42 protein-coding genes, 1 pseudogene and 1 other annotated feature (2 of these 44 only partly in view) are annotated in these 57,671 nt (G+C 44.5%); of the genes and pseudogenes, 39 read left to right on the plus strand and 4 right to left on the minus strand.

Going from position 1 to position 57,671, the window contains the following annotated elements; all coding sequences use genetic code 11:
* From J1C77_RS04625 to J1C77_RS04640, 4 genes and pseudogenes are all read left to right on the plus strand, one after another.
* Window positions 1–5,262, plus strand: partial view of a CshA/CshB family fibrillar adhesin-related protein gene (locus J1C77_RS04625; RefSeq protein WP_002921626.1) — the 3' portion only. Its footprint begins 4,917 nt before the window's first position; only the last 5,262 of its 10,179 coding nucleotides appear in the window; its start codon lies beyond the left edge, outside the window; the stop codon is at window positions 5,260–5,262.
* A gap of 210 nt (window positions 5,263–5,472) precedes the next feature.
* Window positions 5,473–11,373 carry a CshA/CshB family fibrillar adhesin-related protein gene (locus tag J1C77_RS04630; protein ID WP_002921624.1) on the plus strand — a complete coding sequence of 1,967 codons (5,901 nt, stop codon included), beginning with the start codon at window positions 5,473–5,475 and terminating at the stop codon, window positions 11,371–11,373.
* 100 nt (window positions 11,374–11,473) lie between these two features.
* Window positions 11,474–12,821 (plus strand): annotated as a pseudogene (locus J1C77_RS04635) (IS3 family transposase).
* 331 nt (window positions 12,822–13,152) lie between these two features.
* Window positions 13,153–21,165: a CshA/CshB family fibrillar adhesin-related protein gene (locus J1C77_RS04640; RefSeq protein WP_002921619.1), complete on the plus strand. Its 8,013-nt coding sequence runs from the start codon at window positions 13,153–13,155 to the stop codon at window positions 21,163–21,165.
* A 185-nt stretch (window positions 21,166–21,350) separates the two neighbouring features.
* Here J1C77_RS04640 and fbpA read toward each other — a convergent pair whose 3' ends face one another.
* Complete coding sequence (fbpA, locus tag J1C77_RS04645; RefSeq protein WP_002921618.1) at window positions 21,351–23,000, minus strand: Rqc2 family fibronectin-binding protein FbpA; 1,650 nt, start codon at window positions 22,998–23,000, stop codon at window positions 21,351–21,353.
* 172 nt (window positions 23,001–23,172) lie between these two features.
* Window positions 23,173–23,406, plus strand: a binding site (T-box leader).
* Window positions 23,407–23,532: 126 nt separating this feature from the next.
* On the opposite strand from fbpA, the gene trpX reads away from it, so the two are divergent.
* The 6 genes from trpX (at window position 23,533) to J1C77_RS04675 (ending at window position 30,673) form a co-directional block, all read left to right on the plus strand.
* Window positions 23,533–24,540: a tryptophan ABC transporter substrate-binding protein gene (trpX, locus tag J1C77_RS04650; RefSeq protein WP_002921617.1), complete on the plus strand. Its 1,008-nt coding sequence runs from the start codon at window positions 23,533–23,535 to the stop codon at window positions 24,538–24,540.
* Between the two features lie 319 nt (window positions 24,541–24,859).
* Entirely contained in the window at window positions 24,860–25,909 is a 1,050-nt protein-coding gene (gene pheS, locus J1C77_RS04655) for a phenylalanine--tRNA ligase subunit alpha (RefSeq protein WP_002921616.1), read from the plus strand.
* Window positions 25,910–25,954: 45 nt separating this feature from the next.
* The gene (locus J1C77_RS04660; protein WP_002921615.1) at window positions 25,955–26,464 is read left to right on the plus strand and encodes a GNAT family N-acetyltransferase; all 510 of its coding nucleotides are present in this window, start codon (window positions 25,955–25,957) and stop codon (window positions 26,462–26,464) included.
* Window positions 26,465–26,712: 248 nt separating this feature from the next.
* Window positions 26,713–29,118, plus strand: a complete 2,406-nt coding sequence (pheT, locus tag J1C77_RS04665; protein ID WP_002921614.1) for a phenylalanine--tRNA ligase subunit beta — start codon at window positions 26,713–26,715, stop codon at window positions 29,116–29,118.
* Window positions 29,119–29,302: 184 nt separating this feature from the next.
* Entirely contained in the window at window positions 29,303–29,695 is a 393-nt protein-coding gene (locus J1C77_RS04670) for a YbgA family protein (protein ID WP_002921612.1), read from the plus strand.
* 150 nt (window positions 29,696–29,845) lie between these two features.
* Window positions 29,846–30,673 carry an alpha/beta fold hydrolase gene (locus J1C77_RS04675; RefSeq protein ID WP_002921611.1) on the plus strand — a complete coding sequence of 276 codons (828 nt, stop codon included), beginning with the start codon at window positions 29,846–29,848 and terminating at the stop codon, window positions 30,671–30,673.
* A gap of 73 nt (window positions 30,674–30,746) precedes the next feature.
* Here the strand turns inward: J1C77_RS04675 and J1C77_RS04680 are convergent, their stop codons facing one another.
* Window positions 30,747–31,892 carry a cobalamin-independent methionine synthase II family protein gene (locus J1C77_RS04680; RefSeq protein ID WP_042762924.1) on the minus strand — a complete coding sequence of 382 codons (1,146 nt, stop codon included), beginning with the start codon at window positions 31,890–31,892 and terminating at the stop codon, window positions 30,747–30,749.
* A 130-nt stretch (window positions 31,893–32,022) separates the two neighbouring features.
* Window positions 32,023–32,490 carry a GNAT family N-acetyltransferase gene (locus J1C77_RS04685; protein WP_002921607.1) on the minus strand — a complete coding sequence of 156 codons (468 nt, stop codon included), beginning with the start codon at window positions 32,488–32,490 and terminating at the stop codon, window positions 32,023–32,025.
* Window positions 32,491–32,724: 234 nt separating this feature from the next.
* Here J1C77_RS04685 and J1C77_RS04690 point away from each other — a divergent pair, with 234 nt between their 5' ends.
* Window positions 32,725–33,195: an SP_0198 family lipoprotein gene (locus tag J1C77_RS04690; protein WP_002897787.1), complete on the plus strand. Its 471-nt coding sequence runs from the start codon at window positions 32,725–32,727 to the stop codon at window positions 33,193–33,195.
* 180 nt (window positions 33,196–33,375) lie between these two features.
* Window positions 33,376–34,413, plus strand: coding sequence for a zinc-binding dehydrogenase (locus J1C77_RS04695; RefSeq protein ID WP_002921605.1), 1,038 nt, complete (start codon window positions 33,376–33,378; stop codon window positions 34,411–34,413).
* A gap of 90 nt (window positions 34,414–34,503) precedes the next feature.
* On the opposite strand, the gene J1C77_RS04700 is transcribed toward J1C77_RS04695, so the two are convergent.
* The gene (locus tag J1C77_RS04700) at window positions 34,504–35,229 is read right to left on the minus strand and encodes a hypothetical protein (RefSeq protein WP_002921603.1); all 726 of its coding nucleotides are present in this window, start codon (window positions 35,227–35,229) and stop codon (window positions 34,504–34,506) included.
* A 109-nt stretch (window positions 35,230–35,338) separates the two neighbouring features.
* Between J1C77_RS04700 and J1C77_RS04705 the strand changes: the two genes are divergently transcribed.
* The 27 genes from J1C77_RS04705 to J1C77_RS04835 all read left to right on the plus strand — a co-directional run.
* On the plus strand, window positions 35,339–35,947 hold the full coding sequence (locus J1C77_RS04705; protein ID WP_002921602.1) for a TetR/AcrR family transcriptional regulator: 609 nt from the start codon (window positions 35,339–35,341) through the stop codon (window positions 35,945–35,947).
* Between the two features lie 68 nt (window positions 35,948–36,015).
* Window positions 36,016–37,077, plus strand: a complete 1,062-nt coding sequence (locus J1C77_RS04710; RefSeq protein WP_002921600.1) for an ABC transporter permease — start codon at window positions 36,016–36,018, stop codon at window positions 37,075–37,077.
* Window positions 37,078–37,743, plus strand: a complete 666-nt coding sequence (locus J1C77_RS04715; RefSeq protein ID WP_002921598.1) for an ABC transporter ATP-binding protein — start codon at window positions 37,078–37,080, stop codon at window positions 37,741–37,743.
* A 50-nt stretch (window positions 37,744–37,793) separates the two neighbouring features.
* Window positions 37,794–38,210, plus strand: coding sequence for a GNAT family N-acetyltransferase (locus tag J1C77_RS04720; RefSeq protein ID WP_002921592.1), 417 nt, complete (start codon window positions 37,794–37,796; stop codon window positions 38,208–38,210).
* A 173-nt stretch (window positions 38,211–38,383) separates the two neighbouring features.
* On the plus strand, window positions 38,384–38,995 hold the full coding sequence (locus tag J1C77_RS04725) for a TetR/AcrR family transcriptional regulator (protein WP_002921591.1): 612 nt from the start codon (window positions 38,384–38,386) through the stop codon (window positions 38,993–38,995).
* Window positions 38,996–39,013: 18 nt separating this feature from the next.
* On the plus strand, window positions 39,014–40,792 hold the full coding sequence (locus J1C77_RS04730) for an ABC transporter ATP-binding protein (RefSeq protein WP_002921585.1): 1,779 nt from the start codon (window positions 39,014–39,016) through the stop codon (window positions 40,790–40,792).
* Entirely contained in the window at window positions 40,785–42,530 is a 1,746-nt protein-coding gene (locus J1C77_RS04735) for an ABC transporter ATP-binding protein (RefSeq protein WP_002921584.1), read from the plus strand. Before J1C77_RS04730 ends, J1C77_RS04735 begins: the two co-directional genes overlap by 8 nt.
* 96 nt (window positions 42,531–42,626) lie before the next feature.
* Window positions 42,627–43,049, plus strand: a complete 423-nt coding sequence (locus J1C77_RS04740; protein ID WP_002921583.1) for a hypothetical protein — start codon at window positions 42,627–42,629, stop codon at window positions 43,047–43,049.
* A 30-nt stretch (window positions 43,050–43,079) separates the two neighbouring features.
* A complete protein-coding gene (locus J1C77_RS04745; RefSeq protein WP_002921582.1) occupies window positions 43,080–44,348 on the plus strand; it encodes a DUF2130 domain-containing protein in 1,269 nt (422 codons plus the stop codon).
* Between the two features lie 5 nt (window positions 44,349–44,353).
* Window positions 44,354–44,740, plus strand: a complete 387-nt coding sequence (locus tag J1C77_RS04750) for a hypothetical protein (protein WP_002921580.1) — start codon at window positions 44,354–44,356, stop codon at window positions 44,738–44,740.
* Window positions 44,737–45,174: a GNAT family N-acetyltransferase gene (locus J1C77_RS04755; RefSeq protein ID WP_002921578.1), complete on the plus strand. Its 438-nt coding sequence runs from the start codon at window positions 44,737–44,739 to the stop codon at window positions 45,172–45,174. The genes J1C77_RS04750 and J1C77_RS04755 overlap by 4 nt, the downstream gene beginning before the upstream one ends.
* Entirely contained in the window at window positions 45,155–45,952 is a 798-nt protein-coding gene (locus J1C77_RS04760) for a hypothetical protein (RefSeq protein WP_002921576.1), read from the plus strand. The genes J1C77_RS04755 and J1C77_RS04760 overlap by 20 nt, the downstream gene beginning before the upstream one ends.
* 176 nt (window positions 45,953–46,128) lie before the next feature.
* On the plus strand, window positions 46,129–47,007 hold the full coding sequence (gene truB, locus J1C77_RS04765; RefSeq protein WP_002921574.1) for a tRNA pseudouridine(55) synthase TruB: 879 nt from the start codon (window positions 46,129–46,131) through the stop codon (window positions 47,005–47,007).
* A gap of 247 nt (window positions 47,008–47,254) precedes the next feature.
* Window positions 47,255–48,184, plus strand: a complete 930-nt coding sequence (locus J1C77_RS04770) for a bifunctional riboflavin kinase/FAD synthetase (protein ID WP_328262849.1) — start codon at window positions 47,255–47,257, stop codon at window positions 48,182–48,184.
* Window positions 48,185–48,295: 111 nt separating this feature from the next.
* Entirely contained in the window at window positions 48,296–48,697 is a 402-nt protein-coding gene (locus J1C77_RS04775; RefSeq protein WP_002906786.1) for a Spx/MgsR family RNA polymerase-binding regulatory protein, read from the plus strand.
* Window positions 48,698–48,699: 2 nt separating this feature from the next.
* Window positions 48,700–48,978 (plus strand): UPF0223 family protein, encoded by a 279-nt coding sequence (locus J1C77_RS04780; protein ID WP_002897770.1) that lies wholly within the window; start codon window positions 48,700–48,702, stop codon window positions 48,976–48,978.
* Complete coding sequence (locus J1C77_RS04785) at window positions 48,968–49,738, plus strand: inositol monophosphatase family protein (protein ID WP_042762922.1); 771 nt, start codon at window positions 48,968–48,970, stop codon at window positions 49,736–49,738. The genes J1C77_RS04780 and J1C77_RS04785 overlap by 11 nt, the downstream gene beginning before the upstream one ends.
* Window positions 49,739–51,043 (plus strand): RsmF rRNA methyltransferase first C-terminal domain-containing protein, encoded by a 1,305-nt coding sequence (locus J1C77_RS04790; RefSeq protein ID WP_002921564.1) that lies wholly within the window; start codon window positions 49,739–49,741, stop codon window positions 51,041–51,043.
* Between the two features lie 130 nt (window positions 51,044–51,173).
* A complete protein-coding gene (locus J1C77_RS04795; protein ID WP_002897767.1) occupies window positions 51,174–52,055 on the plus strand; it encodes a phosphate ABC transporter substrate-binding protein PstS family protein in 882 nt (293 codons plus the stop codon).
* Window positions 52,052–52,969 carry a phosphate ABC transporter permease subunit PstC gene (pstC, locus tag J1C77_RS04800; RefSeq protein ID WP_002895771.1) on the plus strand — a complete coding sequence of 306 codons (918 nt, stop codon included), beginning with the start codon at window positions 52,052–52,054 and terminating at the stop codon, window positions 52,967–52,969. Before J1C77_RS04795 ends, pstC begins: the two co-directional genes overlap by 4 nt.
* Window positions 52,959–53,843, plus strand: a complete 885-nt coding sequence (gene pstA, locus J1C77_RS04805; RefSeq protein ID WP_002895770.1) for a phosphate ABC transporter permease PstA — start codon at window positions 52,959–52,961, stop codon at window positions 53,841–53,843. The genes pstC and pstA overlap by 11 nt, the downstream gene beginning before the upstream one ends.
* 10 nt (window positions 53,844–53,853) lie before the next feature.
* Complete coding sequence (pstB, locus tag J1C77_RS04810) at window positions 53,854–54,657, plus strand: phosphate ABC transporter ATP-binding protein PstB (RefSeq protein WP_002895769.1); 804 nt, start codon at window positions 53,854–53,856, stop codon at window positions 54,655–54,657.
* Between the two features lie 75 nt (window positions 54,658–54,732).
* Window positions 54,733–55,491: a phosphate ABC transporter ATP-binding protein PstB gene (gene pstB, locus J1C77_RS04815; RefSeq protein ID WP_009660526.1), complete on the plus strand. Its 759-nt coding sequence runs from the start codon at window positions 54,733–54,735 to the stop codon at window positions 55,489–55,491.
* A gap of 14 nt (window positions 55,492–55,505) precedes the next feature.
* On the plus strand, window positions 55,506–56,159 hold the full coding sequence (gene phoU / locus J1C77_RS04820; RefSeq protein ID WP_002895767.1) for a phosphate signaling complex protein PhoU: 654 nt from the start codon (window positions 55,506–55,508) through the stop codon (window positions 56,157–56,159).
* 155 nt (window positions 56,160–56,314) lie between these two features.
* The gene (locus tag J1C77_RS04825; RefSeq protein ID WP_080980310.1) at window positions 56,315–56,908 is read left to right on the plus strand and encodes a hypothetical protein; all 594 of its coding nucleotides are present in this window, start codon (window positions 56,315–56,317) and stop codon (window positions 56,906–56,908) included.
* A gap of 170 nt (window positions 56,909–57,078) precedes the next feature.
* The gene (locus tag J1C77_RS04830) at window positions 57,079–57,669 is read left to right on the plus strand and encodes a hypothetical protein (RefSeq protein ID WP_002921559.1); all 591 of its coding nucleotides are present in this window, start codon (window positions 57,079–57,081) and stop codon (window positions 57,667–57,669) included.
* A gap of 1 nt (window position 57,670) precedes the next feature.
* Window position 57,671 carries a 1-nt sliver of a hypothetical protein gene (locus J1C77_RS04835; protein ID WP_427195153.1) on the plus strand. The gene runs 1,403 nt beyond the window's last position, so a 1-nt sliver of its 1,404-nt coding sequence is all that appears in the window; its start codon straddles the right edge of the window (only 1 of its three bases is visible, at window position 57,671); the stop codon falls past the right edge of the window.

Raw genomic sequence — 57,671 nt, forward strand, 5'->3', positions numbered from 1 at the left:
CAAGGCCGTCCACAAACAGGCAAGCCAAACTTCGTGAGCGGCACTCCGGGAGTTCCACTGGATAATGATACTCCGGCTACTTTCGATGACGGAAGCAAGCGCAAGGTTGTTCCAAATGTCGGTATCTTTGAAGTGGCACCAGACGGTTCTGTCACCTTTACCCCAGATAAGCAATTTGTTGGCACACCAGATCCGGTTATTGTTAAGCGAGTGGACAAAAATGGCACTCCTGTGACAGCCAAGTATACGCCAACTGTTGAGAAAGTGTCTCCAAGAGCGACAGGTGCTCAGACAGAGGGGCTTCAAGGCCAAGTTCAAAAAGCCAAAGTTACTTTTGAAGCAGGAAGTCCGCAAGTCGGCTTCCCAGAAAACAGTACGCCAATTTTTGATACTGGCACTACTGTACAGGAAGTTGCTAAAGTCGGTAAGTTCGAGGTTGATGCGGAGGGTAATGTTACCTTCACACCAGTCAAATCGTTTGTCGGTAAGACACCAGAAGTTGAACTTAGCCGTACAGATGTCAACGGTACAGCAGCAAAAGCCAATTACCAAGCAAGTGTGACAGCTGTTACCCCGACAGGTACTGGTGATAAGACAGAAGGTCTTCAAGGTCAGGTTCAAAAAGGTCATGTCACCTTCACGCCAGGCCATGAATTAGTTCCATTCCCAGCAGGTTCGACTCCGCTATTTGGTAACGGAAAAAATATTAAAGAAGTACCGAATATCGGTAAGTTCGAAGTGGATGCAGATGGTATTGTGACCTTCACTCCAGACAAACAGTTCAAGGGTGAAACACCAGAATTAGGAATCATTCGTGTGGACGCCAATGGCACTCCTGTTACAGTTAAGTACCAAGCGGTAGTGAAAGAAGTAACTCCGACAGGTACCACCGTTACGAGCACCGGTCCGCAGGGTATCCCGCAAACAGGAACCCCAACCTTCAAAGCTGCGGATCCACTAGTTCCAATCGATGAAACAGTCGAGCCAACTTTTGACGATGGCAGCAAGGAAAAAACCATTCCAGGTCAAGGAACGTACACCATCACTCCAGATGGCGTAGTGACCTTCACGCCAGACAAGCAATTTGTAGGCAAACCAGATCCAATCACTGTAAAACGTGTGGATAAAAATGGTACGCCAGTAACTGCAACATATAGCCCAGAGTTTACTAAGGTAACTCCAACCGGCACCACAGCGACTAGCACCGGTCCACAAGGCCGTCCACAAACTGGTACCCCAACCTTTGAGGGTGGAGATCCACTGGTTCCAATCGATGAAACAGTTGAGCCAACCTTTGCAGATGGAAGTAAGGAGAAGAAGATTCCAGGTCAGGGAACTTACACCATTACTCCAGATGGAGCAGTGACCTTCACGCCAGAGAAGCAGTTTGTAGGCAGACCAGATCCAATCACTGTGAAACGAGTGGATAAGAATGGTACTCCAGTAACTGCGACTTACAGTCCAGAGTTTACCAAGGTGACTCCAACAGGTACCGGCACTAAAACAGAAGGTCTTCAAGGCCAAGTCCAAGAAGGCAAAGTGACCTTCACGCCTGGTCATGATTCAGTTCCATTCCCGGCTGGTTCGACTCCGCTTTTTGATAACAATTCAACAGTGAAGAAAGTACCGAATGTTGGTAAGTTCGAAGTGGATGCGGATGGCAAGGTGACTTTCACTCCAGACAAGCAATTCAAGGGTGAAACGCCAGAACTTGAATTGACTCGTGTAGATGCCAACGGCACCCCTGTTACAGTTAAGTACCAAGCGGTAGTGAAAGAGGTAACTCCAACAGGCACCACCTCAACCAGCACGGGCCCACAAGGCCGTCCACAAACGGGTAAACCAAACTTTGTTGGTGGCGACCCAGATGTACCACTGGATAATGATACTCCAGCGACTTTCGATGATGGAAGCAAACGCAAGGAAGTTCCAAATGTCGGAATCTTCGAAGTAACACCAGATGGATCTGTTACTTTCACACCTGACAAGCAATATGTTGGTACACCAGATCCGGTAACTGTTAAGCGGGTAGATAAGAATGGTACACCAGTGACGGCTAAGTACACACCAACAGTTGAAAAAGTCACTCCAAGAGCCACAGGTGCTCAGACAGAGGGGCTTCAAGGCCAAGTTCAAAAAGGTAAGATTACTTTTGAAGCAGGAAATCCGCAAGTCGGCTTTCCAGAAAACAGTACACCAGTCTTTGACACTGGCACGAATGTCAAAGAAATTGCCAAAGTCGGTAAGTTCGAGGTTGATATGGAGGGTAATGTTACCTTTACTCCAGTTAAAACGTTTGTCGGTAAGATACCAGAAATCGAAATCAGACGCGCCGATGTCAATGGTACAGTAGCTAAGGCTAACTACCAAGCGACTGTGACTGCTGTTATTCCGACAGGTACTGGCACCAAGACAGAAGGTCTTCAAGGCCAAGTCCAAGAAGGCAAAGTGACCTTCACGCCTGGTCATGATTCAGTTCCATTCCCAGCTGGTTCAACTCCATTATTCGATAATGGTACCGCAGTTAAAGAAGTACCAAATGTTGGTAAGTTTGAAGTGGATGCGGATGGTAAGGTGACCTTCACACCAGACAAGCAGTTTAAGGGTGAAACACCAGAACTTGAATTGACTCGTGTGGATACCAATGGAACACCAGTAACTGTCAAATATCAAGCGGTAGTGAGGGAAGTCACTCCGACAGGTAAAACCTCAACCAGCACGGGTCCACAAGGCAGTCCACAAATGGGTAAACCAAACTTTGTTGGTGGCGACCCAGATGTACCACTGGATAATGACACTCCAGCGACTTTCGATGATGGAAGCAAACGCAAGGAAGTTCCAAATGTCGGTACTTTTGAAGTGGCACCAGATGGTTCTGTTACTTTCACACCGGACAAGCAATTTGTTGGGACACCAGACCCAGTTGTTGTTAAGCGAGTAGATAAGAATGGTACCCCAGTGACGGCTAAGTACACACCTACAGTTGAGAAAGTGACCCCAATAGGAACTACCGCAACCAGCACTGGTCCTCAGGGTGTTCCTCAAACGGGTACTCCAACCTTCACAGGCGGTGATCCACTAGTTCCAATTGATGAATCAGTAGAGCCAACTTTCGAAGATGGAAGTAAGGAGAAAAAGATTCCAGGTCAGGGAACTTACACCATTACTCCAGATGGCGTAGTGACCTTCACACCGGACAAGCAGTTTGTAGGTAAGCCGGACCCAATCACAGTCAAGCGAGTGGACAAGAATGGCACACCAGTAACAGCGACCTACAGTCCAGAGTTCACCAAGGTAACTCCAACTGGTACTGGTGTCAAGACAGAAGGGCTTCAAGGCCAAGTCCAAGAAGGCAAAGTGACCTTCACGCCTGGTCATGATTCAGTTCCATTCCCAGCGGATTCGACTCCGTTATTTGACAATGGTTCCACAGTTAAAGAAGTACCAAATGTTGGTAAGTTTGAAGTGGACGCAGACGGCAAGGTGACCTTCACTCCCGACAAACAATTCAAGGGTGAGACACCAGAACTCGAATTAACTCGCACTGATGTCAATGGCACCCCTGTTACAGTTAAGTACCAAGCGGTAGTGAAAGAGGTGACTCCAACAGGCACAACCGTAATGAGCACTGGCCCACAAGGTCTTCCGCAAACCGGCACTCCAACTTTCAAAGGTGCAGACCCACTAGTTCCGATCGATGAGACAGTAGAGCCAACTTTCGAAGATGGAAGCAAGAAGAAGACCATTCCAGGTCAGGGAACTTATACCATTACTCCGGATGGCGCAGTAACCTTCACTCCCGACAAGCAGTTTGTGGGCAAACCAGATCCAATCACTGTGAAACGAGTAGATAAAAATGGCACACCAGTAACTGCGACCTACAGTCCAGAGTTCACTAAGGTAACTCCGACTGGTACTGGCACTAAGACAGAAGGTCTGCAAGGTCAGGTTCAAAAAGGTCAAGTGACTTTCACGCCAGGACATAAATTAGTTCCATTCCCCGCTGGATCTACTCCACTCTTTGGTAATGGAAAGAATATTAAAGAAGTACCAAATGTTGGTAAGTTCGAAGTGGATGCGGATAACAAGGTGACCTTCACCCCAATAAAACAATTCAAGGGTGAAACATCAGAACAGGGGTTAATTCGTTTAGACGCTAACGGAACTCCTGTTATTGTCAAATATCAAGCAATAGTGAAAGCAGTAGTCCCAACTGGTAAAGATGCTTCCTCTACAAATATCAAGGGGCATGTTCAGACTGGGAAACCTGTCTTCGAGGCAGGTGATCCATTGGTTCCAATTGATGAGTCAGTTGAGCCAACCTTTGAAGATGGAAGCAAGGAAAAGACTATTCCAGGTCAGGGAACATACACCATCGCACCAGACGGTACAGTCACCTTCACTCCAGAAGCTGATTTCCTTGGTAAGGGAACTGGTGTGACCCTTGTCCGTCGTGATAAGAATGGCAGCTCAGTGACAGCTCGTTATGTTCCTACCGTAGTTGAACCATCAACTAGCAAGGATAGTGTATCTAGTGGTCGCAAGGGTCAAGCTCAAACGGGCACGCCAACCTTTGAAGGAGCGATTGACCAGGCAGTAGCACCAACCTTTGAGGACGGCAGCACCGAAATGGTTGTCCCAGGAGAAGGAACTTATCGGTTCAATATGTTGGGGGCAGTGACCTTCGTACCGGAAGCAGACTTTGTCGGAACTACTCGCGGAGTTGTCGTGAAGCGTTCAGATATTTATGGCAATGCCGTGACGGCAACCTATACCCCAACTGTTTTGGGAAGTACTGCTACAGAAGATACCAGCAGCACAGGTCTAAAAGGACAGCCGCAGACTGGCAAACCAATCTTTGAAGGCGACGTGGATCCAACTGTTCCTCCAACTTTCGAGGATGGCAGTACTGAAAAGGTTGTTCCAGGCCAAGGTACTTACACGATTGCGCCAGATGGCACTGTGACCTTTGTACCAGAAACGGGCTTTGTCGGTCAAGCTGACGGTGTGACAGTGATTCGCAAAGACCGCAATGGTCAGACGATTTCAGCGGTTTACGTTCCGACTGTAACAGAAGCTCCTGTTCAGCCAGAGCGGACGATTACGCCTGCACCACCGTCTCTTTCTAAGAGCGAGGGTGCAAAATCCCTTCCTAAGACCGGTACAGAAGAAACCTCATACATAGCTGCAAGCTTACTTGCGGGAGTATCAGGTTTAGGACTGATTGGCTTAGAGAAGAGAAAGAAAAAGTCTGAAGACTAAGAGGTGAGAACTTAGCTTCTAACCGCTAAATCAAAATAGGAAAGATTCGTTTATGGATCTTTCCTCTTTTTTTGTTAAAAATAGACTGTTTTCAACAAAGTGTCTAATTATAATGTTGGTTTCTTACAATTATAGTTATATATATGGATAACTAAAATAGAATAGTGTATAATAAAATCTGCAATTTAAATGATTATTTAGGAGATTATTATGGGAAAAGATTTATTTAATCCTCACCTGCGTAAGTTTTCGATTCGGAAACTAAACGTCGGTGTTTGTTCTGTGCTCTTGTCAACCCTGCTTCTTTTGGGAGTAGCAACACAGGTTAGCGCTGATGAAACTGTTGGTTCTGATACCCAAAGCGAGGTTTCGCAAACAGGTACAGCAGGTTCCGCAGGAAGTACTGCAGAATCAGTAAATTCACCAGCTGAGGAAAGTAAGCCTGACACTATTGCAGTTCAAGCAGAAGATGCGTCTGCGGTAGCGACTGCAAGGCCTGATTCAGTTGATAAGCCAACAAGTGAGCAGCCGGCTGCAGAAACTGCCTCTTCGCAAACAACTGTTCCTGCAGAAGTTAAGTCTGAGGAAAACAGCCAACCAGCTCCTGCTCAACCGGCAGGAACTACAGAGACTGCTCAGCCTAGTCGCTCTCGTCGCGTAAGACGGGATGCAGCACCTACTGGTCTGCGAGATGGTGACCCTAACAACACCATTGAGAAGCCTACTTTGGCTGATTCTGAAAAAAAGAACCCGACAGACTTGATGAAGCAGATTAACTGGCTGGATCTTGGGGATAAAAGTGCTATCAGCAACTTAGATACGGACGATTCCTTTAAAGTTGGTACTGTTTATGAAAAAGAAATTTCACCAGGCTATCGTATCAAACTGACAGTGACGGAATTAAAACCTTTCCACTCAACAGAGATTTATCGTGACCGAGTCAAGGGTACTGCGTATGAAAATAGCTATGATCCGAATGCGAAAAACACTTGGTTCAGATATGTAAATGAAGACTATAAAAAGCAAGAAGCTGAGGGAGATTCAGCTAGACCGAAAATTATAGGAGCGGAGCAGAATCAATGGACATCTGTCCGAGACCAAGGGATTAACACCAATGGTCGAAAGACTCAATTACAAGTTCCTAAAAATGGTGCTAGCTACGGTATAAAGTTCAAGGTAGAAGCGACTTACCTTGGGAAACCTGTAAAAGCGACGGTTATCATGGCAGATGGAGAAGAAGCCAACCCAGGAGAGTATGCTATCTTCACGACCAACGGCCAAGGATGGGAACACTTGGCAGAGTGGAAACGTGTTCGGCCAGATGGGTCTGTAATTACCGACACTTATGCACCGATGAACCCTAACAGATATGGACAATACATAGGGGATAATGCGACTATACCTGTAATCGACTGGACTGCTTTTACTAATCCAGATCAAAAAACAGGAGGCTTAGGTTCTCAGGTCTTTGGTCCTAATACTTCTAAAGATCGCACTGTTCCGATTGTGATGACACGAGGTGCTTCAGAAGTTGGGATTTATATTGCTTCTTCAGGTCAGCAAGCTGCTATGATTGGTTTTATGGTAGTTGATGAGGGGGATGCACCGGCTTCTTATGGAAATGCTGTTCATGCTATTTCTGGTTATGATGCCAATACGGGTGCAAGAACTCCTCAGCCATTCTTGGGTCGAGTTGAAGCTGATATTGATACTACTTCGGGGAATGACTGGAGGCATGATGACGATACTGATCACGCAGACGAAGGGGTTGATCAGCTTTTACCTTCTGATTTGACAGGTAAGACGAATAACCTTTTCCGAGTCAATCGTCTTCAAAATGGTGACTACTCAGTTCGCCTCCAAGCCTCTGCCAATGGTAATAGCAAGGCCTATGTCCGTGCTTGGATTGATTTCAATCAAAACGGTATTTTTGATGAAAATGAGGCCAGCGAATTTACTGAAGTAACAACGGCTGGTGACTATACTGTTAATTTTAAGAATAATCCAGCGATGACCAATCCTGCAGTTAGCAAGCTGGGAATGCGGGTCCGCATTGCCCTAAATAAGGGAGATATTGAAAAACCTACTGGAACAGCCTTTAGTGGGGAAGTTGAAGACTTAGAAGTCATCTTGACCTATCCGCCAAAAGGTGAAAAGAAGGAAAGTTCGGGAATAATCGGCCAGCCTCAGAAAGCTACTCTTCAGTTTACACCTCAAGGTATTGATCAAAATGATGAAAGCAAGAAAGCGGCTATTGATACAACTGTAGCACCTCTTGTTTTGGACAATGCTGGAAATACATTAACAGCAGATGGCGACGGTTGGTACAATACTGCTGAGGGACGATATAAAGTAACAGCCAAGGGTACAAATGTGGATGTGATATTTGAACCTAGCACTGGCTATATCGGTACTACTCAAGGAATTAATATCCGCCGTGTTGATACTAATGGCGCAAGTACAGATTGGATTGCGAAGAATAATGGAGAACCTGTTATCAACGATAAGTTGAATAACATGGATGCCCGCTATATTCCGACTGTTTTGAATTTCACGGAACATCGTTCGACGGACGCACAAGGTTTGCCTCAAGTACAAGATATTGTCTTTAATGATGGAAATCCTGCTAAGACACCTGCTCAACCATCTGCAACGAATCCTGTCTCTTTCTTGGATGCTGATGGCAATCGCATTGCTGGAACAAGCGTGAAAGCAAGCTCGCAAGGCCAAGAAGTGGGAACCTTTGAGTTAGATCCAGCTACTGGGCGTGTGACTTTCACTCCGAATAAGTCATTTGTGGGGACAGTTGACCCTGTTAACCTACAATTGTATGATACCGATGGAACAGAGCACCGTGCAACCTATCAACCGACAGTAACGCGTGTTGTTCCAACAGCACAAGGAGCAAACTCTGAGGGTATTCAAGGTGCTGAACAATTTGGTAATTTGATTTTTACACCAGGTGATAATCGTGTGCCAATTAATGAGGCAGTTGCTCCAACTTTTGATAACGGTCAAACAACTAAGGTTGTTCCGAATGTTGGAACTTATATGGTTGATAACGCAGGTCGCGTAACCTTCCAACCGGTTCCTAGCTACACTGGCCGTCCAAGTGCTGAATCTGTTAAACGTGTTGATATGAACGGGACAGAAGTAACCGCTGCTTATCAAGCCGAAGTTAAGGCCGCAACTCCAACAGGTCAAGATATGCAGACTACTGGCCTCCAAGGGAAACTTCAAACGAGTCACCTAAACTTTACTCCAGGTCAAGCAAGTATTAATGGACAGAATGCGACGGTGCCTTTAGCGCCAGAGGGACCACAATTCGTAGTTAATGGGCAAATTCAACAATCTAATAGTCTGCTTGTTCATGATGCAAGTGGCAAGCTACAAGGAACTTATACTGTTCAAACTAATGGAGATATTAGCTTCCAACCTGCACCAGATTTCCATGGGACGCCTACTCCTGCGCGTCTTCGTGTAAGGGATATGAATGGTTCTACAGCAGAAGCAGTTTACCAACCTACAGTGACTCAAGTAACCCCAACCAGCACCGATGCGACTAGTACAGGTCCTCAGGGTGTGCCTCAAATTGGTACCCCAACCTTTGCAGGCGGTGACCAAGCGGTTCCAATTGATATGGATTCTCCAATGACCTTCGAAGACGGTCAGTCTAAGAAGACTGTTCAGGGAGTAGGGGGATACACAATTAACTCAGATGGTTCTATCACCTTTATACCTGAGAAACAGTATGTGGGCACACCAACACCAGTTACAGTAAAACGTGTTGATAAAAATGGAACGGAAGTAACCGCAACTTACACGCCAACTGTTACTAAGGTTACACCGGTAGGTACTAATGCGACTAGCACTGGTCCTCAGGGTGTTCCACAAACTGGTACACCAACTTTCCAAGGTGGTGATCCATTAGTTCCAATTGATGAAACCGTTGAGCCGACCTTTGAAGATGGAAGCAAGAAGAAGACTATTCCAGATCAAGGAACTTACACCATTGCACCAGATGGCGCAGTGACCTTCACGCCAGACAAGCAGTTTGTAGGCAAGCCAGATTCAGTGACTGTGAAACGAGTAGATAAAAATGGCACTCCAGTAACTGCGACATACAGTCCAGAGTTCGCCAAGGTAACTCCAACTGGCACCACAGCGACTAGCACCGGTCCTCAGGGTGTTCCGCAAACGGGTACCCCAACCTTTGCGGGCGGTGATCCACTGGTTCCAATTGATGATACAGTGGAGCCTACTTTCGCTGATGGCAATAAGGAAAAAGTGATTCCAGGTCAGGGAACCTATACCATTGCACCAGATGGTGCAGTAACTTTCACGCCAGACAAGCAATTTGTAGGTAAACCGGATCCTATCATTGTGAAGCGAGTGGATAAGAATGGTAGCCCAGTAACGGCTACATACAGCCCAGAGTTTACTAAGGTTACGCCAATCGGCACCAACGCAACCAGCACAGGTCCTCAAGGTCTTTCGCAAACGGGTACCCCAACCTTCCAAGGCGGCGACCCACTTGTTCCAATCGATGACACAGTAGAGCCAAGCTTCAACGACGGAAGCAAGAAAAAGACCATTCCAGGTGAGGGAACATACACCATCGCTTCAGATGGTACAGTGACCTTCACCCCAGACAAGCAGTTTGTAGGTAAACCAGATTCAATCACTATAAAACGTGTCGATAAAAACGGTACGCCAGTGATGGCTACCTACATCCCAGAGTTCACGAAAGTGATTCCTACAGGTACCAATGCGACTAGCACTGGCCCACAAGGTCTTCCGCAAACTGGTACCCCAACTTTCCAAGGTGGTGATCCACTGGTTCCAATTGATGAAACCGCTGAGCCAACCTTCGAAGATGGCAGTAAGAAAAAGGCTATTCCAGGTCAGGGAACTTACACCATTGCACCAGATGGCACAGTGACCTTCACACCAGAGAAGCAGTTTGTAGGCAAACCAGATTCAATCACTGTGAAACGTGTTGATAAGAACGGAACTCCAGTAACGGCTACCTATAGTCCAGAGTTTGTCAAGGTAACTCCGACTGGCAAAGATACCACATCTACAAATATCAAGGGGCATGTTCAAACTGGCAAACCTGTCTTCGAAGCAGGTGATCCATTGGTGCCAATTGATGAAACAGCAAATCCAACCTTCGAAGACGGAAGCAAGGAAAAAATCATTCCAGGTGAGGGAACTTATACCATCACACCAGACGGTACAGTCACTTTCACTCCAGAAGCTGATTTCCTTGGTAAGGGAAGCGGTGTGACCCTTGTCCGCCGTGATAAGAATGGCACCTCAGTGACGGCTCGCTATGTTCCGACCGTGGTTGCACCATCAACCAGTCAGGACAGTGTGTCCAGCGGCCGCAAGGGCCAAGCTCAAACGGGCACGCCAACCTTTGAAGGGGCGATTGACCAGGCAGTAGCACCTACCTTTGCGGATGGCAGCACCGAAATGGTTGTCCCAGGAGAAGGAACTTATCGTTTCAATATGCTGGGGGCAGTGACTTTCGTACCGGAGGCAGACTTTGTCGGAACTGCTCGCGGAGTCGTCGTGAAGCGTTCAGATATTTATGGCAATGCCGTGACGGCTACCTATACCCCAACTGTTTTGGGAAGCACTGCTACAGAAGATACCGGCAGCACCGGTCTCAAAGGCCAGCCGCAGACTGGTAAACCAATCTTTGAAGGAGACGTGGATCCAACCGTTCCTCCAACTTTCGAGGATGGCAGTACTGAAAAGGTTGTTCCAGGCCAAGGTACCTACACGATTGCGCCAGATGGCACAGTGACCTTTGTACCGGAAGCTGGCTTTGTCGGCCGAGCTGACGGTGTGACAGTGATTCGCAAAGAACGTAATGGTCAGACGATTTCAGCAGTTTACGTTCCGACTGTGACAGAAGCTCCTGTTCAGCCAGAGCGGACGATTACACCTGCACCACCATCTCTTTCTAAGAGTGAGAGTGCAAAATCCTTTCCTAAGACTGGTACAGAAGAAACTTCATACTTGGCTGCAAGCTTACTTGCGGGAGTATCAGGTTTAGGACTGATTGGTTTAGAGAAGAGAAAGAAAAAGTCTGAAGACTAAAAGGTAGGAACTTAGGTTTTAACTCCTAAATTAAAAGAGGGAAGATTGAACCGCACCCCAAAAGTTAGACAGAAAAATCTAACTTTTGGGGTGTTTTTAAATGAAATTAACTGATGAGGATAAAGTTCGAATCTATGAACTAAGAAAACAAGGAATCAGCTTCAAGCGACTTTCAGATAAATATGGAATGAACCTTTCAAATCTTAAGTACTTAATCCGATTGATCGCTACGGAATAGAAAATATCAAAAAAGGGAAAAACCGTTATTACTCTCCTGAATTAAAACAAGAAATCATCAATAAGGTTTTAATTGAAGGTCGTTCGCAACTAAGCGTATCTCTGGATTATGCTCTTCCAAGTAATGGATTACTTCCAAATTGGCTGGCACAATACAAGAAAAACGTGTATACTATTGTTGAGAAAACAAGAGGAAGGCCAGCTAGGATGGGACGAAAACGGAAGAAAACTTGGGGAGAAATGACAGAATTAGAGCGACTTCAAGAGGAGAATGAGCGTCTACGTACCGAGGTGGCCTACCTAAAAAAGTTAAAAGAGCTAGAAGACAGGGACGAAGCCTTAGAGAGAGAAAGGCAGAGACAGTTAGAGAAATGGTTTCAGGAGGATTTCGACTAGATTTACTTCTTGAAACAGCTCGTTTAGCTCGCTCAACTTACTATTATCAGTTGAAGCAACTGGATAGGGTTGATAAAGATAAAGAGCTTAAAACCGAAATTCAGGCCATTTATCGTGAGCATAAAGGAAATTATGGCTATCGGAGAATTACTCTTGAACTAAGAAATCGTGGCTTCGTAGTCAATCATAAAAAGGTCCAACGGCTGATGAAAGTCCTTGGTTTAATGGCACGTATTCGTCGTAAGCGTAAGTATTCTTCCTACCAAGGAGAGATTGGCAAGAAAGCAGAGAATCTCATTCAACGCCAGTTTGAAGCATCCAAGCCAATGGAAAAGTGCTATACGGATGTGACAGAGTTTGCCATTCCAGCAAGCAGGCAGAAATTCTATTTATCCCCTGTTCTGGATGGATATAACAGTGAAATCATCGCTTATCATCTTTCTACTTCACCAAATTTAGAACAAGTGAAGACGATGTTGGAACAAGCATTTACAGAGAAACACTATGAGAATACGATTCTCTATAGCGATCAAGGCTGGCAATACCAACATGATTCTTATCATCACTTTCTAGAGAGTAAGGGAATTCAGCCATCCATGTCACGCAAGGGTAACAGCCCAGACAACGGCATGATGGAGTCCTTCTTTGGCATTTTGAAATCCGAAATGTTCTACGGTTATGAGAAGAACTTTAGGTCTTTAGAAGACCTTGAGCAAGCTATTGTAGACTACATATATTACTACAATAACAAAAGAATTAAAGTCAAACTAAAAGGACTTAGTCCTGTACAATACAGAACTAAATCCTTTCAATAATTAATTGTCTAACTTTTTGGGGTCAGTACAGATTCATTAGTGAATCTTTTTTCTTTATGCCCAAAGAGAAAAACTCTTAAAAACTTCATAATAATAGCAGTTCTAAAGTGTTAAAGATTAAAGTAGAATTTGAAAAACTCCCAGATTATTTAATTTATAGGTATTTTTCTACGATCTATTTTTTCTTTTGTTTTTAAAAATAGGCTACAAAGTATTTTATGTCAATTTTTTTAAAATTTTTTTATATAATTATAGTTATATATATAGCTAACTGAAATGGAATGTTGTATAATAAAACTATTGTAACTAGATGATTATTTAGGAGATTATTATGGGAAAAGATTTATTTAATCCTCACCTGCGTAAGTTTTCGATTCGAAAACTAAACGTCGGTGTTTGTTCTGTGCTCTTGTCAACCCTGCTTCTTTTGGGAGCAGCGGCACAAGTTAGTGCTGACGAAACTAGTGATTCTGGTGCCCAAAACGAAGTTTCGCAAACAGGAATAGCCGAATCATCAGTGTATTCTGTTGAAACTGTGGCTTCTGAACATTTACAAGCAAAAGAAAGTTCAGCACTCGCTTTTGCTACTGAGCCCTCTCAATCAGATGATAATCCTAGTCCAAGAAGCTCAGAGCCTGAGAAAGTTGAAGAATCTACTGAATCTACAGCAACTAAACCAATTGAGAATACTCAGCCAATCACTGTTCACCCAGAAACATCTAATGCGACTGTCGTGGCTGAAAAGTCAGAAGCAACCGCAGATCTAGCTCAGTCTAGTCGCTCTCGTCGGGTAAGACGGGAAGCTACACCTACTGGACAACAGAACAGCGTAACAACAGGAGTTCCGATAGGTACTGGACCAGCTGGGGCAGATGATGCTACCTCTACGCCACGAGTACCTAAACCAAGCTTGGAGGAATCTGTCAAGAAAGATAGTACCCAATTAGCCAAACAGATTACGTGGCTTGATTTTTCGGATACTGCAAGTTGGAAAGGATTGGATTCACGAGGCGGACTCCAAGTAGGAACGACCTTCAAGAAGGAAATCTCACCGGGCTATGAAGTAACCCTGACGGTCACTGAGCTTAAACCTTTTAACTCGACTGAAACTTATAGAAAACGGGTTGAAGGAACACCGACAGCAAATACTTATAATCCAAATGCACAAAATGATTTCTTGAAGTCGAGTTCAAAATATGGGAGAACACCCCTTTCAGTTATAGGGGCAAGTCAGGATCAATGGACAACTATTCGTAATCAAGGTTTTAATACCCAGAATCATAAGACGCAACTTGTTTACCCTGAGGATTCAGCTAACTGGGGAGTGAAATTCAATATTGAGGCTACCTATCTAGGGAAGCGTGTGGCCCCTACGGTGGTTATGGCCGATGGTGAAGATGCCAACCCAGGTGAATTTGCTATCTTCACTACTAACGGAGAAGGATGGGAATATCTCGGTGAATGGAAGAATAAGAGTACTGCCAAAGAAGCCTACACGGTTATTACCAAGCAAATGGTGGATGAAGCGGATAAAAAAACGCGCGGCGGCCTCTTAATCTTAAGAGATACAAGCGTAGACTGGTATAAGTACCTCAGTCCGGATACAGTGACAGGTGGCCTGGGGACTCAGGTCTTTGGACCAAACCGTTCGAACGAACGGACGGTTCCTGTGGTGATGACACGCGGAGCTTCTGAAGTAGGATTTTATGTAGCATCATCTGGACAACAAGCTATGATGATGGGATTTTTAGTGGTGGATGGCAGTGATGCGCCAGCGACTTATGGCGAAGCCTTCCATACCATTTCAGGTCGTGATTCTCTGACTGGTAAGCTAATTAATCAGCCTTATTTAGGGACAACGCCAGCTGATATTGATGTTGAGTCATCCAATGACTGGGTTTTGGATGATAAAAAGGAACACAAGGACGAGGGGGCCAGCCAATTACTAGCGGACGATCAATTAAGTACTTCTAATGATTTGCTAGATTTAGACAAAGCAAAAAATGGGACATATACGATTAAAATCAAAGCTAACCCAAATGGTAATGCTAAATCCTATGTCAAGGCATGGATAGACTTCAACAATGATGGAGTCTTCAATGAAAGCGAAGGTAGCAACCTACAAGAGATTACAGCTGCTGGTGACTATACCTTGACCTTCAATGCCAACCCAAATATTAGTGGCGGTCAAGTGGACAAATTGGGTATGCGTTTCCGTATTGCGACTAATAAAGGTGATATTGAGCAACCAACCGGTATTGCCTTTAGCGGTGAAGTAGAAGATATGCTCTTGCATCGCATTTATCCTCCTAAAGGTGAAAAGCAGACTACGGACGGCTTTACAGGTGAGACTCAAACTGCTGTCCTTCACTTCACACCTAAAGGAACGGATCGTTCAGATGACAGTGTCAATGCAGTTATGAGTACCCAAGCGCCTCAGGTTCTGGATAAACAAGGCAATGCTCTGACTCCTGTTGATGGCAACTATATTCGTCCAGAAGGGACCTATCGCTTGACCGTCAATGGCAATGATGTTCAAGTAGTCTTCACACCAAATGCGGACTTTTCTGGAACTGCTGACGGAATTAATATTCGTTGGACTGACAGCAATGGTACATCAACTGGATGGACTTCGACGGATGCTTCTGACCCTAATAAAAATGATCAATTGACTAGTATGGACGGCCGTTATGTGCCGACAGTTCGTAAGATTCCAAACTACGAATCAAGTGGTCTTCAGGGACTGGACCAAAATAAAACGCTAGTCTTTAACGATGATGATGCGAATACGACCCCTGTCATGCCAGACGCTACCCATCCTGCCAGCTTTGTGGATGCTAACGGTCAGACAGTAGCAGGCAACACGGTGCCAGCCATGTCCAATGGCCAGCAAGTCGGGACCTATGAATTAGATCCAAATACTGGCCAAGTGACCTTCAAACCTATCAAAACTTTTTATGGTACGCCAGACCCAGTGGTAGTTCAAGTCAGTGATGCCGATGGTAAAGCACACCGAGCACGCTACCAACCTAATGTGACCCAAGTAACACCAAGAAGCACCAATGTTGAATCAACTGGCCTCCAAGGTCAAGCACAAAGTGGTAAGCCGACCTTCACCCCAGGTGACCAACAAATCCCAATTGACATGAGCAAAGCCATGACTTTTGAAAATGGGACGAACACCTTGGAAGTAGCTAATGAAGGAACTTATACTATCAATTCAGATGATACCATTACCTTCAAGCCACTTAAGCAATTCACTGGCAAGGCAACACCAGTTACAGTCAAACGTGTCGATGCCAACGGCACAGAAGTGACTGCAACCTATACACCGAACGTGACCAAGGTCACACCAACCAGCACACCTGCTACTTCATCAGGTCCTCAAGGTGTTCCACAAACAGGAACGCCAGTCTTCAAGGAGGGCGATCCAGCGGTCCCAATCGATATGACCAAGCAAATGACCTTTGACGATGGTCAACCTAAGAAGATTGTTGCGGGCGTAGGGGAATACACCATCAATTCAGATGGATCTATTACCTTTACTCCAGATAAGAAATATGTTGGAACCCCAGCCTCGGTGACGGTCAAACGAGTTGACGAAAATGGCACCGAAATAAGAGCAACCTATACGCCAACCGTGACGGAAGTGACGCCAAGAAGTACCAATGCCGTTTCAAGCGGCTTGCAAGGACAACAACAAAGTGGCAAGCCGATCTTCACCCCAGGCGACAAAGCTGTGCCGATTGATATGGCCCAACCAATGACCTTTGAAGATAATCAAACAACCAAGAAGGTAGACAAGGTCGGGACTTATGTCATTGAGTCAGATGGTACGATTACTTTCACGCCAGACAAGCAATATGTGGGGACCCCATCTCCAGTAACAGTTAAACGCGTAGACACAAATGGAACAGAAGTAACGGCTACTTACACACCAACCGTGACGCGTGTCACACCAACCAGCACCAATGCTGAGTCAACAGGCCTGCAAGGTCAACCACAAAGCGGTAAGCCAACTTTCAGTCCAGGTGACCAACAAATCCCAATTGACATGAGCAAAGCCATGACCTTTGAAAATGGAACTGATACATTAGTAGTAGCTGATCAAGGAACTTATACCATCAATTCAGATGGTTCCATCACCTTTAAGCCAGAGAAGAAATTTACTGGTAAGGCAACACCAGTCACGGTCAAACGTGTAGATGCGAATGGAACCGAAGTGACAGCTAGATACACTCCTACTGTTGAAGAAGTTATTCCAAACGCAACTGGTGATCAGACTGAAGGTCCACAAGGATTGGTTCAGAATGGTAAGATTACTTTTGAAGCAGGAAGACCAGAAGTTGGTTTTTCAGCAGATAATCCGCCAATTTTTGACACTGGTACCAATGTGAAAGAAATTGAAAATGTTGGCAAGTTTGAAGTGGATATTGATGGTAATATTACCTTTACACCGGTTAAGACATTTGTAGGTAAAACACCAGAAATTGAAGTCAGTCGTGCAGATGTCAACGGTACCGTTGCTAAGGCAAAATATCAAGCAACAGTAACGGCTGTAAAGCCAACTGGTGTTGGAAACAAGACAGAAGGGCTGCAAGGTCAAGTCCAAGAAGGTAAAGTGACCTTCACACCAGGGCACGACTCTGTTCCATTCCCTGCTGGTTCGACTCCGCTATTTGATAATAATTCAACAGTGAAAGAAGTGCCAAATGTCGGTAAGTTTGAAGTGGACTCTGATGGTAAGGTTACCTTTACCCCACTCAAGCAGTTTAAGGGGGAAACACCAGAACTTGAATTGACTCGCACCGATGCCAATGGCACTCCTGTTACAGTCAAATACCAAGCAGTAGTGAAAGAAGTGGTTCCAAGAGGAACTGATGCGACTAGCACAGGTCCTCAGGGTGTTCCGCAAACAGGTAGCCCGAGCTTCCAAGGTGGTGATCCGCTAGTTCCGATTGATATGGATTCTCCAATGACATTTGAAGATGGTCAACCTAAGAAGACAGTTCAAGGAGTAGGAGAATATACCATCAACTCAGATGGCACTATCACCTTTACCCCAGACAAACAGTATGTGGGGACCCCAGCTTCAGTTACTGTTAAACGTGTAGATAAGAATGGCACTGAAGTTACTGCCACCTATACGCCAACGGTAACACGGGTAACGCCAACTAGTACAAATGCTGAATCAACCGGCCTCCAAGGTCAGCCGCAAAGTGGCAAGCCAACTTTCAGCCCAGGAGACCAAGCGGTTCCAATTGATATGACCAAACCAATGACCTTTGGAAATGGGACTGACACTTTGGTAATGGCTAATCAAGGAACTTATACCATTAATTCAGATAGTTCCATTACCTTCCAACCAGTTAAGCAATTTACTGGCAAGGCGACACCTGTTACGCTTAAACGAGTCGATGCTAACGGTACAGAAATAACTGCTACTTATACCCCAGAAGTTACCAAGGTAACTCCAATCAGCACCAATGCTGAATCAACTGGCATTCAAGGTCAGCCACAAAATGGAACACCTACTTTTACTCCTGGCGACTCTGCGGTTCCAATTGATATGGATTCTCCAATGACCTTCGAAGATGGTCAGCCTAAGAAGACTGTTCAGGGAGTAGGGGTATACACTATTAACTCAGATGGTTCTATCACCTTTTCTCCAGATAAACGGTATGTGGGCACCCCAGATCCAGTCACAGTGAAACGTGTTGATAAAAATGGCACGGAAGTGACTGCTAGCTATACGCCGACTGTTACCAAGGTAACTCCTACTGGCACCAACGCAACCAGCACTGGTCCTCAGGGTGTTCCGCAAACTGGTATACCAACTTTCCAAGGAGGCAATCCACTAGTTCCAATTGATGAATCAGTAGAGCCAACTTTCGAAGATGGAAGTAAGGAGAAAAAGATTCCAGGTCAAGGAACTTACACGATTGCTCTAGATGGCGCAGTGATCTTCACCCCAGAAAAGCAGTATGTAGGTAAACCGGATCCAATCACTGTAAAACGTGTCGATAAAAACGGCACTCCAGTAACAGCTACCTACAGTCCAGAGTTCACTAAAGTTACTCCAACTGGTACTGGTGATAAGACAGAAGGCCTGCAAGGTCAAGTTCAAGAAGGCAAAGTCACCTTCACTCCAGGCAATGATTTTGTTCCATTCCCAGCGGATTCGATGCCACTGTTTGATAATGGTTCTGCAGTTAAAGAAGTACCAAATGTCGGCAAGTTTGAAGTGTATGCAGACGGCAAGGTTATTTTCACTCCAGACAAACAATTCAAGGGTGAAACACCAGAACTTGAATTGACTCGTGTGGATGCCAATAGCACCCCTGTTACAGTCAAGTACCAAGCAGTGGTGAAAGAAGTGACTCCTATAGGTACCAATGCGACTAGCACAGGACCTCAAGGTCTTCCACAAACTGGCACCCCAACTTTCCAAGGTGTTGATCCACTGGTTCCGATTGATGAAACCGTTGAGCCAACCTTTGCGGATGGAAGTAAAGAAAAAACCATTCCAGGTCAGGGCACCTACACGATTGCCCCAGATGGCGCAGTGACCTTCACTCCAGACAGGCGGTTTGTAGGTAAACCAGATCCAGTGACTGTGAAACGCGTTGATAAAAACGGAACGGAAGTGGCTGCTACCTATAGTCCAGAGTTTACGAAAGTAACGCCAACAGGAACAGGCGACAAGACAGAAGGCCTGCAAGGTCAAGTCCAAGAAGGAAAAGTCACCTTTACTCCAGGACATGACTCAGTGCCATTCCCAGTTGACTCGACTCCGCTGTTTGATAACAATTCAACAGTGAGAGAAGTGCCAAATGTCGGTAAGTTCGAAGTGGATGCAGATGGCAAGGTTACTTTTACTCCAGACAAACAGTTCAAGGGCGAAACGCCAGAACTCGAATTGACTCGTACGGATGCCAATGGCACCCCTGTTACAGTCAAGTACCAAGCGGTAGTGAAAGAAGTTATTCCTACAGGTGCCAATGCGACCAGCACTGGTCCTCAGGGGGTTCCACAAACCGGCACCCCAACCTTCCAAGGTGACGATCCGCTGGTTCCGATTGATGAGACAGTCGAGCCAACTTTCGAAGATGGCAGCAAGGAAAAGGCTATTCCAGGTCAAGGAACTTACACGATTGCCCCAAATGGTACAGTGACCTTTACTCCAGAGAAGCAGTTTGTAGGCAAACCAGATCCAATCACTGTGAAACGAGTAGATAAGAATGGTACACCAGTAACGGCTACCTATAGTCCAGAGTTTACCAAGGTAACTCCGACTAGTAAAGATGCTACATCTACAAATATCAAAGGCCATGTTCAGACTGGCAAACCTGTCTTTGAAGTAGGTGATCGACTGGTTCCAATTGACAAAACCGTTGAACCAAGCTTCGAAGATGGAAGCAAGGAAAAGACTGTTCCAGGTGAGGGAACATACACCATCGCACCAGACGGTACAGTCACTTTCACTCCAGAAGCTGATTTCCTTGGTCAGGGTACTGGTGTGACCCTTTTCCGTCGCGATAAGAATGGCACCTCAGTGACAGCTCGCTATGTTCCAACCGTGGTTGAACCATCAATCAGCAAGGACAGTGTGTCTAGCGGCCACAAGGGCCAAGCTCAAACAGGCACGCCGATCTTTGAAGGGGCGATTGACCAGGCAGTAGCACCGACCTTTGCAGACGGCAGCACAGAGATGGTTGTCCCAGGAGAAGGAACATATCGGTTCAATATGCTGGGAGCAGTGACCTTTGTACCGGAAGCCGACTTTGTCGGAACCGCCAGTGGAGTCGTCGTGAAGCGTTCAGATATTTATGGCAATGCTGTGACGGCTACTTATACCCCAACTGTTTTGGGAAGCACTGATACAGAAGATACCAGCAGCACAGGTCTCAAAGGCCAGCCTCAAACCGGCAAGCCTATCTTTGAAGGAGACGTGGATCCAACTGTTTCGCCAACATTCGAGGATGGCAGTACCGAAAAGGTTGTTCCAGGCCAAGGTACTTACACGATTGCTCCAGATGGTACAGTGACCTTTGTACCGGAAACTGGCTTTGTCGGTCAAGCTGATGGTGTGACAGTGATTCGCAAAGACCGTAATGGTCAGACGATTTCAGCGGTTTACATTCCGACTGTGACAGAAGCTCCTGTTCAGCCAGAGCGGACGATTACGCCTGCACCACCGTCTCTTTCCAAGAGTGAGGGTGCAAAATCCCTTCCTAAGACCGGTACAGAAGAAACCTCATACTTGGCGGCAAGCTTACTTGCGGGAGTATCAGGTTTGGGACTGATTGGCTTAGAGAAGAGAAAGAAAAAGTTTGAGGACTAAGGCAAGCTTGAAGAAATTTCCTTCTTGAACAAGAGGAATTTCACGAGAACGCAAAAAGAGGTAGAACGTAAGTTTTACCTCTTTATTAGTATCACATAATTAGCGTGATAGAGAGAAACAGAATGTTTCCGATTACTATTGCCTGGCTCGCTGCCAAGAATGACCTATTTTCAAAAAAGACAAGTTTACATCTTCATACTCTTAATCTTTTCTTCATCTGGTGTGACGCGCAGGGTTTTCTGGCCTGTATAGGTGACAAATCCTGGCTTTCCACCGGTTGGTTTGTTGAGTTTTCTAGTCTCAATCATATCTACTTGGACCAGATTGGAGAGTCTAGCTTTGGAAAAATAGGCTGCTAACTCGGCAGCGTCTGTCTTGACTTCATCGCTAGGTTGGAGGTTGCCAGTAATCACCACATGACTACCTGGAATATCCTTGGCGTGAAACCAAAGCTCGTCCTTCTTGGCCATCTTAAACGTCAGCTCGTCATTTTGTAGATTATTGCGTCCAACTAGGATAATAGTTTGGCCATCTGTTGCCAGATATTTCTCCGGTTTCTGTCTTTTCTGGATTTTCTCTCTCTGGCGTCGTCGGATAAATCCAGTCTGGATTAGTTCCTCTCGTATTTCTGCAATTTCAGTCAGGCTGGCCTGAGCAAGAGCTATTTCCACGCTCTCTAGGTAGAGAATCGTAGTCCGTGTCTCCTCAATCAAGCTGGTCAGGTGTTTGACGGCTTCCTTGAGCTTCTGGTAACGTTTGAAATAGCGCTGGGCATTTTGGTTAGGAGTCAGGGCCTTGTCAAGCGAGATAATAATCTTCTCACCTGTATAGTAATTATCCAACTCAACCTGGTCCTGATCGTTAGGTACCTGATGGAGAAAGGTAGTTAAGAGCTCCCCTTTTTGACGGAATTCCTCTGCATTCTCCGTTGCTAGGAGCTCTTCCTCTTGCTTGCCTAGTTTTTTTCGGTTCTTTTCCAACTCATTTTCTACTCGACGAATCAGTTCGCTAGCCTGCTGGTTGACTCGATCTCGCTCAGCCTTGTCCTTATAGAAAGTGTCCAAAAGCTCGGATAGCGTGGACATTTGGGTCTTGCTGTCGGAAAATAGCAGAGCAGAGAAGGATTTTTCGGTCAGGCTTGGCTGAGTCGGACTGGCAAAGAAGGCTCGGAAAGTTTTGAGCTTGTCAGCGGTCAGACGACCACTGAGCTCAGTAGCCGTATCCCGACCCAATCCCTGAAAAATTTGCTGCAAGCGTTTGGGCTCTAAGTCTTCAGTATGTAAGATTTCAAAGAGCTTTTCATCGCCCACAGTGAATGGGTTGAGACTGCCAGTCTGAGGAGGTGCGACATAGGTTGAGCCTGGCAGGATTGTTCGATAGCTATTCTGCGAAAATCCGACATGTTTGATGGCTTCAATAATCTTACCGCTAGCTTTGTCCAAGAGAATGATATTGCTGTGCTTGCCCATGATTTCGATGACCAAAGTCACAGCCACGCTGTCGCCGATTTCATTCTTATTCGAAACACTGATTTCCAAAATCCGGTCATTCTCCACTTGCTGGATTGCTTCAATGACGGCGCCCTGCAGGTATTTGCGCATGACCATGATAAAGGTATTGGGAACAGCTGGATTTTCAAACGTGGTATCTGTCAGCTGGACGCGCCCAAAGACCGAGTGGGCTGATAGGAGCAGCTTGTGGCTTTGGCGGTTGCTGCGAATCTGTAAAACTAGCTCCTGTTCAAAGGGCTGATTAATTTTCTGAATGCGGCCGCCCAGCAATTCGCGGCGCAGCTCCTCTGTCATGTGGTGTAAAAAAAATCCGTCGAAAGACATGCTTTTCTCCTTGAAAGTTGCTACAGAAAATTATAACAAAAAACCAAGCTAAAAGCTTCTAAAGTCTCGTTAAAAAGCAATTTAATTTTTGCCTATAACTGCCTATATAAACCAAATCCGAACATTTTATAAAAATTTTCAAAAAGGTCTTGACATCTTTTCAGGAAAAACTTAAAATATAGGAAATTAGAAAAGTAGTAGATGTATTTGTTTTTAGCGAGCTTGTGGTTGGTGGAAATGAGTAGCAAATCTTTACGAAATTGGGCTAATGGATAAAATGAATTTGAAACAATAAGAATTCGGTGGGCACACCTTACAGTGCAGCTTGTTTGATGACAAGACAGAGACATGGGGAATATTAGCTATTTTCCATAATTGAGGTGGCACCGCGATTTACGCCCTCACACAGAGTACCTGTGTGAGGTTTTTTGTTGCTTATTATAAAAAAACAAGGAGAATTGCCTATGTTTAAACGATGGCGTCCCTAGGGATTAAACAGAAAAAATATAAAACATAGAAATGGAGAACGAACATGAAAAATAAACGATTAGTAACTATCTTAGGCCTTTTGGCTGTTTTGGCAATCGGTGGGATTGTCTATTCCAGCTTGAACAGCAAAGGTAACACCACTAAGACTAACAGTGACAGTCAGACAGTCAAGGTCGGTGTGCTGCAGTATGTCAGCCACCCTTCGCTAGATTTGATTTACAAGGGGATTCAGGATGGTCTGGCTGAGGAAGGCTATAAGGGAGACAAGATTAAGATTGACTTTATGAATGCTGAGGGCGATCAGAGTAAGGTCTCTACTATGAGCAAGCAGCTAGTCTCCAATGACAATGATGTGCTGATTGGGATTGCGACTCCGTCTGCACAAGGACTGGCTGCAGCTACTAAGGACAAGCCTATTGTCATGGGAGCTATCACAGATCCAGTCGGAGCAAACCTAGTGAAAAATCTGGACAAGCCAGGTGGCAATATCACTGGTGTCTCTGACCGCAATCCAGCTAAGCAACAGCTAGAGCTGATTAAAAAATTGACTCCAGATGTTAAGACTATCGGTACGCTATATTCTAGCAGTGAAGATAACTCCAAAGCTCAGGTAGAAGAGTTCAAAAAATTGGCTGAAGAGGCAGGCTACAAGGTAGAGGAATACTCTGTTCCGTCGACCAATGAAATTGCTTCAACCATGAATGTCATGACTGGCAAGGTTGATGCTATCTGGATTCCAATTGACAATACCATTGCGTCAGCTTTTGCGACAGTTGTGTCCAGCAATAAAGAAGCTAAGAAACCGATTTATCCAAGTGCGACAGCCATGGTAGAAGAAGGTGGTCTTGCCTCTGTCGTTGTAGACCAGTATGACCTAGGTGTTGCGACTGGAAAAATGGCAGCTAAAGTTCTTAAAGGTGCCAAACCTGCTGACACTGCAGTAGATATTTTCGATACAGGTAAATCTGTAATCAATACTAAAAATGCCAAAGAACTTGGCATTACTGTACCAGAAGATGTTCTGAAAGAAGCAGGACAAGTGATTAAATAGAAAGAAAGGGAGTCTGTTGTTTAACGGGCTTCTTTTTCTCGATTGTCTCTTCTTGTAAATTCTTTAACTGAGCTTGCGAAATGTTTAGAAATCTGTTAGAATGAAGTATAACTGAATAGCAATCCGCAAGACCAGTAACCTAGGGGAAGTTTAACAGGGAGGGGAGCCATCGACTGAAAGCTCTCTAGATGAAAGCTAGGCGAATTCACTTGCTCTAGGATTGATAAGTAAGGTCTGGCTTGCCAGATAAAAAACGGATGGTACCGCGTGTCAACGCTCCGCTTATGGAGATTGGCGCGCTTTTTATTTTGGAGGTAAAATGACGAAAACGATTGAAGAACAACTAAAAAGCTTGCGAGAAGAGACTCTAGCTTCTCTCAAGCAGCTCAAGGCTGAGAATCAAAAGGAACTGCAGGACTTGCGGGTAGCTGTCTTGGGGAAGAAGGGTTCGCTGACTGAAGTCCTCAAAGGGATGAAGGATATTTCAGCTGATATGCGGCCGATTATCGGTAAGCACGTCAATGAAGCGCGTGATATTTTGACAGCGGCCTTTGAAAAGACAGCTCAAGAGATGGAAGAGCAATTAGTCGCTCTGAAACTGGCTGAGGAATCCTTGGATGTGACCCTGCCAGGTCGTCAAATTCCGGTAGGAAACCGTCATATTCTTAGTCAGACTAGTGAGGAAATCGAAGATATTTTCATCGGGATGGGCTATCAGGTCGTGGACGGCTTTGAAGTGGAGAAGGATTATTACAACTTTGAGCGGATGAATCTGCCTAAGGATCATCCAGCACGGGATATGCAGGATACTTTCTACATTACAGAGGAGATTCTGCTCAGAACTCACACCAGTCCGGTACAGGCGCGAGCTATGGATGCTCATGACTTTTCTAAAGGGCCACTCAAGATGATCTCACCAGGACGTGTCTTCCGTCGGGATACTGATGATGCGACTCACTCCCATCAGTTTCATCAAATTGAAGGCTTGGTGGTTGGAGAAAATATTTCCATGGCAAACCTGCAAGGAACGCTGCAGCTAATTGTTCAGAAGATGTTCGGCCAAGATCGTAGTATCCGTCTGCGTCCATCTTACTTCCCATTCACAGAGCCGTCTGTTGAAGTGGATGTTTCCTGCTTCAAGTGTGGCGGAGCCGGCTGTAATGTCTGCAAGAAGACTGGCTGGATTGAGATTATGGGAGCTGGTATGGTGCATCCGCGCGTGCTAGAAATGAGCGGTATTGATGCAGAGAAATACTCTGGATTTGCCTTTGGTCTTGGTCAAGAGCGGGTAGCTATGCTTCGCTACGGTATCAACGACATTCGTGGCTTCTACCAAGGAGATATTCGTTTTTCTCAGCAGTTTAAGTAGAAACCTGTATTCATAGATGCAGCTTTTCTGAGAAAGGAGTGCAGTATGCTAGTCAGAGTCAAGAAAGAAGAAGCGACCCTCCTGCGGGAGTTGGAGGTTGCGACTTATCAAGAAACCTTTGGTCCTTTTATCAAGGAGGCTGATATGGCTCATTATTTTGACAATGAGCTGTCGCTTGCGACCATCGAAAAGGAACTGACAGACTCTGAGTCAGAGACTTATTTTGTTGTCAAAGACGGTGAAATTGCTGGTTTTCTCAAGTTTAACTGGGGACATGCTCAAACGGAGCAAGAACTACCACAAGCCTTTGAGGTTCAGCGAATCTATGTTTTGAAAGCTTATCATGGTCAAGGTTTGGGCAAGGAAATGTTTGAATTCGCCTTAGATGAAGCCGAGAAACGAGGCTTTGACTGGGTCTGGCTGGGCGTCTGGGAAAAGAATTTTAGAGCTCAAGATTTTTACTTCAAATACGGCTTTGAAAAATTTAGCCAGCACGACTATATCACTGGTGAGACGGTGGACACAGACTGGCTGCTGCGCAAGAAATTGAAATAAACAAGAAAATTTAAAGAGAGGAAATGAATACGACCTAAAAGCTTTAAATTTAGATGATTTGTTTCTGAAATCAGGCTTTCAGACAGGTCCCTAAAATTTGATCGGTCAAGTTCCTCAGCGATAGAATTAGAGAAAGGAATTGAACCCGGGCTAAAAACTCGGAAAAAAGATAGACTTGCGATCATTCATCGAATGCTTAGCAAATCTCCTATTTTTCAGTCGTTTTTGACGCCCTTGGTATCTTAAATATGCTAGTAAGTTATAAGTGGTTAAAAGAGTTAGTAGACATTGATGTGGCGAGCGCTGAGTTGGCTGAGAAAATGTCAACGACAGGAATTGAAGTGGAAGGTGTGACATCACCAGCTGCTGGCTTGTCGAAAATTGTTGTTGGTGAGGTGGTATCGTGTGAGGATGTTCCAGATACCCACCTGCATGTCTGTCAAGTTAATGTCGGAGAAGAGGAGAACCGTCAGATTGTCTGTGGTGCTCCAAATATTGGCGCAGGCATCAAGGTCATGGTGGCTCTGCCGGGTGCTCGCATTGCGGATAATTATAAGATTAAAAAAGGGAAAATCCGTGGCTTGGAGTCACTGGGCATGATCTGCTCTCTCGGTGAGCTGGGCATTTCTGATTCTGTCGTGCCAAAGGAATTTGCGGATGGTATTCAAATCCTGCCTGAAGAAGCAGTGCCGGGCGAGGAAGTCTTCTCTTATCTGGACTTGGATGATGAGATTATCGAACTTTCCATCACACCAAACCGAGCTGATGCTCTGTCTATGCGTGGGGTGGCTCATGAAGTGGCTGCCATCTATGACAAGTCAGTACATTTCAAAGATTTTCCGCTGGTGGAAAATGAAAAGCAGGCAGAGGACAGTCTTTCAGTAGCCCTTGAGACAGAGAAAGCTCCTTATTACGCGGCTCGTATCTTGGAAAATGTCACTATTGCCCCAAGTCCTCAGTGGCTGCAAAATCTCCTCATGAACGAAGGAATCCGTCCGATTAACAATGTAGTGGATGTGACCAACTATATTCTGCTCTACTTTGGTCAGCCCATGCATGCCTTTGATTTGGATACGTTTGATGGTGACCAGATTGTCGTGCGGGAAGCGCGTGCTGGTGAAAAACTGGTGACACTGGATGGCGAAGAGCGGGATTTGGAAGTCAGCGATTTAGTTATCACTGTCGCGGACAAATCAGTAGCCCTTGCAGGTGTTATGGGGGGGCAAGCAACAGAAATCTCTGGCCAGTCCACTCGTGTTGTTCTGGAGGCAGCAGTCTTTGATGGTAAATCAATCCGCAAGACCAGCGGTCGCCTTAACCTGCGCTCAGAATCATCTTCCCGCTTTGAAAAAGGCATCAATGTGGCAACTGTCAATGAAGCTTTGGACGCGGCAGCAAGTATGATTGCGGACTTGGCAGGAGCGACTGTTCAGGCTGGGATTGTATCCACTGGCAGCTTGGATACTAGCGATGTAGAAGTGGTGTCCAGTCTCTCGGATGTCAACCGAGTTTTGGGAACAGACTTGCTTTATACAGATATTGTGGATGTCTTCCGCAGACTTGGCTTTGGCTTGTCAGGAAATGCTGAACAGTTCACTGTCAGCGTGCCTCGCCGTCGCTGGGATATTTCAATCGAAGCAGACCTCTATGAAGAAATTGCCCGCATTTACGGCTATGACAAATTGCCAGCTAGCCTGCCAAAAGATGACGGAACTGCTGGTGAATTGACTGCAACGCAACAACTGCGCCGACAAGTGCGGACTTTAGCAGAGGGAGCTGGACTGACAGAAATCATCACCTATGCTTTGACGACGCCAGAAAAGGCGATTGAGTTCACTCTCAATCCTAGCAACTTGACTGAGCTCATGTGGCCAATGACAGTGGAGCGCTCTGTTCTTCGTCAGAACATGGTTTCCGGCATTTTGGACTCCCTAGCCTACAATGTAGCTCGTAAGAATAAGAATCTAGCTCTCTATGAGATTGGAAAAATCTTTGAGCAGACTGGCAATCCTAAGGAAGATCTGCCAAACGAAATCAATAGCTTTGCCTTTGCTTTGACAGGTCTGGTTAATGAAAAAGACTTCCAGACCAAGCCAGCAGCAGTTGATTTCTTCTATGCTAAGGGTGTAGTGGAGGCACTCTTTGATAAGTTGGGCTTGACAGCTGAATACGCGGCTAGCAGCCAGATTAAGAGCCTGCATCCTGGGCGGACTGCTTTAATTTCTATCAAAGGACAGCCTGTCGGCTTTGTCGGTCAAGTCCATCCTGCGACAGCCAAGGCTTACGATATTCCTGAAACTTATGTGGCTGAGCTCAACCTGTCTGCTATCGAAGAGCAACTCCAGCCAGCACAGCCATTTACAGAAATCACTAAATTCCCAGCTGTCAGCCGTGATGTGGCACTCTTGCTCAAGGCTGAAATCACTCACCAAGAGGTCCTTGATGCAATCCAAGCAGCTGGTGTCAAGCGCTTGACCGATATTAAGCTCTTTGATATCTTCTCTGGTGACAAGCTGGGTGTTGGCCTCAAATCTATGGCCTACAGCCTGACTTTCCAAAATCCAGAAGCTAGCCTGACCGACGAAGAAGTGGCTAAATATATGGAAAAAATCGAAAAATCTCTGACCGAAAAACTTGGTGCAGAGGTACGTTAATGAACGATTCCCCAGTCATGTGATTGGGGATTTTGATTAATACTTTTCGAAATCTTTTTCCAATCATAGTTGATTTACAGGTTCGCTTAGCTTTCTGTCTTGGTAAGCTTATTACTGGGATACGAGTAATGATGTAGACGACACGAGAAGTATTCGAAATTGAAAATCAGTAGGAAAAGTAATCATGGAAAATTCAAACCAAATCTCCCAATGTCAGACTCTTTGGGCTAGAAATAAATATCTGGTTCTCAGTCATTCCAGTAAGATCTATCTGGAAATCCGCCAATATCTAAAAAGTGACTCGGTGGAAGCAGCACATGTCCAAGACTTGATTGACCAGGCGGTAGCCCTGCCAGAAAACCGCGGTCAGGTCTGCAATGCCTTTCAGCATGTTTGGGGCTATTTTAAGAAAAAAGCTAGTACAACTGAAAAAGAAGATTTTATGCACCTTTTGCTTCGTTACCAATCCGGTCAGGCTGAGCAAAAAGACTTGGTAAGAGCTGTAAGGGATCTGCTAGTAAAGTACCCTAATCCTTATCTGCAGCAGTCGACCTTGTTATTTGGGGATGAGGCATGAAGCTCTGAAATCAAGGGGAAAGAATAAGTTTGCTCGTCTAGTAGCTTTGAGGGGTGTAGATCGTAAGAATAATTTGTTAGGCTTATTAACAATATTATTTTGACTGGTTTCGATAAAGGCTTCACCTCGAGCAAAACGTGTCTTTAAGATATGATTGGAGAAAAAATGTTTTTTACTTATCAGGGAAATAAATTATATTATAAAGTGATTGGTCAAGGAAAGCCAGTCTTGGCAATTCATGGTTTGGGCTGTTCATCTGAATTGATGGAAGGATGTTTGGAACCTATTTTTGAGAAACATGCTGACTATAAAAGGATTTATTTAGATTTGCCTGGCATGGGTAGGTCTGATGCCAATCCTGCTTTTGCAAGTGCGGATGCGATTTTAGAGATGATCTTAAACTTTATAGAGACTGTAATCAGCGGACACACCTTTCTCTTAGCTGGAGAGTCTTATGGTGGCTATCTTGCTAGAGGAATTTTGGCTAAGAAAAGGTCGGAGATTGATGGTTTGCTGCTTATTTGTCCAGTAGTTGTACCCAATCCGCAAGAAAGAATTCTGCCAAAAGACAGCCTGCTAATTAGAGAGGTAGGTTTTGATACAGCAGGCAAAAGCGAAGATTTCGTTGATTTAGCGATTTTACAGACTAAAGAAACTTATCGACGGTTTGCAAAAGAAATCCTAGTAGGGCTTCAGATGATGAATGTTCCCTTTGTCCAAAAGCTGCAAGAAAACTATGCTTTTTCGCTTGAAGTGGATCAAGAGATACAGGAAAAGAGCTATGACAAGCCCAGTCTTTTTATAGCAGGAAAGCAGGACCAAGTCGTGGGCTTCCAGCAGTTAGCCCAGCTGTCTCACTATTATCCAAGGGCAACTCATGCTGTAATGGATCTTGCTGGCCACAATGCACAGATAGATCAAGAGGCTCTCTTTACGGCCTTGGTTGAAAATTGGCTCAAGCGAATTGAACTTTCCTGATACTACAAGATTTAATATGTTGAACAGATGCAGATGAAAATAGAAAAAAGCGGTGTGACCGCTTTTTTGCTTATTATCCCCAGAATTTTTGGGCGATTTCTTGGCCTTGTTTGATTTTGGCCCATTGTTGTTCAATGGTGAGTTCGTTTCCAGAGTCACAAGAGGCGAAGCCGCATTGGTGGGAGAGCAAGAGTCGTTCTTTTGGTAGAATGGTTGCTGCTTTCTCGAGTAGGTCTAGGACGCGTTTTTCGTCATCCAAGGCTGTCGTCTTACTGGAGAGCAGTCCTAAAACGACTTCCGCATTCTTGTCCTTCAAAGCTGCTAGAGCTGATATATCACCAGCTACATCGCTGTCCCACTCTAGGAAGTAGCGATCATAATGTTGGTCACGTAGGAATTTTTCCGCGATAGCTTCGTAGGTACCCTCAGCAGCAGAGCGGCTTTCGTAGTTACCACGGCAGTTGTGGGTCCAGACAGTTAGTCCCAACTCATGGGCATAGTCCACGACTACGTTATTAATAGCGACAAACTCGTCTGCTAGGTCAGCCAGACTAGCATTGCCTTCAGCAAAGAAGCTGGCAGGATTGGACTCGTCAAAGAGCTCCCAGAGACAGTCGTCAAACTGGATAATCTGTCCGCCAGCAGCCTTATAGTCGTCCAAAAATTCCTTATAGGCTTGAATCAAGCCTTTTTTCAAATCTTCATTGGTCTCATAAACTTGTCCTGGTCCCGCCAAGCGATCAAAGACAGCTAACTCAGTATAAGCATGGGCAGGCCCCCAGACAGTCAGCTTGGTATCTTCACCAGCAGCCTCTTCCTTGACTAGCTTATAAATCTCGATAAAGTGATGGTTTTTACCAGAGAGTGGTGCAGTGATACGGATACCAATATCTTTCCGAGTCTCGTATTGCCCGCCGTCGTGGTCCTTGAAGGTATAGCCGTGGTCGGCAATGTAGCGCTCGATTCCCTTAAGTCCCCAGACAAAGTCCAGATGCCACATGGATTTAGAGTATTCTCCATCCGTCAGGATGTCAATACCCTTAGCCTTTTGCTCAGCAACAATCTCCTTGATGTCAGCTGTCTCCGTCTCATGGTAGCCTGGGAAGCTGTCGTAGAAGGGGTATTGAATATCATCGCGGTGCTCAATTTCTGTCTTATACTGGCGGAGATTTTCTGGGCGCAGAAGAGATCCAACCAGTTTGAATTTCGATTTTGTCATAAGATTTCTCACTTTCATTAGGGATTATGGTCTATTGTATCGAAAATCCCTCGGAAATAAAATAGTTAATTCTGCTGATAGGGTATAGCCGAAAACTATTGCTAGCGTTTCCTGAAATTTGTCTTTCAAATCAAAGTATCTTCTCCATCACTGTTTCCTGAGCCTGAAGCGCTAATCGCTCATAGAAACGCAGGGCTACGACATTGTCGTTCCAAACATTAAGAGTCAGATTATAGCAACAGATTTCCCGAGCATAGTCTTCCACAAAGCGGTAAAGCTGCTCGCCAACCTTTTGTCCTCTGGCTTTCTCATTTACACATAAGTCCTCGATAAAAAGTGTCTTGATGGGATTGAGTACAGGACTGACAGGTTCCTTGATGGAGCAAAAAAGATGACCGAGGATTTCTCCGGATTCACTTTCAAAGACGAAAATAGGGGTGGACTCTTGACTCAGAATCTTCTCTAGCTCTTCATTGCTAAACTTGCTGCCCTTGGCCTTGAAAATGTCCGGACGAGCCTGATGATGGACAAGCAGAATTTGCTGAAGGAGTTCTTGGAGTGCAGGAATATCGCTGACTTGGGCTTTTCTGATTGGCATAATTTTCTCCTTTTATCTTTTATAGAATCATTATACGAGCGAAGGTCATTTTGTCAAGCGAGCTCGGAAAGACTAACAGAACAAGTAGCGTCTAAATAGCAAATGTCAATCAGAGTGCGTCATTTCCTTTATATGTATTTTCCTTATAATAAAAACTGCTTTTTCTTGACAAATGAAACAGACAAGTGTAGAATATAAGTATAAACTACAAATGTAGAAAAAGGAGAAAACGATATGACTATTACAAAAAAAGCCTTTATCGGAATTCTATCTCTGACAGCAGCAGTTCTATTGGCTGCCTGCTCAGGCAATACTAACCAAGGAGGGGATACTAGTTCATCACAGAATACGCAAGACCAGACATCACAATCTGCACAAAATCAGACTTCGCAGTCATCAGCTGCATCATCCTCTAATCAGCCTTCATCATCATCAAATGCAGGGCAGGCTACTAATCTAGACGGGCGCTATCAAGCAACCGACCATGATGGTGACCAGCATGTCCTAGAAATCAATGGTACGACTGGTACTTGGACTGAGACCGAGGTAGATGGCAGTAAGGAAATCAAGCAGGTACAAGTTGATGCTGCTAACCAAAGACTGATTGTCGGTGATGATGCTAAAAGCTATCGTCAAAATGGCAATCAGCTGATTGTGGACGAATTGGATGATGATCCAGACACTCTGACCTTTACCAAGCAGTAAAGCGCTTTTCATTCTGCTCAGGACAACAGGGATGAGCAGTGAGGAATTAAACTAGGAAACTCTGAGAAAAGAGTTTCCTTTTTTATAAGAATTTTATCTTAAATAATGTCAAAAATTTGACTTCTAGGGTGCTCTAAGTTGTATAATAGTTACTATAAAGATATCAAAGGAGAAGAAACGATGAAATTGGCAGTTTATACAAAAGCTGGCCAAGTTGGTCTAGCAGAAATAGGTCGCCCACAAATCATTGAGGCAGATGATGCCATTATTCGGATTGTTCGGACCTGTGTCTGTGGCTCTGACCTATGGCGCTACCGCAGTCCGGATATTGAAGCAGGCCATCAAAATAGCGGGCATGAAGCGATTGGAATTGTCGAAGAAATCGGAGATGCAGTAACGACTGTTAAACCTGGTGACTTCGTTATCGCACCTTTCACTCATGGATGCGGGCAATGTGATGCCTGCCGAGCAGGATTTGATGGCACCTGTGATTCTCATATTGGGAATAACTGGTCAAATGGGGTGCAGGCAGAATATATGCGCTTCGAATTTGCTAACTGGGCACTTATCAAAATTCCGGGTCAGCCTTCTGATTATACAGAAGGAATGCTCAAATCATTCTTGACACTGGCTGATGTCATGCCAACTGGCTACCATGCTGCGCGAGTGGCAGATGTTAAGCCTGGTGATAAGGTGGTCGTTATTGGCGACGGAGCTGTTGGGCAATGCGCTGTGATCGCTGCTAAAATGCGTGGTGCTTCCCAAATCGTTCTTATGAGCCGTCACGAAGATCGACAAAAGATGGCCTTGGAATCCGGTGCGACAGCTGTTGTTGCAGAACGTGGCGAAGACGGAATTGCCAAGGTCCGTGAAATCCTTGGTGGTGGTGCAGATGCAGCTCTGGAATGTGTTGGAACAGAAGCAGCTGTTGATCAAGCTCTGGGAGTTCTTCACAACGGCGGCCGCTTAGGCTTTGTCGGTGTGCCACACTATAATAACCGAGCACTTGGTTCTACCTTTGCTCAAAATATTACAGTGGCAGGCGGAGCAGCCTCTGTCACGACTTACGACAAGCAAATCTTGCTCAAGGCAGTTCTTGACGGCGATATTAATCCGGGCAAGGTCTTTACTTCAAGCTACAAACTGGAAGATATCGATCAAGCTTATAAAGATATGGATAAACGCAAGACCATTAAGTCCATGATTGTCTTTGATTAGGTAAAGAAGAAAACAGCCTTGCTGCGGTCTCTTTAAGATGGCAGTAGGCTGTTTTTGCATGGCTTGGTAGTTCTTTTCATGAAAGGAAATTCATTCTTTATGCTCTTTACACCAAGTTATCCATCTTGACCATTCGGCAGCCAGGTGGAGCTGGTGTTCTTTGATAAGGATGTCTGGACAAAGGCTAGGGAATTCAACGCAGAATCGGGCTTCCAAGCCTTTTTCTATGTCGCGAAACTGATGGCGAATTCCACCGATATTGCAACCGTTCGCTAGTCTGGCGACACCGACAGATTGGAAGGGATAAGACGCATCACGAGGCTCCTCTATCTCAGCTTCACCACCAAGGTCAAGAAAAAACTGTGTCGGCAGAGGGCTATTTCCTGCGGTCTCAATGACTTCCAGTTTGTCCCCGTACGGCTGCAAGGCATAATGATCCGGACAGGCACCAAGATTGACTCGTTTATGAACATTTGTCTTTTCTAACATCAACTTTTCTAGCATTATACTGAAAGAAGCGGCAGTCAGTCCACTTGCAAAAATCGTGATGATAGCTCTTTTTCGTGGTTTCTTGGACCATTTGGCCGCCCATTTCATCAAACATTGGCTCCATTTGAGTTTGGTTCCGATTTGCTGGATTAGCTCTTCGTATGTCAGCTTCATTTTTGCTTCCAGTAAGGCTTGGTCTAAAATCTCCGTGTTGTCAGTATTAGGCAGCTGTAGATTAAGTATCTTAGCTGCTTTATGGATTCTCTGCTTCCGCCATTGCTCAATTCTTTCTTGACTGACTTCCTTTTGATTGATCATAATTTTCATCTTTTAATCCTCTTGTTCTTGTCTTCTGCTTATATTTATTATATAGTGGGAGCTGGATGGCATACAAGCATCAATTTTAGATAGACTGTTGCATTTTGAGGTGAATGGTATGTATGAGAAAAAAAGAAGAGAGACAGAAAAGCGGATAGAGACTAGCTTGCTGCAGTTGATGAAAGAGCAGACTTTTGAGAGCATCAGTATTCGCCAATTGATTGACTTGGCAGAGATGAATCGCAGTACTTTTTATCGGCATTATTTGGATAAATATGATCTGCTGGAGAAGATAGAAGACCGCTTGCTAGGTGATTTGCAGGCCTATTATCAAGAGGTTCTAGAATCTGCCTGCTTGTTCAAGTTAGAAAAGGATTTTAAAGTGGAAGACTATATCCATGAGAAACAAAATCTTTTTCATTTTTTTGAGCCTTACTTGGAAGACTTGGCCATTTTTTTGGGTCCAAATGGCAGTCCAACTAGTTCGAGGCGATTGCAGGAAGCTGTGAGGGAGATTTTCTGGCAGAGTATTTCCTTGGCTGATCCACATTTAGAGGAGGTTGAGGTGGACTTGCTCCTGAATCATCAAGCCGCGTCCTTTATGGGAACCCTGACTTACTGGCTGGCTCATCCTTGCTATAAGGCTCAGCAAATGAGTGATTTTCATGCTAGGGTGACCTCTGTCGGTCTGGCGGGCTTTGTCAGAGAGCATATGGAGGGGGATTGACAGGATAGTTTTTCCAGCTTGCTTCTTGTATGGTATAATAGTCTCGAATATCTCAAAGGAGGATAGCTTTGTTTTTAGCTTTTAAAGAGATTGTCTACAGTCGCGGACGCTATCGTTTAGTGGTTGCTGTGGTATTTCTCATTACCTATATGGTTTTCTTTTTATCTAGTCTTTCCGTCGGTTTGGCTAGGCTCAATCGCTTGGCTTTGGACCAATGGCAGGCTGAGTCAATCGTCTTGTCGGAGTACGCTAATAAGAATCTAATAGCTTCGACTCTCAAGGAAGAGGAGTACAGCCGCCTGCTTCAAGGGGACTCAATCGCTGCTTTGGGACAAACGTCAGCAGTGGCCAATTATGAAGATGGGACTGATAAACTCAATGCTCAGGTTTTTGGTCTCTCTTGGGATAGTTTTCTAGCGCCTGACATTATTGAGGGACGTCCTGCTGAAACTGCTTATGAAGTCATTGCGGATAAGCGTCTGCAGCAAAAAGGTGTGAAACTAGGCGACCAGCTTCAGCTTAATGGAAGTGAGCGCCTCTATCAGGTTGTTGGTTTCACAGAGGATAACAGCTTCTTTACGCAACCTGTAATTTTTATGGATCTAGATGATTTCAGGGAATTAAAGTACGGCTCTAGTCAGGTTAAGAATATCAGTGCACTTGTGGTCAAGGATGGTCAGAAGATTGAAGAAGCTGGACTTAGTCAACTCTCTATGAATGATTTTATAGAAAATATCCCTGGCTATCAGCCTCAGGTACTGACTTTTTCCTTTATGATTGGGGCCATGGTTTTGATTACATTTTTGGTATTGGGAATTTTCATGTATATTATTACCATCCAAAAGACGCATCTTTACGGTATTATGCGCGCCCAAGGAATTGCCAGTGGGAAGATTATTGCTTCTATTTTTTGGCAGATTTTCATCCTGTCCACTCTGGGAATCAGCTTAGCTGTCTTGGCTCTCTTGGGAACCCAGCTAGTCTTGCCGGCTTCTATGCCTTTTTACAGTGACTGGAGAGCTTATGCTGGTTTAATTATCCTCATTGTTTTCATGTCACTGGCTGGCGGACTCTTGTCCATTCATCGGGTTCTGAAAATTGACCCTATCACAGCGATTGGAGGTGAGTAAATGTCAATCATAGAACTAAAAGGAGTTACAAAAGAATATGGTCAGGGGCATACGCTGGTTCAAGCCCTGAAACCAACTGATTTCCAACTAGAAGCAGGGCAGTTTGTAGCTATTATTGGGCCATCAGGCTCAGGAAAAACAACCTTTCTTACCTTGCTAGGGCATTTGCAAACTCCCTCAAAAGGACAGATTCTCCTGCATGGGAAAGATACTTCCCAGCTCAAGGAAAAGGAACGAGCTGCTCTACGCTTCAATGATTTCGGCTTTATTTTGCAGACTTCCAATCTCATTCCTTTTTTGAAAATCGAAGACCAGTTCCAGCTGATTGACCGCTTATCTAAAAAGGAAAGAACAGATCTAGACAGTCTGATTGAGTTGCTAGATCTACAAGGAACACTCAAGCAGTATCCGAAAGAATTGTCTGGCGGAGAACGGCAGAGAGCTGCTATCGCTCGAGCACTTTATAATAGCCCTGATATTATTTTGGCTGATGAGCCGACAGCTAGTCTGGATACGGAGCGGGCCAAGCGCGTGGTCCATTTGCTCAAAGAGGTGACCCAGAAATTCCATAAGAGCGTGGTCATGATTACTCACGATACCCGCCTGCTGGACGAGGTTGACAAGGTCTATGAGATGCAAGACGGAGTGTTGACTCAAGTTCGATAAAGCTTTAGAAGTGTTATGCAATCAAACAGAGAAAAAACAAGGAGATAGCCATGATTCATTATAAAATAAATCCTCAGCTGGATTTTGCAGCAGTGCTAGACCTCTATGCTTCAGTTGGTTGGAGCAATTACACTAATCGACCTCAGCAGTTAGAGCAAGCCTTCCATCAGTCCTTGTTTGTGATGGCGGCCTATGATGATGAAGAGTTGGTTGGTTTGATCCGAGTGGTCGGAGATGGGCTTACCATTGTCTTTATTCAGGATTTGCTGGTGTATCCACTCTACCAGCGTCAGGGGATTGGCCGAAGCCTTCTTCAGCAGACGTTGGAAAGATTTAAGGATGTTTACCAAATCCAGTTGGCAACGGAGCAATCAGATAAAAATCTAACTTTTTATCAAGAGCTCGGCTTTCGCCGACAGGAAGATTTCGACTGTACTGGCATGATTTATGCACCCAATAAAAAGTAAAATTCTATAGGAGTTTGTTAATAAGCTCCTTTTGTCATGTTTACAAGAAAAAAAGGAATAGAACTAGACCGATGAAAATATTTCTCGGTCTCTTTTGTTTTTCCTTGACAGTTAAATTATCAGAATTTATAATAAAGGAAGAAAGGTGATAACAGTGTTATCAAATTGAAAGCATGAAAAAAGAAACAGATGAGTTAAACGAAAAAATCTTGGAAAGCGCGAGGAGTGAGTTCTTAGCTTATGGCTATCAGGATGCTTCACTGCGGAGAATTTGTCGCGCTGCTGGCTTGACGACTGGGGCTCTTTATAAGCGCTATGAGAGTAAGGACAGTCTCTTTGTTGCCCTGCTTGAGCCTACTTTGACAGCCTTAGATCAGTATGGACAAGAGCAGAAGCGACGTGACTATGCTTTCCTAGAAGAGGGACACCTGTCTGATATGTGGGCCCATCGCTTGGAGGATCTCCAGTCCCTGATGCGGATTCTCTATGAGCATAAGGATATTATGCAGCTCTTGCTCTTTAAATCTCAGGGATCTTCGCAAGCGGACTTCAGGATGCGTCTGCCTCATTTGGCTGCAGACGAGACTTATCGCTATTTGGAGCTGGCATACAAAGAGGGTAAGATCAATCATTTGGTCAAACACGAGTTTCTGCGATCGTGCATGACAGCTTATTACACTGCTGTATTTGAGCCCTTGGCTCAAGACTGGCCCCAAGAGCAGGCGCTGGAATTTTGCCATTCCATCATGGACTTGTTTGACTGGGGAGGTTTGCTAGGTTTTTGATAGAAAGAAGGAAATTCTATGAAGAAAAAATCTGTCCTTGCTTGGATCTGGGACTTTGTTTCCCTTCATAAGATATATTTTGAGATATATTTTGTGCTCAGTCTGATCTTTGCCTTTGCCTCTGTGATTTCAGGATTTCTGCCTTATTTCTTTATTGGTGGAATGATTAATCAGCTCTTGGCTGGCAATAAAAACTGGGATTTTTACCTGCAGCAGTCAGCGTGGGCAGGTCTGGCCTGGATTGGCTACTGGGGATTTCACGGTATTTCCACCATGCTGTCGCATACGGCTACTTTTAAGATTCTAGCGGAAATGCGGCGTCGCCTGACAGACAAGCTAGCTAGGCTGCCTCTAGGCACAGTGCTTAGTCAGTCATCAGGGAGTTATAAAAACATTATCGTTGAGCGGGTAGATGCGACCGAAACGACCTTGGCTCACCTGATTCCAGAGTTTACCGCTGGGATTTTTGGTCCGATTATTGTTCTCATTGCCATGCTGGTTATCGATTGGCGGCTGACCTTGCTGTCTCTCCTGACTATTCCCATCGTGGTGCTGGCCTATATGCGGATGGTTGCCAATAGCGAAGCAGACTATCAAAATACTCTGGTCAAGACCAAAAAACTCAATGATACAGCGGTGGAATACATCAATGGGATTGAAGTCATCAAGGTTTTTGGCAAGGAAAAGTTCTCTTACGATAAGTTTGTGACGGCTGCTAGAGAAGGAGCAGATTGCTTTATTGAGTGGATGCGCAAGTTCAATCTGGAGATGGGCATTGTGACTGCTTTTCTGCCATCAGGCTTGCTCTTTCTTCTGCCGGCTGGCTGTTATTTCTATCTGCAAGGCAGTTTGACTGCCAGCAATTTTATTCTGATGATTATTCTTTCGCTCAGTCTTCTGACTCCTCTGATTTTAGTGGCTAGTTACATGGACGATTTACGGAAAATAGGCACTATTTTTGGCCAAGTCATTGATATTCTGGAAAAGCCTGATTTGGAAAGGCCTCAGGAGCTGAGAGAACTTCCAAAAGGAAGGGATCTGGTTATGACGGATGTCAGCTTTGGCTATACAGATGAAGAGGAAGTACTGCACGACATTTCGCTAGATATTAAGGCTGGCAGCATCAATGCTTTAGTCGGCCCATCAGGCTCGGGTAAGTCTACAATTGCTAAGCTTCTGGCTTCTTTCTGGGATGTCACTTCTGGTCAGATTACCTATGGTGGCTTGGATATTCGTCAGCTTCCGCTAGATTATTACAGTCGGCAGATTGCTTACGTGACCCAGGATAACTATCTCTTTGATGAGACTATTATGGAAAATATCCGGATGGGAAATCCAGCAGCTTCTGATGAAGAGGTCATCGAAATTGCCCGTCGCTGTGGCTGTTATGACTTTATCATGAACTTAGAAGACGGCTTTGAAACTCAAGTAGGCTCTGGCGGCGGCCATCTATCTGGTGGGGAGCGTCAGCGGATTGCTATCGCCCGTGCCATGCTTAAGGATGCACCGATTCTTATCTTGGATGAAGCGACTGCTTATACAGATCCAGAAAATGAAGCACGGATCCAGTCCAGTCTAGCTCGTTTGATTGAGGGACGGACCTTGATTGTCATTGCCCACAGGCTGTCTACTATTATGAGTGCAGACCAGATAGTCTTGGTCAATGATGGTCGGATTGAAGCTAGAGGTCGGCATGAAGAATTGCTGACAACCAGTCCGCTTTACGCTTCCATGTGGCAGGCCCATATTGCTACCAAGGATAATAGTGAGATGGAAGGAGGGCTGACTCATGCTTAATATACTGAAGAAATTCTTTGATTTCTGTACGGCAGAGGACCGTAGGAAATTTTATCAATCCATTTATCTGGGCATCATCAAGTCCTTTATCATCGCTCTGCGTATTCCAGCAATCGGCCTAGTCGTTATGGGACTGATTGAGAAGAATCTCTCTATGCAGACTTTCTGGCTGGATCTGGCTATCATGTTGGTATCCACTGTGCTAAACGTCTGGATTACCCTGAAAATCACTATGCTCCAGACGGAAGCGGGCTATCATACCTGTGCTCAGAAGCGGATTGAAATTGCTGAGCACATGCGCTATTTGCCCATGGGTTACTTTAATCAAAATAGCTTGGGCAAGATTACCAGTGTTACGACTAATACGCTGGAAGGGCTGTCTGACGTAGCTACGCGAGTGGTTATGATGACAGTGCAAGGATTTCTGACGACCGGTCTCATCACCGTTTTGGTCTTTCTCTATGACTGGCGGGTTGGACTGGTTCTCTTGGTGGGGCTCGTCCTCTTTCTCTTGCCAAATACCCTCATGCGTTGGCAAGTTGGCAAGGTTTCTGATGACAAGTATCAGGCGGATATGGACCTAGTAGCCGTTGTTTTGGAGTACAGCCAAGGTATTGCTGAAGTTAAGAACTACAATCTGGTCAACCGTTCTGCCAAGAAGCTGTCCAAGGCTATTGAAGGCAAGAGTCAGCTAGATACCAAAATGACACTTGTGACCTCACCTTACATTGCTCTCCAGGGTATGGTGACCAAGCTGACCGGTCTCTTTATGGGGCTTTTCTCTATCTACTTTTATCTCAATGGTAGTATGGAGCTGCTGGTAACCATTATGATGATTGTCAGTGGCTTTATGATTTATGAAAATCTAGACGGCGTTGGCTCATTCTCTTCTCTCCTGCGCATTGTTGATCTGTCGGTTGACATGGTCAATCAAGTCTTGGCTATCCAGCCGATGGACATCAGCGGTCAGGATATTGAGCCTAAGAGCAGCCGGATTGAGCTGAGAGACGTTAGCTTCTCTTATGGAAATAAGAAAATCATTGACCAGGTTTCCCTCACCATTCCAGAAAAAACGACAACTGCTCTGGTCGGACCTTCTGGATCAGGCAAAACAACGCTTTGTAACCTCATTGCCCGCTTCTGGGATGTGGACCAAGGAAGTATCAGTCTAGGCGGGCATGATGTTAGGGATTACAGCTATGACAGTCTGATTCGTAATTTCAGCTTTGTCTTCCAAAGCGTCTATCTCTTTGAGGATACCATTGCCAATAACATTCGTTTTGGCAAGCCGGAGGCCAGTCAGGAAGAAGTGATAGAGGCTGCCAAGAAAGCAGCCTGTCATGACTTTATCCTCTCGCTGCCTGATGGTTATGACACCAAGATTGGTGAAGGAGGTGCTAGTCTTTCTGGAGGTGAGCGTCAGCGCATTTCCATTGCACGAGCAATTATCAAGGATGCGCCTATTATCATTCTGGATGAAGCAACAGCCAATGTTGACCCAGAAAACGAAGAAGCCCTCATGCAGGCTATTCAGGCTTTGACTCGCGATAAGACCATTATCATGATTGCCCACCGACTTAAGACGGTTGAGCATGCAGACCAGATTTTGGTGCTGGATCAAGGTCGCATTGTCGAGCAAGGTAAACACCAAGACTTACTGGCCAAACAAGGTATTTACAGTAAATTTATCCAAGAAAGAAAAACAGCCACCAGCTGGCGGATTGAGATGGGTGAGTGATAACCTAATACAGCAAGCTATTTGGCTTGCTGTTTTTAATTTCGAGAAAGGATGGTATAATAATCATAAAGATTAACGAGCAGAAGTAGGAGAAAGATGGAAAGAGCAGAGAAGCGGCCTCCTGGCCGGGCCTTTAGTTTGCATGATTTGAGCACTCGGAAGATTTGGCTGGAAAGCAATCATTTGCATGTTCAGTTTGATTATATGATTGATTATAGTCAGGAGGGCGAAAAGTATTATGAAGCTGGCATTTGCTTTGAAAATGTTGAGCTTGATTATTGTCAAATCTACATTTTGGACAGTCAAGAAAATCGGGCATTCACTGGTGTTTACTATCCATTAGAACATTTTCTAAAAGAATATCCGCAATTTATTATTACAATTATTCACGAATATTACAGTGATAAAAAGTGTCTTTGGCAGGGAGAATTATCAATGGGAAATAAGATTTCTCCTTGTCAGCTCCAAATAATGTATGAAGGTTGCATGAACTGTCGGGTCGGAAAAGAAAAAGAATAAAGAGTTTAACTACAGAGAAAGAGGTACCCCATGAATGAAATCAAATGCCCCAACTGCGGGGAGGTTTTTACTGTCAATGAGAGCCAGTATAGTGAGCTTTTGTCGCAGGTTCGGACAGCAGAGTTTGACAAGGAGATTCATGCTCGGATTGAGCAGGAACTGGCTTTAGAAGAGCAAAAAGCCCAGAATGTCCAACAAGCTCTCCTATCTCAGAAAGAACAGGAAATTAGCAATCTTCAAAGTCAAATTGCTCAGTTTGAGACCCAGCAGGAATTGGCAAAGAAAGAGGCGGAGCAGGCAGCTAGTCTTCAGTTGCAGGAGAAGGATAAGGAAGTCCAGCAATTGGAAAGTCAGCTGACAACTCTGCGCTTGGAGCATGAAAATCAATTGCAAAAGACCTTGTCTTCGCTGGAAAAAGAGCGAGACGAGGTTAAGAATCAGCTAGTTTTGCAAGAAAAGGAAGCAGCGCTGGCTCAGACCTCGCTTAAAGAGCGCTATGAGGTAGAGCTGCGGCAGAAAGATGAGACAATAGAGTTCTACAAGGATTTTAAAGCCAAGCAGTCCACTAAGATGATTGGTGAGAGTTTGGAACAGCACTGCGAGTACGAGTTTAACAAGAACCGTATGGCCATGTTCCCACGAGCTGAGTTTGGCAAGGACAATGATGCAAGAACCGGCAGCAAGGGTGACTACATTTACCGCGAGGTAGATGAAAATGGCGTGGAAATTCTCTCCATCATGTTTGAGATGAAAAATGAAGGCGATGAGACAGCGACCAAGAAGAAAAATGAGCATTTCTTCAAAGAGCTGGATAAGGATCGGCGGGAGAAAGGCTGTGAATATGCTATTCTGGTGACACTTCTTGAGGCTGACAGCGAGCTCTACAATTCGGGTATTGTCGATGTATCTTATGCCTATGAGAAGATGTATGTTATCCGGCCTCAGTTCTTTCTGCCCATGATTACCCTCCTGCGTAATGCTGCGCTCAACTCGCTCCAGTATAAGCAGGAACTGGCCTTGGTGCGGGAGCAGAATATTGATATTACGCATTTTGAGGAAGATTTGGATGCCTTTAAAGTAGCTTTTGCCAAGAACTATCAGTCCGCTTCGACCAACTTTGGCAAGGCCATCGAGGAGATTGACAAGGCCATCCGCCGGATGGAAGAAATCAAGAAGTTCCTGACAACCTCTGAAAACCAGCTGCGCTTGGCTAATAACAAACTGGATGATGTCTCTGTCAAAAAACTGACACGCAAAAATCCTACTATGAAAGCTAAGTTTGAAGCTTTGAAGGAGTGAGAAAAATGGACTTAACAACCCGTTGGATACAATCAACCAAATTTGCTGAGATTGATCGAATTATAGAAAGACTGCCACAAGAAGGGAAGGAAACTTTTAATCAGCAATGGCAGGCTGCTTCTTCAGAATTACGTAAAGAAATTTGGATTGAACGAGGCAAACAAGTACTGTTAGCTAATGTAGTTTATTTTTTACTACTTTGCTATTTAGTCTTTTTTCAAGGGATGTCCTTATCTGTTAAGGATTTACCTTATCTTGGACTAGGTTTGTTAGTTTTTTCAGGGATTGGATTTATGGACGATGAAGAGGCGACTGACTTAGTTATTAAGAAAAGGCGTCAGATAGCAGTAGCTATTTATAAGCAGTATTTTGAAAGAAAAATAGAAAAATGATAGATCAATTGACTGTTCAAGAATATCAGAAAGAAGACGCAGAAGTTCTGCCGCCCCTGTATAAAGTATTGAGCTATTCAGTAGAAAAAGATGAATTGCAAAGTAGACTCAGGTATATTCTTGCTAATCCAGCTTACGGTTGTTTAGTTGCTGAGAAAGAATCTCAGATTCTTGGCTTTATCGGCTATGCTAAACTTTACTTTTTCGAGGCCACAGGTTTCTACTATCGAATTTTAGCTCTGGCGGTCAGTCGAAATGCCAGGCGGCAAGGAATTGCAACAGCTCTGATGGACAAGGTCAAGAAGATAGCTAGTCAAGATGGTGCCAATGATGAACGGTTGGCTGCGCATGCCCAAAATTATGGCTTTCGTCAGACTAGCCTAGCTTTTGCGATGAACGTAGAGGAGGATGAGTATGGGAAAGAAAAAAGCTAAGACTAGACCGGAAATACCGAAGGAGCCCGACCTCAGCCCTGCTATGCAAGCCCTTTTAGAAGAGGCCTACACCCTGTTTAGTTGCGATTTACACTTTCCTCTGACCCTTTGTAACTGCCCCGTCTGCATCTCCGAGGAGAATCTCAGAGCTTTGCAAACCATTCCTGTCAGGGAACTGAGTGAGGTGTTAATCTATGAATACCTCAACGCGGTGGTTACTAAGAGTGATGACGACTACCAAATCAGGCATTTTCTGCCTCGGATTTTAGAGATGATTGCTCACTACATTGAAATCAGAGTCGATGATTCTCTTAATCTGGATCGGTGTCACTTTGAAAGTGACAGTTGGAAGCAGCAGGAGTTAGATTTTATGCGGCGCTTCTCACGTCAGTTTATCCTTGATACGATTAACTTTAGACCCAGTCAAGCTGATGGTGTGGCGGTTTATTTGGTTATGTTTGATCTGGCTGGCCTTGAAACCAGCCATCTGCTAGATAGGAGTCTTTGGCTGGAGGAAGCTGATCCCATCAAGGCACTACTTGCTCTGGAGGAGATTTACTACAATTACACCAAGAATTATGCTCACTTTGACTATATTTTTTCGGATAATCCTGCCTTTAACCAGCAGATGACAAATTGGTTGAACAGTCGGGAACTGGCTCAAGGTTTTTTTCCAATATTGGAGAATGTTCTCCTATCGGAGGAAGAAATGGCGTCTACCGAGGACTACCGCCTTGAACAGCTTTATCAGATTTTTGAAAGTCGGATAGAAGTGTGACTGTTTCGTTATGTCTTTCTAGTCAATCATTAGCATTCATATAAACTGATGGAATTTTGGAAAAAATCAAGAACAAAAAGTGACTGCTGATTCAGGCTCAGACCTGTCAAGAATATGATGCCAGAGCAGACAAGAATTTCCAAAAGAGAGTTTTAGTATTTTTAGAAAGTTAACCAATGAACGGAATTATCAACTTAAGAAAAGAAGCGGGGATGACTTCGCATGATGCGGTATTTAAGCTGCGCAAAATTTTAAAAACCAAGAAAATTGGTCATGGGGGCACCTTGGATCCAGATGTGGTAGGGGTGCTTCCGATTGCTGTGGGCAAAGCGACGCGCTTGGTCGAGTTTATGCAGGAGGAAGGCAAGGTCTACGAGGGGGAGATCACTCTGGGCTGCTCAACAACGACAGAGGATGCCAGCGGAGACCTCCTAGAGCGGACGCCAGTGACAGAGCTTTTAGAAGAAGCTCTCATTGATGAAACGATGGAGTCCATGACTGGTGAGATTCGCCAGATTCCGCCCATGTACTCTGCAGTCAAGGTAAATGGCCGCAAGCTTTATGAGTATGCAAGGGCGGGTCAAGAAGTAGAGAGGCCAGAGCGGCAGGTGACCATCTATAGTTTCGAGCGCACCGGTCCGATTTCCTATGAAGGTGAACAAGCACGCTTTCGTTTTCGAGTCAAGTGCAGCAAGGGGACCTATGTCCGAACTCTGTCTGTTGATTTGGGAACCAAGCTTGGCTTTGCCAGTCACATGTCCCAGCTGACACGGACTTCCTCAGCAGGTATGAGCTTAGATGATGCCTTGACCTTGGATGAAATAGCAGATCGAGTAGCAGTAGATGATTTCTCCTTCCTCCAACCACTCGAATTGGGAATCGGAGATCTACTGAAAGTTGAGCTCTCAGAAGAGCAAGTTGAGGATGTGAGGAATGGTCGTTTTATCAGCTTGATATCAGAAGAAGCTGAGCTTGCTGGTTTTTATAAGGAGAAGTTAGTAGCCATTTTGGAAAAGCGGGAAGCCGCCTACAAGCCCCGCAAAGTCTTCCTTTAATATCCGCAGTAGAATTGTCAAAAGATTGTTACTCTTTTGTAATATGAAATGTGCGCTTGCATGTTATAATAATTTCATTAAACCTCACAAAAGGACAGCAACTGCACAACTGCTGTCCTTTTGTTTTGCTTTTTTTCGATTTTGACAAACGCCCTGACTAGAGCAGTCAAATCTTTTTGAATATTTTGCAGTTTAGCACGGAACGGATATTGTAAAAATAGCAAATGCGTAGTAAAATAGAGGAATGATGATAACCAAGAGAATTATAGATGAAAAAGGGATTGATCAGACAGAAGATACGGTCCTTGTTCTAGGCTATTTCGATGGACTGCATAAGGGGCATCAGGCACTCTTTGAGAAAGCGAGAGAGATTGCAACGGAGCAAGGTCTCAAGATTGCAGTACTAACCTTCCCAGAGTCTCCTAAGCTGGCCTTTGTCCGCTATCAGCCTGAACTCATGTTGCATCTGGCTAGTCCTGAAGACCGGATGGCGCAGCTGGAAAGTTTAGGTGTTGACTATCTTTACCTGATTGATTTTACTAGCCATTTTGCGGGCAATACAGCTCGGGACTTTTTTGAGAAGTATGTATCTCGTCTGCGCGCCAAAGCCGTGGTAGCTGGCTTTGACTATCATTTTGGCTCAGACCGCAAAGAGTCACATGAGCTGAGAGATTATTTTAATGGCAAGATTGTTATCGTTCCCTCGGTTAATTTGGATAATCGGAAGATTTCTTCCACTCGGATTCGGGAGACGATTGCTGTCGGAGATATGCTGAAAACACAAGAGCTGCTTGGCTACCCTCTGTCTACTCGTGGCATTGTGGTTCATGGCAATGCCAGAGGACGGACGATTGGCTATCCAACAGCCAATCTAGCTCCCTTGGATCGAGTCCATCTCCCAGGAGATGGCGTCTATGTCGCGGATGTTGAGCACAATGGTCAGCGCTATCGAGGTATGGCTAGTGTTGGGAAAAATGTAACTTTTGACGGTGATGAACTTCGTTTTGAGGTTAATATATTTGATTTTTCTCAGGATATCTATGGCGATACCATTCGGATTTTCTGGCTGGATAAGATTCGCGATATGGTTAAGTTTGATGGTATTGACAGCTTGATTGCTCAGCTGCAGAGTGATGAACGGATCGCTAGAAGTTGGACTGGTTATCGAAATAGTTGAAAAATTTATATTTTCATGACATTCGGCAGTAATTTTCAAAAAAATATAGTCAAGCCAAATAAAATTTAGTATAATAGAGGTAGTTATTATACAGAATTAGAAGAGAAACGCATGATTACATTATTTTTATCGCCGAGTTGTACTTCTTGCCGTAAGGCGCGTGCTTGGCTGCTAAATCATGAAGTGCCCTTTCAGGAACATAATATCATGACGAGCCCTCTGTCAGCTCCCGAATTGCAACACATTCTTTCTCTGACAGAGAACGGTACAGACGACATTATTTCAACTCGCTCAAAAATTTTTCAGAAATTAGATTTGGATGTGGAGGATTTGTCCATTTCAACCTTGATTCAGTTGATTGAGGAAAATCCCAGTCTTTTGCGACGCCCAATTATTTTAGACGGCAAACGGATGCAAATCGGCTTTAACGAGGATGAAATTCGTGCTTTCCTGCCTCGTAGTTATCGTAAGGAAGAGTTAAGATCCGCAACCATGCGGGCAGATATTCAGTAAAGATGAACAAAAATTATAGTTACCCACTAGATTTATCGTGGAGCACTGAAGAGCTTGCTTCGGTGCTCTCTTTTTTTAATGATGTAGAAGCAGCCTATGAACAGAAAGTCCAAGCGGAAAAGCTCTTGAAGTCCTATGCGGCTTTCAAGCAAGTTGTTCCGAGCAAGGGTCAAGAGAAGCGAATCGGGCGAGAGTTTGAAAACGTCAGCGGTTATTCGCTTTATCGTGCTGTTCAAGAGGCAAAAAGTAAAGGTAAAGGAAGCATTTCTCTTGGAAAATAAATTTCATTTTGCTAAAGAAATCATCTACCAAGCTGGTGCTTTTTTGAGAGAACATCTCTATGATGATTTGGATGTGAGTCAAAAGACCAGTGCCACTGACTTAGTCACCCAGATGGACCGGAGGGTTCAGGATGATTTGGTGGCTAAGATTCTAGCCCGCTATCCGCAGGATGCTATTTTAGCGGAGGAAAATGGACTCCGACATGATATTACTGATGGCAATGTCTGGGTGATTGATCCAATCGACGGGACCACCAACTTTATCACTCAGAAAGCTGATTTTGCTGTTATGATTGCCTATTTTGAAAAGGGCATTGGTCGTTTTGGCTTGATCTATGATGTGACCAGAGACCAACTCTATCACGGTGGCGGAGACTTTGACGTCTACTGTAACGACCGGAAACTTCCTGCTTTTGAGGACCGGCCTTTTCAAGATTTTCTTATGGCTTCCAATGCTGGTATGCTCCAAGCCAATGATTGGGGGTTGGCAGACTTAGCTCGGGAGTGTTTAGGGGTTCGGGTTTATGGCAGTGCTGGGATTAGCTTTAGCAAGGTGCTGTCTGGCGGTCTCTTGGCTTATTTTTCCTACAACTGGCCTTGGGATTATGCGGCGGCTTCGATTATGGCGGAGAAGCTAGGCTTTATCGTCCAGACCTTGGATGGCAGTCAGCTAAATTTCCAGACTCGGCAGCCTGTCATGATGGCGCCTAAGTGCAAACTATCGGCTCTGAAGCCTTATTTAGAAAAGGGGAAGCAGTAGATGGACTTTCCTAAAGGTTTTAAAGAAAAATATGAGCAGATTTTAGGCGCAGAAGTGGCGGACTTTTTTGCGACTTTTGACGAGGAGCCGATTTCGGCCTTTCGCAGCAATCCTCTGAAAGAAGGCCAACAGAATTTCTCAGATGCCATTCCTCAGACAGACTGGGGCTTTTATGGCAAGGTGTCTGGCAAGTCTGCTGAGCATGTGACTGGTCTGGTTTATTCGCAGGAGCCAGCAGCTCAGATGGTGGCTCAGATAGCAGCACCATCTAAGGGTATGAAGGTCCTAGATTTGGCGGCGGCTCCAGGTGGCAAGTCAACTCATCTTTTATCTTTTTTAGATAATACGGGCCTGCTGGTCTCCAACGAAATCAATAGCAAACGATCAAAAATCTTAGTGGAGAACATTGAGCGCTTTGGTGCTAGAAATGTGCTTGTTACCAATGAATCTGCTGACCGTTTGGCTCAGGTTTTCGAGGGATATTTTGATTTGATTGTGCTGGATGCCCCTTGTTCGGGCGAGGGCATGTTTCGTAAGCAGCCGGATGCTACCCAGTATTGGACTCCGGATTATCCAGCCCAATGCGCCCAGCTCCAGAGAGAAATTTTAACAGCTGCTATGAGCATGCTTGCCAAGGACGGTCGTCTGGTTTATTCGACCTGTACTTGGGCTCCTGAAGAAAATGAAGACATCGTTACTTGGTTACTGGAAGAATTTCCACTTGAACTTATTGATATTCCTAAGATAAACGGGATGACTGAAGGAATTGGCTTTCCTGAGACAGCTCGGATGTATCCGAATCGCTTCAAAGGTGAAGGTCAGTTTGCAGCTCACTTTCGCTTTACTGGTGAGAATAGCAGTAAGAAGATTAAATCAGCTAAGCATCGCTTGACGAGCGATCAAAGAAAGTTATGGCAGGATTTTGAGACAAAGCATCTAAAAACAGTCTTGACTGGAGAGCTGAAGACCTTTGGGGACAATCTTTATTTGTTGCCTTCTGGCCTGCCAGACCTGTCCAAGCTAAGGATTGCCCGTAACGGTTTGCATCTAGGAACGTTTAAGAAGAATCGCTTTGAGCCTAGCTTTGCCCTAGGCTTGGCTATGAAGCCCAGCGAAGTTCTGAATCGAGTTGAAATCAATAATCAGGACTTCAAGAAATATGCGGCTGGCGAGACGATTGAACTGGCAGAAACGAAGCCAAACGGCTGGTACCAACTAGTCCTTGGCGGGAACGGCCTGGGCTTTGCAAAAGTCACTGGAAAAATCCTGAAAAATTATTTTCCAAAAGGCCTGAGATTTAGATAAAATATTAGGAAAAGCTGGTATTATATGATATAGTTGAAGATGTGAATGTATTGAAAAAAGCTTCTTTCTGCTAAGTAAGAAATACTAAAGATACTTCCCATCCTCTTGATTTTATTAAAGGAGAAATCTTTTGAACAAATTGAAAAAATTTGCTTTAGCGCTGACGGCTCTGGGCTTAGGACTCACCTTATCAGCTTGTTCATCATGGATTGACCGTGGTGAATCTATGACAGCAGTAGGGTCAACTGCTTTGCAGCCTTTAGTTGAAGCGGCAGCTGATGACTTTGGCTCTAACAACATCGGTAAAACAGTCAATGTTCAGGGTGGTGGATCTGGTACAGGTCTGTCTCAAGTGCAGTCAGGAGCTGTTGAAATCGGGAACTCGGATGTTTTCGCTGAAGAGAAGGAAGGAATCAAAGCGTCTGACTTGGTGGACCATAAGGTCGCCGTGGCTGGGATTGCTGTGATTGTCAATAAAGAAGTTGACGTGGATAATCTAACGTCCGAACAGCTGCAGAAAATTTTTACTGGTGAAATCACCAACTGGAAAGAACTGGGCGGTAAGGACTTGGAGATTTCAATTATCAATCGTGCGGCTAGCTCTGGTTCCCGAGCAACCTTTGACAGTGTCATCATGGATGGGAAATCAGCTGTGCAGAGTCAGGAGCAGGATTCCAACGGTATGGTCAAAAATATCGTTTCGCAAACTCCCGGCGCGATTTCTTACCTGGCCTTTGCCTATGTTGATGAGTCTGTAAAAACCTTGAAACTCAATAACTACGAACCAACAGCAGAGAACGTTGCTACCAATAACTGGTCGCTCTGGTCTTATGAGCATATGTATACACTGGGCAAGCCGACTGGTCTGGCTGCTGAGTTTCTAGACTATATGCTGTCAGATGATGTTCAAAAAGGGGTGGTTACCAGCATGGGCTATATCTCAATCAACGATATGAAAGTCAGCAAGGACGCTGATGGGAATGTCACAGCAATAGAAGGAGATTCAAAATGAAAAATGAGGAATTAACCAAAAAGTTGTTATCGCCTTCTAAAAATTCTCGCTTGGAGAAGTTTGGCCGCTATCTGACTTTTGCCTGTCTGTCACTGATTGTGGTGATTGTGGCTATGATTCTAATTTTCGTTGCTCAGAAAGGTCTATCTACTTTCTTTGTCAACGGCGTTAATGTTTTTGATTTTCTTTTTGGTGGCGTCTGGAATCCTTCTGGTAAGGAATTCGGTGCCCTGCCAATGATTTTAGGCTCTTTTATCGTTACCATTCTGTCAGCCTTGATAGCAACTCCCTTTGCGATTGGTGCAGCTGTCTTTATGACAGAGGTTTCTCCAAAAGGAGCAAAGATACTGCAACCAGCAATTGAACTTTTAGTTGGTATTCCGTCTGTTGTTTATGGATTTATCGGTCTGCAAATCGTGGTTCCTTTTGTCCGGACTGTCTTTGGCGGTACGGGTTTTGGGATTTTGTCTGGTATTTTTGTGCTCTTTGTCATGATTTTGCCAACAGTAACCTTTATGACGACGGACAGTCTGCGTGCTGTGCCACGCCACTACCGTGAAGCAAGTCTGGCTATGGGCGCAACGCGCTGGCAGACTATTTGGCGGGTAACACTCAAGGCTGCTCGCTCAGGTATCTTTACAGCTGTGGTCTTTGGAATGGCGCGTGCCTTCGGTGAAGCCCTAGCTATCCAGATGGTCGTTGGTAACTCTGCGGTGATTCCAACCTCTTTGACAACACCAGCAGCTACACTGACCTCTGTCTTGACCATGGGAATCGGAAATACCGTTATGGGAACAGTGGACAATAACGTTCTCTGGTCTCTGGCTCTGGTGCTCTTGATGATGAGCTTAGCCTTTAACAGTGTGATTAAACTAATTACAAAAGAAAGAGGTAAGAAAAACTATGCACGCTAAGAAATTAGATAAATTGGCGACTGGTGTTCTCTACACAATAGCGAGTATCATTGTTGCCATCCTTGCCTCTCTCATCCTCTATATCTTAGTTAGAGGTCTGCCGCATGTTTCCTGGTCTTTCTTGACAGGGAAATCCTCTTCTTACCAAGCTGGCGGTGGTATTGGGATTCAGCTATACAATTCCTTCTTCCTGCTGGTGATTACTCTGATTATCTCTGTGCCTCTTTCTATGGGGGCTGGGGTTTATCTGTCAGAGTATGCTAAGAAAGGCCCAGTGACCAACTTTGTCCGTACCTGTATTGAAATTCTATCTTCACTGCCTTCGGTAGTAGTAGGGCTCTTTGGTTATTTGATCTTTGTTGTCCAGTTTGAGTATGGCTTCTCAATCATTTCTGGTGCCTTGGCCTTGACCGTCTTTAATCTGCCTCAGATGACGCGGAACGTCGAAGATAGCCTGCGCCATGTCCATCATACGCAACGTGAAGCTGGTTTGGCCTTGGGAATTTCCCGCTGGGAAACGGTCCTGCATGTGGTCATCCCAGAAGCTTTGCCTAGTATTGTGACAGGTATTGTACTAGCTTCTGGTCGTATCTTTGGTGAGGCAGCGGCCTTGATTTATACAGCAGGTCAGTCAGCGCCGGCTCTTGACTGGTCCAACTGGAATATTTTCAGCGTCACTAGTCCTATCTCTATCTTCCGTCAGGCTGAGACTTTGGCCGTCCATATCTGGAAGGTCAATAGTGAGGGTACAATTCCTGATGGAACGGCTGTTTCTGCAGGTTCAGCAGCGGTTCTCCTGATCTTCATTTTGATTTTCAATCTGGGAGCCCGCAAACTGGGCAGCTATCTGCATAAGAAATTAACCTCTGCTTAAAGGAGAAGAAATGACAGAATATAATTGGAATGAAAAACATATCATTACTTTTCCTGAAGAAAAGGTAGCCCTGTCGACCAAGGATTTGCATGTTTACTACGGTAAAAAGGAATCCATCAAGGGCATTGATATGCAGTTTGAAAAAAATAAAATCACTGCTTTGATTGGCCCGTCAGGATCAGGTAAATCTACCTATCTTCGCAGCCTCAACCGCATGAACGATACCATTGATATTGCCAATGTGACTGGAGAGATTCTCTATGAGGGGATTGATGTCAACCGCCCTGAAATCAATGTTTATGAAATGCGTAAGCATATTGGCATGGTTTTCCAACGGCCAAATCCTTTTGCCAAGTCCATCTATCGAAATATTACCTTTGCTCATGAACGGGCTGGTGTCAGAGATAGAAAGGTTTTGGATGAGATTGTGGAGACCTCGCTTAAGCAAGCAGCTCTTTGGGATCAGGTCAAAGATGACTTGCACAAGTCAGCCCTGACTCTCTCTGGGGGTCAGCAGCAGCGGCTCTGTATTGCCCGTGCTATCTCAGTCAAACCAAACATTCTGCTCATGGATGAGCCAGCGTCAGCCTTGGATCCGATTGCGACCATGCAGCTGGAAGAAACCATGTTTGAGCTTAAGAACAACTATACCATTATCATTGTGACCCACAATATGCAGCAGGCTGCCCGTGCTAGTGACTACACTGGATTCTTCTATCTGGGCGACTTGATTGAGTACGATAAGACGGCCAATATTTTCCAAAATGCCAAGCTTCAGTCCACTAATGACTATGTTTCAGGTCATTTTGGTTAAGCAGCTGTCCGTATTCATCACGATTCAACAAGCTTAGTCTTTGGTTGAATGTAAAATAAAATGAAGGAAAAACGTATGACAGAACCTATTTTGCAAGTCAAGGACTTGTCGGTTTATTATAATAAAAAGAAAGCCCTTAATAGCGTTTCACTTGATTTCATGCCAAATGAGATTACGGCTTTGATTGGACCGTCAGGCTCAGGTAAGTCAACCTTGCTTAAGGCCATCAACCGAATGGGCGACCTGAATCCAGAAGTAACGACTACAGGAACGGTCATTTATAACAGTCACAATATCTATGGTCCGAGGACAGATACAGTGGAGCTTCGCAAAGAAATCGGAATGGTCTTCCAGCAGCCTAATCCCTTCCCTATGACTATCTATGAAAATGTGGTCTATGGACTTCGGATTAATGGTGTTAAGGACAAGGCCGTCTTGGACGAAGCAGTAGAACGTTCCCTTATTGGCGCTTCTATCTGGGACGAGGTCAAGGACCGTCTGCATGATTCCGCTATCGGTCTTTCCGGTGGTCAGCAGCAACGGGTTTGTGTGGCTCGCGTGCTAGCTACTAGTCCTAAGATCATTCTCTTGGACGAGCCGACATCAGCCTTGGATCCAATCTCAGCTGGGAAAATCGAGGAAACCCTCTACAGCCTGAAAGACAAATATACCATGCTTTTGGTCACTCGCTCCATGCAGCAGGCGTCTCGGATTTCTGAAAAGACCGGCTTCTTCCTTGGTGGAGACTTGATTGAATTTAATGAAACCAAGAAGATGTTCCTCAATCCAGCCCACAAAGAGACCGAAGACTACATTACTGGTAAATTCGGATAACAGAAAGGAATCTTATGCTTAGAGTACAATTTGAAGAAGATTTAGAAAAACTTCATAATCAATTCTACGCGATGGGAAACGAAGTCCTATCGCAGATTAACCGAACGGTTCGTGCCTTTGTCACACATGACCGTGAACTGGCTCGTCAGGTCATTGAAGACGATGCCGAAGTCAATGAATACGAAGTGAAACTGGAGAAAAAATCTCTGGAAATCATTGCCCTGCAGCAACCTGTATCTCAGGACTTGCGAACCGTTATCACCGTGCTGAAGGCCAGCAGTGACTTGGAACGCATGGGTGACCACGCCGTATCGATCGCCAAAGCCACTGTTCGGATGAAGGGAGAAGTTCGCATCGAGTCTGTAGAAGATGCAATCAGCAAGATGGGGCGCGATGTTAAGAATTTCGTCGAAGAAACCCTGAACGTCTACCTCAATGGAAATGTAGACCAAGCTTATGCTGTAGCAGCTATGGATGAGAAAATCAACCAATACTTTGATGATATTCGCGATCTTGCTACTGAGGAAATCAAACAAAATCCAGAGCTGATTGTGACTGGCCGTGACTACTTCCAAGTTATCTCTTACTTGGAACGAATCGGCGACTATGCCAAGAATATCTGTGAATGGGTTGTTTACTTTGAAACAGGTAAAATTATTGAGTTGTAATCATCAAAAGATGCGATTTGTTTCGTGTCTTTTTTGTATAAACTCAAGTATGGTTAGCATTCCATCTTGTGTTTTAACTTACAACTAACTATGTTATACTACGGAAGTAGCGTCAAAAATTGTTTTTTTATATGAGCAAAAAATGGAGACTGTTTATGAAGAAAAAAATCCTTATAATGATTGCTGTTTTGGTCATGTTAGGTTCAGGAGGTATCTATATGTATAACAAACTAACCAAACCCAACTTTAGCCCCAAAACAACCAAGCTCTATCAGCGAGGCTTTCGACTCTTAGAAGAACAATATGGGACCTATTTCAAAGAACACTATAAAGGTATTGAGAAAATTGAATTTTCTCCTATTTATATTACAGGGGATAATGGCGGTTCTATGCTAAATGCCAATGTACGTCCGACAATTTATGATAAATATGGGAATAAAGCAACATTAGGAACAACAATAGAGAACTACACACCTAATAGCTATGGTTTAGCTACTCATATATTTCTTGATTTTGATGGTTCAGGAAATGATGTTATAGAATTAATGGACTCACAAGGTAATGAGATTGATGTTTCAAATGCAAAACATTTGCCAGATGAAGCAAAGCTTACGAAGGCTAGAAGTACAGATGAAAATATTTCTTTATTGGTTCAAGACGGTCAGTTAAAAGATGTTGTCAAGGATGAAAAAGGAACCCCAGAAGCTGAAAATATTTACAATGCTAAGCTCAGCAAGGGAGAAGAATGATGTGACGTGAATTAATCAAGAAATATATTCATTTTCTTAGATGGTTGAGAACAAAGTTTTGCAAGAACAATGAAAAAATTTTATATGACAATATAAATGCATTATGCTATACTATTAGAAAAGAACTTTGAAACCGCTCTCTGAAAAATCATTATAATGGAGGTAGTCTTGTGAAAAAAAAGATTATTATTGCTTTAACAATTCTATTCGTTGTAATATTAGGAGGAATCTACATGTACAACAAACTAACAAAACCTAACCTTAGCCCCAAAACAGCTAAACTCTATCAGCATGGCTTTCGACTTCTGGAAGAGCAACTAGGAACTTATATAAAAGAGCATTACTCAGGGGTTGAAAAGATTGAGTTTTCCCCAATCTACGTTACTGAGGAAGGGTCAACTTTCTCAAATGTCTATATCCGTCCAACTATTTATGATAAGCATGGAAATAAAGCCACTCTTGGCACTAAAGTTAATAATGTGTATCCAAGTAGCTTTGGTATCGTCTCACATATAATTCTTAATTTTGATGGAGGTGGAAATGAAGCTATAGATTTAAAGGACTCAAACGGGAATAACATTGATGTTTCTAACGCGCAACATTTACCTGATGAAGCTAAACTCACAAGAGCTAAAGGGATTGATTTGAATATGGAATTATTAGTTGAATACGGTCAGTTAAAGGATGTTATTAAGGATGAAAAAGGAAGTCCGAATGCAGAAATTGTTTATAATGTTAACTTGAGTAAAGGAGACGAATGATA

The sequence above is a fragment of the Streptococcus sanguinis genome (assembly GCF_050223295.1).
Taxonomy (GTDB): domain Bacteria; phylum Bacillota; class Bacilli; order Lactobacillales; family Streptococcaceae; genus Streptococcus; species Streptococcus sanguinis_X.

Coding starts and splice junctions, on each gene's coding strand:
- J1C77_RS04630 (WP_002921624.1), top strand. CDS start 5,473: ATGGGAAAAGATTTATTTAATCCTCACCTGCGTAAGTTTTCGATTCGG.
- J1C77_RS04640 (WP_002921619.1), top strand. CDS start 13,153: ATGGGAAAAGATTTATTTAATCCTCACCTGCGTAAGTTTTCGATTCGA.
- fbpA (WP_002921618.1), bottom strand. CDS start 23,000: ATGTCTTTCGACGGATTTTTTTTACACCACATGACAGAGGAGCTGCGC.
- trpX (WP_002921617.1), top strand. CDS start 23,533: ATGAAAAATAAACGATTAGTAACTATCTTAGGCCTTTTGGCTGTTTTG.
- pheS (WP_002921616.1), top strand. CDS start 24,860: ATGACGAAAACGATTGAAGAACAACTAAAAAGCTTGCGAGAAGAGACT.
- J1C77_RS04660 (WP_002921615.1), top strand. CDS start 25,955: ATGCTAGTCAGAGTCAAGAAAGAAGAAGCGACCCTCCTGCGGGAGTTG.
- pheT (WP_002921614.1), top strand. CDS start 26,713: ATGCTAGTAAGTTATAAGTGGTTAAAAGAGTTAGTAGACATTGATGTG.
- J1C77_RS04670 (WP_002921612.1), top strand. CDS start 29,303: ATGGAAAATTCAAACCAAATCTCCCAATGTCAGACTCTTTGGGCTAGA.
- J1C77_RS04675 (WP_002921611.1), top strand. CDS start 29,846: ATGATTGGAGAAAAAATGTTTTTTACTTATCAGGGAAATAAATTATAT.
- J1C77_RS04680 (WP_042762924.1), bottom strand. CDS start 31,892: ATGACAAAATCGAAATTCAAACTGGTTGGATCTCTTCTGCGCCCAGAA.
- J1C77_RS04685 (WP_002921607.1), bottom strand. CDS start 32,490: ATGCCAATCAGAAAAGCCCAAGTCAGCGATATTCCTGCACTCCAAGAA.
- J1C77_RS04690 (WP_002897787.1), top strand. CDS start 32,725: ATGACTATTACAAAAAAAGCCTTTATCGGAATTCTATCTCTGACAGCA.
- J1C77_RS04695 (WP_002921605.1), top strand. CDS start 33,376: ATGAAATTGGCAGTTTATACAAAAGCTGGCCAAGTTGGTCTAGCAGAA.
- J1C77_RS04700 (WP_002921603.1), bottom strand. CDS start 35,229: ATGAAAATTATGATCAATCAAAAGGAAGTCAGTCAAGAAAGAATTGAG.
- J1C77_RS04705 (WP_002921602.1), top strand. CDS start 35,339: ATGTATGAGAAAAAAAGAAGAGAGACAGAAAAGCGGATAGAGACTAGC.
- J1C77_RS04715 (WP_002921598.1), top strand. CDS start 37,078: ATGTCAATCATAGAACTAAAAGGAGTTACAAAAGAATATGGTCAGGGG.
- J1C77_RS04720 (WP_002921592.1), top strand. CDS start 37,794: ATGATTCATTATAAAATAAATCCTCAGCTGGATTTTGCAGCAGTGCTA.
- J1C77_RS04725 (WP_002921591.1), top strand. CDS start 38,384: ATGAAAAAAGAAACAGATGAGTTAAACGAAAAAATCTTGGAAAGCGCG.
- J1C77_RS04730 (WP_002921585.1), top strand. CDS start 39,014: ATGAAGAAAAAATCTGTCCTTGCTTGGATCTGGGACTTTGTTTCCCTT.
- J1C77_RS04735 (WP_002921584.1), top strand. CDS start 40,785: ATGCTTAATATACTGAAGAAATTCTTTGATTTCTGTACGGCAGAGGAC.
- J1C77_RS04740 (WP_002921583.1), top strand. CDS start 42,627: ATGGAAAGAGCAGAGAAGCGGCCTCCTGGCCGGGCCTTTAGTTTGCAT.
- J1C77_RS04745 (WP_002921582.1), top strand. CDS start 43,080: ATGAATGAAATCAAATGCCCCAACTGCGGGGAGGTTTTTACTGTCAAT.
- J1C77_RS04750 (WP_002921580.1), top strand. CDS start 44,354: ATGGACTTAACAACCCGTTGGATACAATCAACCAAATTTGCTGAGATT.
- J1C77_RS04755 (WP_002921578.1), top strand. CDS start 44,737: ATGATAGATCAATTGACTGTTCAAGAATATCAGAAAGAAGACGCAGAA.
- J1C77_RS04760 (WP_002921576.1), top strand. CDS start 45,155: ATGGGAAAGAAAAAAGCTAAGACTAGACCGGAAATACCGAAGGAGCCC.
- truB (WP_002921574.1), top strand. CDS start 46,129: ATGAACGGAATTATCAACTTAAGAAAAGAAGCGGGGATGACTTCGCAT.
- J1C77_RS04770 (WP_328262849.1), top strand. CDS start 47,255: ATGATAACCAAGAGAATTATAGATGAAAAAGGGATTGATCAGACAGAA.
- J1C77_RS04775 (WP_002906786.1), top strand. CDS start 48,296: ATGATTACATTATTTTTATCGCCGAGTTGTACTTCTTGCCGTAAGGCG.
- J1C77_RS04780 (WP_002897770.1), top strand. CDS start 48,700: ATGAACAAAAATTATAGTTACCCACTAGATTTATCGTGGAGCACTGAA.
- J1C77_RS04790 (WP_002921564.1), top strand. CDS start 49,739: ATGGACTTTCCTAAAGGTTTTAAAGAAAAATATGAGCAGATTTTAGGC.
- pstC (WP_002895771.1), top strand. CDS start 52,052: ATGAAAAATGAGGAATTAACCAAAAAGTTGTTATCGCCTTCTAAAAAT.
- pstA (WP_002895770.1), top strand. CDS start 52,959: ATGCACGCTAAGAAATTAGATAAATTGGCGACTGGTGTTCTCTACACA.
- pstB (WP_002895769.1), top strand. CDS start 53,854: ATGACAGAATATAATTGGAATGAAAAACATATCATTACTTTTCCTGAA.
- pstB (WP_009660526.1), top strand. CDS start 54,733: ATGACAGAACCTATTTTGCAAGTCAAGGACTTGTCGGTTTATTATAAT.
- phoU (WP_002895767.1), top strand. CDS start 55,506: ATGCTTAGAGTACAATTTGAAGAAGATTTAGAAAAACTTCATAATCAA.
- J1C77_RS04825 (WP_080980310.1), top strand. CDS start 56,315: ATGAAGAAAAAAATCCTTATAATGATTGCTGTTTTGGTCATGTTAGGT.